Consider the following 57671-nt stretch of genomic DNA (forward strand, 5'->3'; position numbering starts at 1 on the left):
ACGCCCGGCCGCGCGGTATCGACCTGCCCGGTGAGATCCGGCGTCTGGTTCTCGATGCCGAGCGTCACGCTGCCGCCCGGCGCCAGGATGTTGATGTCGCCGCCGGCCTCGGTGCGGATGCGGCCGAGCTGATACACCGACAGGTCGCCGTGATAGGCCGTGGTCGGCGTACCGATGGTGCTGCCCGGGAACAGGGTCTGGATCGCCTTGTAGGCGCGATCGTAGCCCTTGCCGCCCGCGCCCTCGCCATTCGCCGCGGCGCGGCCGCCGGCCTTCAGCTCGGCGAAGTACACCCTCTCGATCAGCGGCATCTGCACACTCGGCGCCAGCCCGCGGAACAGCGCGACGGCCTGATCGGCCGGCAGCACCGCATAGCCGAGCGTCTTGTTCAGATAGTCGACGAGATCGGCGGTGTGGCTTTGCAGCACTCCGCTGGCATAGGCCGGATCGAGATAGGTCGTGATGAAGCCGGCGATGTTCATGCCATCCTTGCCGAGGCCGACGGCGACACTGATCGACGCCCCGGTCGGTGGCAGCAGCACATTGTCGGCGTTGCCGATGCTGGCGATGCCGATGCCGCGGGCCGAAAACGCGCTGGCGAGCAGCGAGGTCTGGATATTGATGTCGCGCCCGGCCTCCACATCGAGGAAACCTGGCCCGCCGATCCGGATGTTGAAGCCGCTGCAGTCGGTCGGCGTCCGACAGCTGGTCATGTCGCGGCCGGCCTGGACTTGCGAGACATCGTCGGGCCGGTTGTTCTGCAGCGCAAACGATGGCGAGAGAATGTCGAGCCCCGCACGAACATTGGTTCGCTTGGAGGTCGCCAGCGTGACGGATGCCAGGTTCCCCAGCGCATAGACGTGCGCGACCCGTCGATCGGTGGGCTGGACGAGGCTGGAGGCGAACGATGACAGGGTCTGATCACCGAACTGGAAGATCGACCCTGCATAGTCGTACAGGAACGGCACCGCCACAGGGACGGGCACCATGCCAGTCATGCTGATCCCGGTGTTCTTGATATCCTGGCCTGCCAACAGATCGAGCTGCGCTGTGGCCGCGGGCAGGCCAACCAGGATGTTACCGAATCCGATCCCACTGCCATTGATCATGGCACTCGCCCCGAGCGCCTGCGTGCTCGATATCGATCCGGTCGCAGCCACGACGTTCATGACCGGCGGCAGGAAGCTGCCATTGAGCGAGACGTCGCCTCCCATCGCCAGGACACCAAACGCTGAAGCCGGCGTAAAGCTGCTGAAGAAGCCGTACGGCAGACTTCCGGTGAAACTGCAGGAGAAGGCGCAGCCTTCGAGCCCGAGGTGGGGCGGAGCCCCGGCTTGCACGGCGGCGCGGGTTGGATCGCCGACCAGCACATGCAGCGAGCGATCGGCCACGGCGGACACCTGTGCATTGCCGACCATCAGGTTGACCATCACGGTCGTTCCGATCTCCGTCGCACGCACCATGCCGGTGCCCTGGCCGACGTCGATGTTGGCGTTGTCGAGCGCCCGCCCCACATTCAGTCGCAGATCGCCGCCTCCGGTGATCGCCACGTCCTGAAGGCTGGACGCGGCGGCCGGCGCGCGCATGGTCGCCGGCAGGCTGACATCGATATTGGTGAGGTTCCCCCCGATGCTGATGGTGGCGTTGCCGCCACCGAGAGCGCCGACGCCACGGTAGGCCGCGACATGGGGCGCATAGTCCTTCATAGCGCTGGTGCTGGGCGCCTGGTAGTAGGTCCCGAAGTTGATGAACGACGTGCCATTGATGACGCCCGGTCCCTGGGGATTGGGTTGCCCCTCCGTCCAGAGCCAGAACGCATCCAGCTCGCTGCCGGCGTAGCCGTTGGACACCGACGGCCCGCGCGGGCCCGGGATATTGATGCCGCTGGCGCCGGTCAGATCGCCCTGGGCCATGATGGTCAGGTTTCCGCCCCCCTGCGGGTAACTCGGATAGAGCGCCGTGGGATAGGTCGCGTCCCACGCGACCCCTGCCTTTGGCCGTTTGGTGTAGGAGGCATACCCCAGATATGTATCCGGCAGGTGCAAAATGGATGAGATCAGCGAATCGAAGGGCAGCCGCGTCGGATTGGTGAAGCCGGGCACGTCAGGCGACGGGGTTCCGGCGGTGTAGATGCCGAACGGCGTTGTCAGCACGATGTTGCCGGCGGCGGCGAGATCGAGGTCACCGGTTCCGGTGCGCAGCACGCTCGGGATCAAGACGCCGGTGGCATCCGGATGCGGATCGTTGAACTGGATCGAGCCGCCGCCTGCGCCGAGCTGGCTTTGCGCCATGATCGCATCGGGGTCGGCAGCGGACAGACTGGCGCCGGCAACCACCCGCAACGTCGCCGAACGCGATCCAGTCGGCAGCAGCCGCGCAATCGCGAAGATATTGCCATCCGGCGAGGCGACCGGCGCGGCAAAGCCGTCGCTGAGGCTGCCGTTCATGAAGACGTTGCCAGCGGCACGCAGCGTCAACACCATCGGTTCGCCATTGTAGCGATACGCCTGCAGGTTGATGCCCGTGTTGAGCTTAGTGGGGGTTTGCAGCAATTGCAGGTCGCCCGCACTGACGAGCTCGATCCCCGGCAGCAGGTGGAACGTGGTGGCGGCCGTCGTCTGCAGCGTCCCGATCCCGTTCGCGATGGATGCCCCCGCAACATATGCCTGCGCGTCGGCATTCGCAGCGCCGATCGCCGCGTCGACATAAGCGACGTTGGGCGATGTCGGACCAGAACGGGTGGGGAGATGATAGACCTTCACGGCCTCGACATCGATCTCACGCGCGCCGATCACCGACACACCGGCATTGCTGATCTGCACGCCGGAGGCCGTCCGTGGCGCACGTAGCCAGAGCCGCCCGCCATTGGCCGCAATGTCGGGGCTGGCTCCGGCAACCTTGATGGTGCTGTTGGCATCGAGCGTCAGCAGGCCCGGACTGTCGCCGGCGAGCCCGAGAAACACATTGCCTCCCATCGTTGCGGTGGTGTTCGCATCGAGCAGCGCACCGCTCGCCAATTTGAGGTCTTTGCCGGCGGTGAGGCGAATAATGGCATTGCGCCCACCGCTGGCATCGATCGTCCCGTTGACGGTGATGCTGCCGCTGGCAGCGGACAATTCGACGTCTTGGGCCGTGATGCTGCCGACTGTGATATCGCCGGTCGCCAGCGTCAGCGCCTGCTTTCCGCTGAAGCCCTGCACCGCGGCGAGCAACGCCGAGGCATCACCGGTGGCGAGGCTCATCGCCACCTGAGCTCCGCGATAGCCGGCCACGCTGGCGGTATTGAAGCGGCCGCCGAGCTGCGCGGAGCCATTGGGCGCCACGATGTTGAGCGTGCCGGCATCGCCGCCGAGGTCCGACCCCGGCAGGTCGACAATGGGGGTCTTCGTGCGGTCGAGCGCGGCAAGGGTGCCCCCGGCAAGGTTCAGCAGCGCTCCCGCGGCGACCGCGACATTGCCGGACTGGGACACGAGGTTGACGGTCCCTCCCGGCGCGATACGCACCACGTCGAAGAACGGCATGACGGCGCCCGAGACGTCGGTGATGGAGCCGGCGCCGAGGGTCAGGCCACCGGCCGCCGTCAGGCTGATCACGCCGGAGGGCAGCGAAATGTCGGTCCCCTGGACGATTGTACCGGCATTCACGGTGAGATGCGCGCCGATCGACTGCACCTGTGTCAGCGGCGCGGTCGACAACAGCGACGGCGCGAAGGTCATCGCTCCGCCGACCTTCAGCGTGGTGTCGGCGCCGGCCTTGCCGGTCACCAGCGGCGCAGCAACCGCGAGATCGCCGCCGGTGCTGAGCACGCCGATGCCGTTGCCGATCAGCTGGCTGCTGGCCGCAAGCGTGATCCCCGAGAAACCTGCGAAGTTGAGCGTGCCCGGCCCCACCGTCAGCTCGGTCGCATTCAGCATCAGCGCGCCCTGCCCGGACGCGACTGCAGCGACCGGCGCCACGGCGCCGACCAGGTTCAACTGGCGGGCCGAGATCGCAGCGATATCGCCGCTCGCGCCCCATCCCTGGATCACGGGGCTGACGAGGGTCAACTGGCCGATGGCCGGCTGGCCGCGCGCCGGATCGATGGCACCGAGCGCTGCGCCGCCGTACACATTGATCGCCTGGCCGGCTGTCAAAGCCAGTTGCGATGTCGGCGCGATGCCACGGTTCGGGTCGCCTGCGGTCAGCATGGCCAGCAGCGCGCTGGTCAAGGTGATCCCGTTCGGATTCTGGCCGCCGACATTGATCACGGGCGCAGCGAGACTGATCGCCGGCGCACCGAAGGCCGCAGTGCCGTCGAGGCTCACATTGGAGCCGTTCGCCAGAACCATGCTCCCCCCGGCATCGACGCGCGCCTGTGCGCCAACGATCAGTGTGCTGGGCAGCGGGCTGGCCGAGGAGGTCAATGACACCGGGACCTGCGACGGCGTGTTGGAGGCCATCAGAAATGCGCCGTCGGTGAGTGCGATAGTGCCGAGCGACCGCCCGCTCTTCGAATCCAGCGGGAAAGTATCCGGAATCCCCCCTGCATGCGTGGTGTCGATCACCGCTCCCGGATCGAGGGTGAGCATGGCGGTCGCCCGCAGCATGATTTCCGGAGCTGACAGCACCGCATGGGAACCGATCTCGACACTGGTCGCTGCCTGACCGATGGTCATCTGGTTGGCCGACAGCCTCCGCACGCCACCGATGAGAATACTTTGCGCACCGATGCCGTTGATGAAGTTGACATCGATTCCGGTGACCGCCGGGTTCTGAACGGCGTCGCCGGCGCCAAGGATCATCAGGTTGCTGCCGACGATATCGGCCGAACCACCGCGACCACCGGCCGCATAACTGAAATTGCCCACACCCTGGAACGAGATTCCGCTCAGCGCGCTGAGCACGAACTGTCCCGCATCCACCGGCAGTCGCGGGGCCACCGTATTGGCGGCCACGGCCTGCGCCTGGAACAGCCGGGTGACCGTCGTTTCAGCATATTGCGATTGCTGCCGCACCACCGTGCCCGGCGTGACGATGAAGACCGACGGCAGGCTGTCACGCAAGGACGTGTTGGCGACCGTGCGATAGCCCCAGGCCTGATACGCGCCCGACGGCAGGGCGAAGCTCGCCCCGGCCCATGCCGGCGACAGCCCCGATGCGGCGACCGTCAGCTTGTAGGCGCCAGGAAGCAAGGCATAGTGCCCCGGCAACAGCGTGTAGGTGCCGGCTGCGAGGCCGGCGACGCCGTTCAGCGCGACCTGATCGCCGACCTTGAGACTGACGGGGGCGGCCTGCAAGCTCGCGGCGCCGTTGCTGGACTCCATCAGGGGCGAGCGCGGAGCGTAGGCCGCCCCGAGGCTCGGCAGGATGGCGAACGTGGTGGTGCCGTTCAACGTGTCGACCGATCCACCGGCTCCGCTGACGAACTGGGCGCCCCACAGATCACCACCGCCGGATTCGTCGATGATCGCTGTCGGCTGGACCGCGACCGATTTGCCGTAGAGCGAGATGACCTTCGCCGTCGGCGTGGTGATCGCGTTCGGCGAGCCATTGCTGTCATAGCCATAGATGTAAAGGTTGTTGCCGAGCGGCGAGCCGTAGGGAATCACGGCGCCGGCGGCCGACACCGAGGTGATGCTGCCCGGCAGCAGATTGATGGCGGATACGCTTGCCGGATTGTTCTGATCGCCGAACGTGATTGTGCCCAGCGGCGCACGCAGCACGCCGCCCTGATTGATGACCGGTGCGATCAGCTGGACGTTGCCGCCGGCGGACAGCGGCAGCGGCGGGACGGGACTGCCGTTGCCGGCGATCGTGATCACGCTGGACGCACCGCTCGCCGTGATCATGAACTGGCTGTTGATCGCATTCACCACAGCGCCATCGCTCGGCCCCGTCGTCGTCGGATAGAGCTGCGACGAGACGAAAGCGAGATTGCCCAGCGTCGCCAGGGTGCTGGCCTTGTTGGAAGCAGCTGCGACCGACGCGGCCACAAGACGGATATCACCACGGCTCGCGAACGAGATGTTGGCGAAGCCCGGCAGCGCCACCGTCGTCGTGCTCGGCTGGGAATAGTTCGGCTGGTAGCTGTAGGTCGCCCCGCTGTTCAGGACGCCTTCGATATCGATCAGCGCCGCATTGACGGTCAGCGTCGCCGTGCCGGCGAACGGCGCCATGTTGCGGACATAATTCGGCGGGCTGCTGAGGAAATCGTGGCCGACGCTGCGCTGGCCGCCACCGATATCGACATAGGCCGATGCCAGTTGCACGTTCGCTCCCGGAGACGCGCCGACCGCCCGCGCGTTGATCGTCAGGCTGCGTTCGGTGTGCAGGCTGACGTCGCCGCTGAACATCACCGCATCGACGGCACCGAGCGACACGCTGGCAAAGCCGCCCGCCATGATCTGGCTTGCGCTGACATGGAGCTCGCCGGGCGCCGGAAAGGCGTCTCCGACCTTCAGCCCAGCCGAGGCGAACGACTGCGCCTGCGTCAGGATCAACTGGCCGATCGGCTGCTGATAGGTGTCGCCGACATGCGACGTCCACATGGTCTGATCGATGCTGAGGCTGCCGCCGGTGGCGCCGCCGCCGGCCCGCGCCAGCAGGGTGGCATCGAGCAGCAGCCCCTGGGACGCGATGATATTGACCGCGCCGGCGTCGGTCTTGAGCGGCAGCGACATCAGCGTCTGCGACAACCCGGATCGCACGGGAAATGCGACCGTCCCCGTCCCGCCGGACACGTCGATCAGTGCACCGGCCTGAACCACCACCGCGCCGAGCGAACCCATACCGGGCGTCGAGCCGGGCACCGCCCCGGCCGCAGCCACCCCGGGATAGGCGGCGTAGGGATAGGCATCGGGATCGCCGCCGTTCTCGTTGATATTGACAGTGCCGCCTGCCCACATCCGGTACGCCGGCCGGCCGCCCTGATCGAGGAAGGTCTGGACCAGTCCACGTGCCAGCAACTGCGCGTCGGCTCCGATCCACAGCGTCTGTGCCCGATCGTTCCACTGCGGGCCATAAAGATCGAAGTTGATCGTCCCGCCGGGGGCATTGATGACGCCGTCGAACGTCAGCTGACGCCCGGCATGAAGCTTCACCGTCGCGCCCGGATCCGAGTTGATCTGAACGCCGGCGCCGACGACCAGAGTGCCGGTCGACGGATCGATCGCGCTCAGCACCAGATTGACGGGCCGCACGCTCTGGAACGGCAGCGGCACTCCCGGCACGGCAAGGCCCGTCATGCTGGATCCACTGCGGGCCTCCGACGCGGCCGGCGTCAGCATCAGCGGCTGCGCATGCAGCTCGATGTCGGAGCCCGGCGCGACCGTCAGGCCGTTGTAGCTGATCAGGCCGTACTGGCTGAAACCGCCCTGCGTGAAGAACGATGGATCAAGCCAGAGCGTCCGGCCATCGCCCGGGTCGCTGCCGCCGACGCGAATATCGCTGGTCGCCAGCATCAGGCGGCCGCCACCGCCAAAGCCGTAAGATCGCACCCCGCCATTCAGCGTGATGCGCCCCGGATAAGCAGACGGCGCAACGCCATACGGGCCGAGGACCAGATAGTTGCTGACGATGCTGATATCGCCCCCGAGGCCGGTGATCGGCCCGCTGGCCACGCCTCCCTTCGCCTGCTGCCAACCGCCGCTCGTCGCGTCGATCAGGGCGCCCGCCCCGATCAGCACGCTGCCCTTGGCATGAATCGTGACGGTGCCGCCGTTCGGCAGGACCGATGCGACCGGCACCCGATCCGGCACGTCGTTGGTCCACACGCCGGTGACGTCGAGCAGAGCACCTGGTTTCAGCACCGCATCGCGCCTGGTCGTCAGCGTCCCCAGCGACGTGTCGAACGCGATCGATCCGGCATGAGCGACAAGCTGGCCATCGATGGCGATCGTCGCCTCGGTGTTCAGGCCAATCGCGCCGCCATTGGCGACCCGAACCGTCGCGCCGCCGACGACGCTGATGCCTCCGGAGATCGGCAGCTGGCTCGCCGGATCCACCCGGCCGACACCGCTGTTGATGGTGATGCTGCCATAGCCGGCGCTGTTCAATGCCGTCGCCGACAGGTACAGCGTCTGCTGCAGGTCCGCCGGCAGCAGCGTCGCCGGATCACGTTGCCCGTTGACCACCGCGCTGTTGGCGAACACGTCAGCTGGAGGTGTCGTCGTCGGCGCGATCACCACATCCGACGGAAACAGCAGGCCGCCCGCCCCGATAACCAGCGCGCCGCCTTGCGCCATGCTGCCGGCGTTGCGCTGATAGAGCCCGTTGACCGCGACGGCGTTGACGGCGGCGTCGACCTCGAGCTGACGCGCTGCAACGGAGAAACTGCCTGCGGACATGCCTTCGAGATAGCCTGCCTGGTAGCGCAGCCCGCCACTGATCAGCGAATTGACGTAAGTCTCCCTGACGCTCCAATGGGGGTGATTGACCACGAACTGGCCGGCAACGCCGAGATAGCTGACATCCGCCGGTGCGTCATTGATGTCGTAGATGCGCCCATTTGCGCCGATGATCCGGGTGAACGGCACATAGCCGGCCTGATGCAGCAGCGAGCCACCAGCGATGTTGATCGACGCTCCCGGCCGCAGGATCGCATCGCCGGTCGAGAACACGCTGAAAGCGCCGCCGAACGTCAGCCGCTGATCGATGTTGCGCGACGCCAGCCCCAGCCAGCCGGACACCTCGAGCAGTCCGCCCGCCGTGTAGATCCGGTCCGGCGCCACCGCATTCAGGTCATGCACATTGATCCAGACATCGGTGCCGTAGAGCGCGCCGGTGCGATTGAGCGGCGCGTCCCGCAGCTCGTTGGCCCGCACGTTCACCTGCACGACATCGGCGGACGCGGCGACGGGCACGCCCTGCAGCCCCGAGACGTCGATGACGGCGCCATCGGCGACATAGACGCGACCGGCATCCTGCCGATAGGCCGGGAAAAAAGAGCCGGCCACCGCCGGAAAATCCTGCACAAGCAGGCCGGCCGGATCGTCCGAGGCCTCGAGGATGACGCGCCCGGCGGGAGCGACGATGGCGGCGCCGGCAAGCACGCTGACGCTCTGGCCCGACGCCTTGATCCGTGACTGTCCCTGCGGCTGGCCCGCGAGCGCGGTGCGACCGTTCTCCTCCGGCAGGACCGTCGTGAGGCTGCCGGGCGACAGCTCGACCGTGCCGAGCCGGGTGGGCAGCACATAGTAGTTGTTGACGGTGTAGTTATCGCTCTGGACCAGCTGCACGAAGGTGCCATCTCGGGCGACGAGGCTGATCGAGCCCGCCTGGTCCACCGACGTGGTGGCCGCGACGATTCCGCTCTGTTTCACGTTGAGGCCGATCAGCGTGACATTGCCGGTGGGAGCGCTGACGAGCCCTTGCGCCGCATTCACCACCACGCCTCCATTCTGCAGATTGACCTCGACGCCGCGCACGGCAGGATCCGCGCTCGGCGTGAGATACACGGCGCTGCCTGCCGCCAGCACCACCTGACCATCCGGCGCGACGATGCTGCCGCTGTTGCGGACATTGCCGCCGAGCAGATAGACATGACCGCCGCTGGTGGTTACCGACGCAGCAGGCGCGCTCTGGATGACCGCTCCGGCCTCGACAACGACATCTGCAGCCGATCCAGGCCCGCTATAGCTGAAGGCCGGATCGAACACCTTGTGGTTGACGACATCGTAGGCCTGCTGGTTGACGATGCCGCTTCTGAACTGCTGATCCGTGATCCCGAGCGTCGATGCCACCAGCGAGCCGACATTGATCTGACTGGCACCGCCGAAGATGATGCCGTTCTGGTTGATCACCAGCACCTGGCCCGACGCCTTGATCTGGCCGAGGATCTGGCTCGGCCCGACATTGCCGGTGACGCGGTTCAGTGCCGCCCAGGTCGTGGCCTGCTGGTTGAAATTGACCGTGGTCTGGGCGCCGACGTTGAAGGTCTGCCAACTCAGGATCGCCTGCGGCGCGGTCTGGTCAATGGTGACGGTGGTGCGGTTGCCGTTGACGCTCTGCACCGGCGCATTGGCGCCGTTCCATGTCGCATTGGGGGCGACCTGGAGGCCGCCGGCGGCGAGACCATTCGGCACCACCACCTGCGGCAACGTCGTCGAGCGCTGAGCTGCCGCCGCGGCGGCGCGTGCCGCGGCTTGGGCGCCCTGCATCGCCTGGATCGCCTCGATCGAGCGTCGCATCGCGCTCTGGCCCTGCTGGGCGGCGGCCGCTGCCTGCTGCGCGGCCAGAGACGTGGCGTCGATGGCAAAGGTCGTCGCCGGGACGCCACCACCGCCACCGAGTTGCGCGGCAAGCCCGCGATCGGGCGTTGCGATCAGCAACGCCAGCAGGCTGGTCCCTGCCAGCAGCGCCGCCTGGGACATCAATCCCGAGCCCCGCAGCGCAGGGCGTCGCTCCACCCGGCGCAGGCACGCATGCGAAACGCGGGCAGTTTTCTGGCGAGACGGCATCTGATGTCCTTTGGAAAGAAACGATGGAACGGCCCACAGGCCGCACCGCACCGATGCTCATCACCAGATCATGATCGCGTGATGAGCCACTCGTTCCCAAGGACGCCTCTCGATTGGCGGGACCGAACAAAAAAATGAGAGGCGCGGAGAGATTTTCGATACCGCCCCGGATGCACGGCGACGTTCGGGCGACGTCAGCTCAGAAGCACGATGCCCCCGGGCAGGTGCGTCGCCTTCGCAGCGAAGATCTGTTGGAACATAGCGAGAATGCCATCGACATTGTCGATGCGAAACCGACCGTTGACGAGACGGCGCCCCAGCTCCGCATTCGTCACCACGACCCTGCCCGACCGGTAGCGATTGATCTCTCCGACCACACGATCGAGAGGAGTGTCATGAAAGATCAATAATCCCTGCTGCCAGGCGGTCACCTCGACGGGATCTGCGGACACCGGCATCCCCAACCCCAACGCGACATAATCCACCTGTTGGCCGCCACGAAGCATCACCGAAGATGCGTGACGTTCAACGCGCAATTCGCCTTCGAGGCATGTCACACACGTTCCTCGCGGCTCGTGGCGGACATTGAAGTGCGCCTGTTGCGCGCTGATCTCGCCGTCCCCGACAATGACGCGCACATGTTTCCTGGAGGCGGTCTGCGTCGCGATCACGGCTTCACCCGTCAGGATCTCGATGCGATCCAGATCGCTGTCGTCGGATCGCGCGTTGACACTCGTGCCGGTGTTCAGCGTCACCGTAATGCCGTTATCGATGGTGATCCGGCGCTGCTCGCCAGCGGCGGTGCGATAATCCGCCACGGCATCCCGCAGCGAAGGCCACAGCGCGAGCGGGGGCCATACGGCGAGGTATGCGGCGGCCGAGGCCGCGACCGCGCCCCCGAGGATCACCCGCCGTGACAGACGGGGCTCGGAGCGAAGGCCCGGCAAGACAGCCTCGCCACGGCGTTTCAGAAAATTGTGGCCGGCCGGTCCAAGCTGATCCCACAGCAGGCTCGCACGCGCCAGCGCCTCGGCATGCGCGCTGCTCTGGCGGCCCCAGAGCTTGGTGTCCTCGATCTCCTGGCGAGAGGCCCGACCAGACCCGAGCATCTGGACGCGCACCAGCGCTTCCTTCTCGATCGGCGTCAGTTCCTCGGGCGGATCCTCGAAATAAGTCATCGACCGGGCGCTTCTTTCACAACCTCAGGCATCCAATCCACATGCACGACGTTCTGCCGCCTACTCATCATGACGTTTCTCGCGGCGCCGGACCGAAGCGCCTTGTCAGCTTTTTGCCAAATCGCCTGGCGCAGTGCTCGAGGGCGGCCTTGAGCTCGAGCTCCACGAAACGCTGCGAGATCCCGAGACGATCGGCGATGTCCCGCAGCGGAATCCCTTCCAGGCGAGAGGCCAGCAGGATGGTGCGACGACGCGGCGTGAGTTCGTCGAGCACCTGCTCCAGCAAAGCGACCTGCTCGCGTCCCTCGAGCTCCCGCTCGGGCCCGGGCGCCGAATCGACGATGTCGAGCATCGATTGAACCTCAAACCGCCTGATCCGACGAGCCTCCTGCCGCTCGCGGCTCACCGCGAGGTTGAGTGCGCTGCGCAGCAGGTACCCGACCGGGCTCTCAACCACGCCCGGGCCGCTCTTGTCGCGAAGGTGCAGCCACGTCTCGTGGAGGGTTTCCCGCGCCTTCTCCTCGGAGCCGAGACGCCTCGCCAGCCGACGACGAAGCTCGTCGTAGCGCTCGACCAGAACCAGACGGAGGGTCGTCCAGGTTGTTTCCGTCATCGCGCGACCGGGCTCGCAAGATCAGCCCCCGCCGCACCGCAGTCTCCGGTTTGGGCCGGCGGGCGTGGCGACACCGCCATTGCAACAGGCTGCGGCATGTCCCGCGGCGGCGGCCGACCGATCGTCAGGGCGCGGAGCAGCCCGGCGATGGCCTGGTCCCGAATCTCGTCATGGGTCGATGTCAGCAGCTCCGGCTGCAGCACCTCGCCCACGGGGCCGATCCAGAACCTGAATTCGACGCGATAGGTGCCGGGCGTCGTCAGCGACGATCGGCAGAAGGCTTTCGCGATGCTGGTCTGAACGGCGGCGAGATAAGGCCTGAAGCTGTCCAGAGATGCCGCGGACATCCGTCGTTCCGCGACCGCGGGCACGACCGTGAAGGCATTCGTCGCAGCGTAGACCGCCGTCAGGCCGCTGCCGTCGAGCAGGATCCGCAACGCCATGTCAGGCGGCATGGATCCCGCGACGGCCCGAGAGCGGCGCCCCGAAGCCAAGGTGGCGTCATACACGACCTGCAGCCCGGTGGCGGCGCTGTAGACATCGAGCGCCGACGCCAGCGGCTGGGCACCGATGTCAAAAGCAACCGGCGCCGATGTCCGCACGGCCTGCTCTGCCATCGTCGCCGATGTGGAGCCCCCAGCAACGAGAATACCCGCACTCATCGCAAGAACGCGCGCCCACATCCCACCATGACCCGACCGCAGCCCGATTTCTCAGCGCATCAAACGACGTGCGCCGCCATCTTTGGATTCCTGCCCGAGGAAACGGCCTGACCAACCGCAGATCCATGCTGCGGCTCATCGGCTCCTGCGGCGGCGGACCATAAAAACAAATTGTGACAATCAGCTAACAGTGATGGCATCCCGAGCGGCCCGCTTACGCGGCCGAGACTGCCGCCCAGGCTGCATCATGGAGACGATGGCGCGCTTCAGGGGCTGAAACGCCCGCGCCCCGGGAGGTGATCGTCGCGGCGCCGGTGCGCATCAAGACGGCCAGTCAATCCAACAGGAGCGCGCGCGCTTTCCTCATCGCGCATGCGCTCCGAAAGACGATCGCACGGGTCACCGCCCCCAGCGATCCTGCCAGAGCTGTTCACCGATCATGCAGGTGATGCGCGGTGCGCTGGCCGCGACGGGAATGGCCTGCGGCTCGGGTTCGCGTCCCGCCACCTCGAGCGTGAGCTTGGTGCGGATCGCCTCCTTGAATTTCTCGCGCGTCTTGATCGGCACCACGAACGAGCCGGCGCCGCCGATGACGCAGTCCTCGTAGTAGAAATCAAGGTTCTCGATATCCATCGTCGAGTAGGACGGCTCCTTGAGCATGATCGGCAGGCCGTTGATGACGATGCCTTTCTCCAGCGCCGCATCGCGCGCCACCGTCACCGGAATGCCGTTGTTGTTCGGCCCGTCGCCGGAGATGTCGATGACACGGCGCAGGCCGCGATAGCCGCTCTGCTCGAACAGCGGCACGGCGAAGTTGATCGCGCCCGAGATCGAGGTGCGCGACGCCCGGCGCAACGGCGCCTTGAGAATTTCCGCAGCCACCGCATCCGCCGATTCCGGACCGTCGACCACCCGCCAGGGAATGATGACCTTCTGGTCGTTGGACGCAGCCCATTCGAAATAGGTCACCACCACCTTGCCGTTCGGTCCGGTCTTCAGCGCCTGCAGGAAATCAGTCGAGGTGATGGCAAGCGCATAGCCCTCGCGCTGCAGCGCCAGCTCGTCCATGTCCATCGAATAGGAGACATCGACCGCAAGCACGAGCTCGACATCGACCGCCGGCAGCTCGCCCTTGTCGGCGACAGGAAGCGGTGCTGGCGCAGCCACCCCGGCGACGTCCGCGCTGGTGATCGCGCTCGCGATCACGGCGGCTGCGATCGAGATCCAGCGCATGGCGGCCCTCCCGTCGTTGACACCGGATCGTCGCATGTCGCCCGGCGTCCGGCCAAGCAACATTCCGTGGGAGGAAAATCTTATTGCAGAGTGCGAGATGCGGATAAAATTCAACCTCAGCTGTATTTTAATACCGTAATTTATAGAAATATTTACAAACAATTCATGTTGAGCTGCTCAAGATTTAGGCGCGATCCCGACGTCTCCAGCCCCGGTCAATGATGGCCGGCCCCGGAGCGCAGTGCCTGACAGGCTGCGCGCTGAACCGGTCGATGCACCGGCGCCGCGAGACACCGGCTCGACTGGAACTGAAGACCGCGCCATCCGCCGGTCCGCGACTGCTCCCCCCAACGCCGTGCACCACTTCCGTGGCCGCAGGCGTTTGTCTGAAGTTTCAAGGACGCCGCCAGAAATGCTCGCCAAGCTCTCGATCCGATCCAAGATCATCACCGTCGTCTCGTTCCTGTTTCTCGCGATGACATTCATGGGGCTGTTCGCCTTCTTCCAGATGCGCGCCATCAACAGTGCGACCCAGGACATCCAGACCAACTGGCTGCCGAGCGTGCGCTGGCTCGGCGAACTGCGGGTGCAGTCGGCGCGCTACCGCGCCATCCTGCGCGACCACATGCTGATCACCGATCCGAAGGCCAAGAGCGGCATCGACAAGCTGCTCGACGACCGCATCCAGGAATTCGAGCGCGCCGCGGCCAAGTATCAGACGCTCATCACCAGCGCCGAGGAACGCGCGCTCTATGACGAGCTGAACAAGCTGTGGCAGGACTACCGCCGGGCAGCGAGCGAGGTCGCAGAGCTTGCGAAGAAGGGCGAGATCGCCCAGGCCGCCATTGCCAACGCCGACAAGGCAACCCCGCCCGGACGGGCGATGGACGCGGTGCTCGCCAAACTCGTGGCTCTCAACGACAAGGGCGCGGAGACCGCAGGACAGGCTGCTGACAGCGACTATACGCTGGCGGCGCGGGTGCTGCTCGGGACGCTGGCGGTGGCGATCCTGCTCAGCCTGTGGGCTGCGATCTACCTCGTCCGCGACATCGCCAGTGGCATCCGGTCGGTGATCATGCCGATGCAGGCCCTCGCCGAGGGCGACCTCGATGCCGTTGTTCCACACCAGGGCGAGCGCACCGAGATCGGCCAGATCGCCGACAGGCTGCAGGTGTTCAAGGATGCGCTAGTGGCAAAGAAAGCTGCCGATGCCGCGGCCGCGACGGATGCTGCCGAGAAGGTCGCGCGGGCGCACAAGATCGACCAGATCACCCGCAACTTCGAAGCGATGATCGGCAACACGGTGCAGGCACTGGCATCGGCCGCCACCGAACTGGAAGCCTCCGCGGGAACGCTGACCCAGACCTCGGACCTGACGCAGCGCCTGTCGGGCTCGGCGGCCTCCGCTTCCCACGAAGTGTCGGAGAATGTGCAGTCGGTGGCGAGCGCGACCGAGGAAATCTCGTCGTCGGTGCGCGAGATCAGCCGCCAGGTGCAGGAGGCGAGCCGCGTCGCCGGCGATGCCGTGCGCCAGGCCGAACAGACCGACACCAGCATCATGGAGCTCTCGAACGCGGCCAGCCGCATTGGCGACGTCATCAAGCTGATCACCGCGGTCGCGGAGCAGACCAACCTGCTCGCGCTCAACGCCACGATCGAAGCAGCCCGTGCCGGCGAAGCCGGGCGCGGCTTCGCCGTCGTCGCCTCCGAGGTCAAGGCGCTGGCATCGCAGACCGCCAAGGCGACCGACGAGATCACCGCGCAGATCGACAGCATGCGTTCCGCGACGCGGGAGTCCGTCGGCAACATCAAGAAGATCGGTGAGACCATCACGCTGATCTCGGAAATCTCGGCGGCGGTCGCATCCGCGGTCGAGGAACAGGGTGCAGCAACGCAAGAAATCGCGCGGAACGTGCAGAACTCGGCACGGCTCAGCATTCAGGTCGCCGGCGACGTCAGCGAAGTGAACAGGGGCACCAACGAAACCGGCTCGGCATCGAGCCAGGTGCTCACGGCGGCGCAGTCGCTGTCGGTGGAGAGCACGCGGCTGCAGAGCGAGGTCGACCGTTTCCTGCAGGCGGTACGCGCCGCATAATTTTTCTCCTGGATAGCCTCGCGACAGCTTCGTTGCCAAAAACAGCCGCGGATTCCCATCAACTGGGAATCCGCGGCTGTTTTCAACCTTCGGTAAGCAGATGCCGTTTACCAAGATTTTAGCTAATTGATTAACACTCCAACCCGCGGATGACCAAGCTCAAGGCTCAGGCTGGAAGCTTCAGGCTCCGACTGGAACTGCTCCCCCACACCCCGCATGCCAGCGACACCGCCGGATGGATGCATCCGGCCGGGTATAGCCAGCTTGTCTCCAAGGACGCTTTCGATGTTCTCCAAGCTCTCCATTCGCACCAAGATCACAGCGGTCATCGCGGTCCTGCTGCTCATCATGAGCGGCATGGGCGCCTTCGCGATCCGGCAGATGAACGCCATCAACGCCAGCACCATCGACATTCAGACCAACTGGTTGCCGAGCGTCCGCGTATTGGGCGAGCTGCGGGCGAACACCATCACCTACCGCATCGTCGTGCGTTCGCACATCATGGCGACCGACGAGGCCGGCAAGGCCGCGCAGGAAAAGCTGCTGGTGACCGTCGCCGAGAACATCGAGAAGAGCCGCAGGGCCTACGAGCCGATGATCACCTCGCCCGAGGAGAAGGCGCTGTATGACGAGTTCGGCAAGCTGTGGGCATCCTACACCGCCGAGGTCGCCAGCCTGATCACCGTCTCGCGCAAGGAAGACTTCACGACCGCGCGTGATCTCAACACCAGCAAGGCCAATCCGATCGGCCTGAAGGCGGACGAGGTGCTGCAGAAGGACGTCGACCTCAACAATCGCGGTGCCGACGCGGCAGCGCTGGATTCGTCGAACTCGTTCTCGCTGGCGTTCAAGACGCTGATCGGCATGCTGCTCGCGGCGATCGTCGCCGGCATCGCCGTCGGTTTCTACCTGATCCGCGACGTGTCGCACGGCATTGCCTCGATCATCTCGCCGATGCGCGCGTTGTCCGCGGGCGACCTCACCGCCAACGTGCCGCACCAGGGCGAGAACACCGAAATCGGCCAGATGGCCGACACCCTGCAGATCTTCAAGGACGCGCTGATCGCCAAGCGCGATGCCGATGCTGCCGCGGCAGTGGAAGCCGAAGCCAAGATCGCGCGCGGTCAGCGCGTCGACACCATTACCCGCACGTTCGAGACCGTGATCGGCGAGCTGGTCGGCTCGCTGTCGTCGTCCTCGACCGAACTCGAGGCCGCCGCCGACACCCTGACCAACACCGCGGAAGCCACCGGCCGCATCTCCAACGAAGCCGCCGTGACTTCGCAGGATGTCTCCAGCAACGTGCAGTCGGTCGCCAGCGCCACCGAGGAGATCACCTCGTCGGTACAGGAGATCAGCCGCCAGGTGCAGGAAGCGAGCCGCGTCGCCGGCGAAGCCGTTCGGCAGGCGCAGAAGACCGACGGCAGCATCACCGAGCTGACCCAGGCCGCCGCGCGCATCGGCGACGTGATCAAGCTGATCAGCGCCGTCGCCGAACAGACCAACCTGCTGGCGCTCAACGCCACCATCGAGGCCGCCCGCGCCGGTGACGCCGGCCGCGGCTTCGCGGTGGTGGCATCCGAGGTCAAGGCGCTGGCCGCGCAGACCTCGAAGGCCACCGAGGAGATCAGCCAGCAGATCAGCGGCATCCAGTCGGCCACCGAAATCTCGGTGGACAGCATCCGCGAGATCAGCTCGACCATCAACCTGATCTCGGAAATCTCCTCCACCATCGCAGCGGCGGTCGAGGAACAGGGCGCCGCGACCCAGGAAATCTCGCGCAACATCCAGCACGCCGCGCAGCGCAGCAACAGCCTTGCCGGCAACATCAACGACGTCAGCCGCGGCGCTGGCGAGACCGGATCCGCCTCGAGCCAGGTGCTGTCGTCGGCGCAGATGCTGGCGACCGACAGCGGCCGCCTCAAGATGGAAGTCGAGAAGTTCCTGACCAACGTTCGCGCGGCCTGATCAGGCCGCCATCACGGATCAAGGCACGAGATCGGCGGCTCCCTGAGCCGCCGATTTTTTTTAAAGAAGGACAGCCGGCCGCGCTCAGTAACAGACATAGACCTCACGCCAACGCCAGCCATAGCGCGTCGGCACCCGCCGCACCTGGTAGCAACTGTCGTCGTAGTAGGGCGTGTCCCAATAGCCGTACGGCCCGGCGAAGCCGATCGCGAACGGCGCGAAGCGCCGGAAGTGATGATGGTGGAAGCCGTGCATGCCGGTCCATCTGGGGCCGGCAAAACCATGCCAGGCCATCGGATGGCCGACCCCGCCGCCCATCATGGCGAAGCTGCCGCCGTGGAAGCCCCCGCCGTGGAAGCCCGCGAACCCGCCACCATGGAAGCCACCGCCATGAAAACCACCACCATGGAAGCCGCCTCCGCCGTGGAAGCCTCCGCCGCCCATGCCGCGCGCCAGCGCGGCCGCGGGAACGACAGCGACACTGATCGCGGCAGTCATCGCGAGAACGATCGTGATCTTTCTGATCATGACATCACCCTCCGTGATCCAACGCCCCGCACGATGTGAACACCGCCGTGCCAGCATTATTTCGCGGGGGTGGAGATCACGGACGGTTGTTCGCGCCACCAGGCACGGCCGAAAACGGAAGACGAGGAGAGAATGTCAGCGCAGCCGCCCGCTGGCGCGATCGGGCCGACCGAGCAGTCAGTGCCCGACCTGGCCGCGATGCCGCAGCAGGTGATCGGCGAGCACGCAGGCGACCATCGCCTCGCCCACCGGCACGGCGCGGATGCCGACGCAGGGGTCGTGCCGGCCCTTGGTGAGGATTTCGGTCTCACCGCCCTTGCGATCGATGGTGCGCCGCGGCGTCAGGATCGAGGACGTCGGCTTGACCGCAAAGCGCGCGACGACGGCCTGCCCGGTCGAGATGCCGCCGAGGATGCCGCCGGCATGGTTCGCGGTGAACACCGGACCGTTGTTGCCCATCCGCATCTCATCGGCGTTCTCCTCGCCGGTGAGTGCGGCGGCATCGAAGCCGGCGCCGATCTCGACGCCCTTGACCGCGTTGATGCTCATCAGCGCCGCGGCAAGGTCGCTGTCGAGCTTGCCGTAGATCGGCGCGCCGAGCCCCGCCGGCACGCCCTCGGCCACCACCTCGATCACGGCGCCGATCGACGAGCCGCTTTTGCGGATGCCGTCGAGATAGTCGGCGTAGAACGCGGCGCTGTCCTTGTCGGGGCAGAAGAACGGGTTCTGATCGACCTGGTCCCAGTCCCAGTTGTCGCGATTGATCTTGTGCGGCCCCATCTGCACCAGCGCGCCGCGCACGGTCATGCCGGCGATGACCTTGCGGGCGATGGCGCCGGCGGCGACGCGGGTCGCGGTCTCGCGTGCCGAGGAGCGGCCGCCGCCGCGATAGTCGCGCAGGCCGTACTTCGCCTCATAGGTGAAGTCGGCATGGCCCGGACGGAACTTGTCCTTGATGTCGGAATAGTCCTTGGAGCGCTGGTCGGTGTTCTCGATCAGCAGCGCGATCGGCGTCCCCGTGGTGACCTGCTCGGAGGTGTCGTCCTTGACCAGCACGCCGGACAGGATTTTCACCGCATCCGCCTCCTGGCGCTGGGTGGTGAAGCGCGACTGCCCGGGACGGCGGCGGTCGAGATCGTGCTGGATCTCCGCGACGGTCAGCGGGATCTGGGGCGGGCAGCCATCGACCACGCAGCCGATCGCCGGCCCGTGGCTTTCGCCGAAGGTGGTGACGCGAAACAGCTGGCCGAAGGTGTTGAACGACATCGTGGGTGGACCGATCCGCTTTGAGGTCAGGCCGGCCACGCGGGCCGGAACCGGTCCTGTCTCGTAGCGCGCAGGGCCACGGGGGTCAAATAGCCCCGCCCCGCGGGTCCAATCCCGTGACGACGGTTCAACCGTGCTTGCTGCAGGCGCCGTCGGCGAACACGTAGACCACACCCTGCTCGATCGCGATCTCGGGGGCGCTTTCCGGCGTCTCGGTGCCGAGCGCGACCATCAGCGCCCGCGCGGTGCCGCCATGGGCGACGACGACCGTGTCGGCGGTCAGCGAGGCATGCCAGTCGCGCATGCGTTCGGTCACCGCCGCATAGCTCTCGCCGCCCGGCGGCGGCACGCCCCACTTGTCGATCTGGCGGCTGGCGAAGATCTCGGGATCGGAGGCCTGCATCTCCGGCAGCGTCGCGCCTTCCCAGCGACCATACGCGATCTCCCGGAGCCGCGGGTCGATCGCATAGGTTTCCGGCGGCAGCTCGAGGGTGGCGCGCAGCAGCTCCATGGTCTGCCGCGCCCGGCCGAGCGGGCTCGCCACATAAGGCAGCTCCGCCGCCGCCCGCGCGTCGCGGCTGAGCAGTCGACCGAGAATGCGGCCTGACTGCACCGCCTGGCCGCGCCCGATGTCGTTCAGCGGAATGTCCTGGCTGCCCTGGAAGCGGCCAGCCGCGTTCCATGCGGTCTGGCCGTGGCGAATGTAATAGATGATGGGTCCGGGCATTGCGACGTCAGGCCTTCACGCTCAATCCTTGCCGAGCGCGATGTCCGGCGCGTCGGGCCGCTTCATGCCGACCACATGGTAGCCGGCATCGACATGATGCACTTCGCCGGTGACGCCGCGCGACATGTCCGAGAGCAGATAGAGCGCGCTGTCGCCGACGTCCTCGATGGTCACCGTGCGCCGCATCGGCGCGTTGTACTCGTTCCACTTCAGAATGTAGCGGAAGTCGCCGATGCCGGCGGCGGCCAGCGTCTTGATCGGGCCGGCGGAGACGGCGTTGACGCGGATGTTCTTCTCGCCGAGGTCGGCGGCGAGATAGCGCACCGACGCCTCCAGCGCCGCCTTGGCGACACCCATGACGTTGTAGTGCGGCATCCATTTCTCGGCGCCATAGTAAGTCAGCGTGATGATCGAGCCGCCATCGGTCATCAGCTTCTCGGCGCGCTGCGCCACCGCGGTCAGCGAGTAGCAGCTGATCAGCATGGTCTTGGAGAAATTGTCGGCGGTGGTCTCGATGTAGCGGCCGTCGAGCTGGTCCTTGTCGGAGAACGCGATCGCGTGCACGACAAAATCGATCTTGCCCCACTGCGCCTTCGCGGCATCGAACACCGCATCGATGGTCGCGGGATCCGTGACGTCGCAGTGGCCGAGCAGCACCGCGCCGAGTTCGGCGGCCAGCGGTTCGACACGCTTCTTCAGCGCATCGCCCTGCCAGGTCAGCGCCAGTTCCGCACCGGCGGCGCGGCACGCCCTGGCAATGCCGAACGCGATGGAGCGGTTGTTGGCCACGCCGAGGATGATGCCCCGCTTGCCCTTCATCAGACCCGACATATTCGTCATAGTGTCACAAATCCTTATCCTTTCGGACCGGGCCTTTCCATGACACAGGCGGCAGGGGGCTTCAACCGCGGATTGCGACTAAGCGGCGGAATAGACGCAACTTTCTGGTGTTCTGTGAGGTAAGGTTCGACCATCGGATCGGTCATGACACAGCCATGAGCGCATTTCGTCAGAGCATCGAGACGCTGATCCCGGCGCTGCGCCGCTATGCCCGCGCGCTGACCCGGGACAGCGAAATCGCCGACGACCTCGTGCAGGATACGCTGGTGCGGGCATTGCGGTCCGAGCGGCTGTTCGTCGGCGGCGACCTGCGCAGCTGGCTGTACACCATCCTGACCAATCTCAACCGCAACCGCCGCCGCTCGCTGGCGCGCAGGCCACCGATGACGACATTGATCGACACCGCCATCGACGCCAGCGGCACCGAAGCCGAAGGACGCGACATCGCGGAAGCGCTGGCGACGCTGGTGGAAGACCAGCGCGCGGTGCTGCTGCTGGTGGTGCTGGAGGGCTTGAGCTATCGCGAGGTCGCCGACATCCAGGGCGTGCCGATCGGCACGGTGATGTCACGCCTCGCGCGCGCCCGCGCCCATGTCAAATCATACCTCGACGGCAAGAAGCCGGCGCTGCGCCGCGTCAAATGACGGCGACACCGACGATGCCGCAACGTTCTGGACAGAGACGACGACGATGACCGACCACGATATTCCCGTCACCGAAGACGAATTGCATGCCTATGTCGACAACGAGCTGCCCGCGGAGCGCAGTCAGGCGGTGCAGGCGTGGCTTTCGGCGCATCCTGAAGACGCCGAACGGATCCGGGCGTGGCGCGCGCTCGGCGATGCGCTGAACCAGCGCTACGGCGCCGTGGCCGACGAGCCGGTGCCGCAGCGGCTCGAGCTCGACCGCCTGGTGGCGCGGCCGCGCCGTCTGATCTGGGGCGCCGTCGCCGCCGTGCTGCTCGCCTTCGTGATCGGCAGCGGCGCAGGCTGGATGGCACGCAATGCATGGGCCAACGAGATCAAGCCGATCGACGCGCTGCGCGACGAAGCGGTCACCGCCCACCGGCTCTACACCGGCGAGGTCCGCCATCCGATCGAGGTCAGCGGCAGCGAGGATCACCTGCTGCCCTGGCTGTCGCGCCGCGTCGGCACCACGTTGCGCGCGCCCGACCTGACGAAGTTCGACCTGAGGCTGCTGGGCGGCCGGCTGCTGCCCGGCATCACCGCGCCGGCAGCGCTGTTCATGTACGAGGCGCCGTCGGGCGAGCGCGTGACGCTGTACTGCACGCCGCTCAAGGCCCCGACCACCGCACTGCTCTACAAGGAGAGCGGCAGCACCGCCTCGGTGCAGTGGACACAGGACGATTTCGGCTGGGTCATCAGCGGTCCGGCCAACAAGGACAAGATGAAGACCGTGGCAGCGGCGGCCTACGCGGAACTCGAAACGCGCTGACGCGCAACATCGCTGTCGCCTGCGCGCAGCGGGCGACGGAACAGCGATGTGTCATTCCGGATGGTGGCCACGCGGCCGGCGCGACAGGTTAGCCGAACGGCCGGCCCGCATCATGCGCTGACGCTGGGCGGCTTAGTTCGAGCGGCCGCTCTCACGCTGGGATGCCAGCCACTGTGACAACGGAACCGACTTCGATTTCGCGGACTCAGCCTTGCCCTTCACGCTGCGCGAAGACGACGCCGCCCGCTTGCGGGCAGGCGCAGCAGGCGCGCGCGCAGCCTCCTCTGCTTCCTTGGCGAGGCGAAGCGCGCGCAGACGCTCCATGTTCTGGCGCACGGCGACGGCGCGCAGCTCATATTCGGCAAGCGCCTTTGCCGCCTCGGCGGAGGCCGCCTGCTGCTTGTCGGCGCGAGATGCTTGATCGGGGGTCGAAGGCTTGTCAGTCATGCCCTCGATATAACGCTTCGCGCGCGAATTGCCAGCATTTCGCGCGTGCCACTTCAACGCAGCACGCACGAAGATGTCGTCAAACCATCAGCTGGTTGCAAGAAATTGCCGATGGTGTGCACAACTCACGCAATGTCGCTGCGCGGATGATAGGGATGCTGGCTGCGCCATTTCTGCATCAGCGCTTCCAGTTCCGCGTCCGCACCGTCCGGCAGCGCGATTCGCATCATCACAAACAGGTCACCATTGCTGCCCTGCCCCTTCGGCATGCCCTTGCCCTTGAGGCGGAAGGTGCGGCCGCTCGATGTGTTCTTCGGCACCGACAGCTCCACCGCGCCATCGAGTGTCGGCACGCGCACCTTGCCGCCGAGCACCGCCTCATAGAGCGTGATCGGCAGATCGAGGCGCAGATCGTCGCCATCGACCTTGAACAGCGGGTGCGGCGCGATCGTCAGCGTGATCAGCACGTCGCCGGGCGGATGGCCGGGCGCGCTCTCGCCCTGCCCTTTCAGGCGGATCTGCTGGCCCGAGGTGACCCCTTTCGGGATCCGGACATTGAGTTCCTTGCCAGTCGGCAGCCGCACGCGCTTCTCGCCGCCATTGACACTCTCCTCGAGCGATATGCTCATGGTGACGCTGAGGTCGAGATCGGGACCACCGAACGGCCCGTCGAACTCGAATGTGCGCGCGCCGCCACGGCCGCCGCCGCCACGCGTCCCGGCCGCAGCGCCGCCGAACATGCTGCTGAGAATGTCCTCGAACGAGCCGCCGCCGGCCCCGCCTTCGCCGGGGCGGAAACTGTACTCGAAGCCACCCGCACGTCCCGCGCCGGCCCGCCCGCCACCGGGAAAGCCCTGGAAGCGCGGCTTGCCCTCGGCGTCGATCTCGCCGCGGTCGAACTGCTTGCGCTTGTCCTCGTCGCCCAGGATTTCGTTGGCGGTGTTCACCTCGGCGAACCGGGCGGCCGCCTTGGGATCGTTCTTGTTGGCGTCGGGGTGATGCTTCTTGGCGAGTTTGCGAAACGCGCTCTTGATATCGGCAGCGCTGGCGCTTCGCTGCACCCCCAAGACCTCATAGGGGTCGCGCATTCGTCTCGTCTCCTTCGGGAAGTGACTTCAAGGCCTGGATTCGGGCCTCGTGTGGTGGATCCGACATTCGCTTCAGTATAGCCGCGAGTCTCCTCGCGAATGCCCGAGGTGAATATCAGAACCGGGACAGCAACGGCCCGGCTGGCCTTCATGTGGGACGTCCGTGGCATTTTTGCAACGGCTGCGGCGGCCGCTCAACTGCGTTTCCACCGCTGCATCGAGCGAATCTCCCACCGCCCTGCGCCCGCCCGGCAGGCTTCGCCCTGCAGCCAGGCTTCCGACTTGCCGTTGACATAGCTCGCCAGGAAGTCCCGGCAGGTGCGGCCGTCGCTGGTATAGGAGCTGGCCAGCGGGGTCACCGAGCCGCGAGCGCCGGTTCCGGGGTTCTCCCAGGGCTGGCTCGAATTCTTGTCGCCGCGGGTCAGCACGTCCGAGGCGGCGTTGCGGGCGAACGCCAGGTCACTCTCGGTCGGCCCCTCCTCCACGACGACGGCGGGCGCGATCGATCCGGTCACGTCGGAGATATCGACCCCATCGGCCTTGACCTCCGGCGTCTGGCTCATCCGGAACGAGCAGCCGCCGGCGCCCGCGCCGATCAGCACCGCGACGATCAACGCAACCCCGCGCTGCGTCGCCGATAGGCGATCGCCCTTGCATCCCCTATATAGGGACCGACATGCGTTTCCAAACGCTGGCAAAGGCAACCCCAGGTACTCCATACGATGACTGACGCGCCCTCCATCGAACACCAGGATCGGTTAACGCGGAGTGATTTTACGGCCGCGCAGGAACCATTTGCGCTGTTTTCGGAATGGCTTAAGGAGGCCACCGCGTCCGAGCCCAACGATCCCAACGCCATGGCGCTGGCAACCGTCGACGCGGACGGCCTGCCGGACGTGCGCATGGTGCTGCTCAAGGGCTTCGATGCCGACGGCTTCGTGTTCTACACCCACCTCGCCAGCCAGAAGGGCGTGGAGCTCGCCGCCACACCGAAGGCCGCGCTGGTGTTTCACTGGAAGTCGCTGCGCCGCCAGGTCCGTGTCCGCGGCACCGTCAGCACGGTGACCGATGCCGAAGCCGATGCCTACTTCGCGACCCGGCCCCGCCAGGCGCAGATCGGCGCCTGGGCGAGCAAGCAGTCGCAGCCGCTGGAGAGCCGTTTCGCCTTCGAGCAGGCCATCGCCCGCGAGGGCGCAAAGCACCTGATCGGATCCGTGCCGCGACCGCCGGGCTGGAGCGGCTTCCGGATCGCACCGCTGACAATCGAATTCTGGCACGATCGCCCGTTCCGCCTCCATGACCGGATCGAGTTCCGCCGCGCCACGCTGGACGCGGACTGGAGCAAGATCCGGCTCTATCCCTGACAGAACGCGGGGCCCGCGAACCGACGCCGCCGCCCCCCGCAGCTTCACCTCGCCCGCTGACCGCGCTTAGACGAGATCCCGATGCCCAGCTCCGCCTCCAACGCCCCCCGCCGCACCCTGCTCCTGACCGGCGCGAGCCGCGGCATCGGCCATGCCACCGTGATCCGCTTCTCCAGCGCCGGCTGGCGGGTGATCACCTGCTCGCGCCATCCGTTCCCCGAGCAGTGCCCGTGGGACGCCGGCCCCGAGGATCACATCCAGGTCGACCTGTCGAACCCCGAGAACACGCTCGAGGCGATCCAGGAGATCCGCTCCCGGCTCGAGACCGGTGAGCTGCATGCGCTGGTCAACAATGCCGCGATCTCGCCGAAAGCGCCGGGCGGCGCGCGGCTCGGCACCTTCGACACCGACATGGAGACCTGGGAGAAGGTGTTCCGCGTCAACTTCATGGCACCGATCATGCTGGCGCGCGGCCTGATCACCGAACTGAAGGCCGCAAAGGGCTCGGTGGTGAACGTCACCTCGATCGCCGGCTCGCGGGTGCATCCGTTCGCGGGCGCGGCCTATGCCACCTCGAAGGCGGCGCTCGCGGCGCTGACCCGCGAGATGGCCTCCGACTTCGGCCGCGTCGGCATCCGCGTCAACGCCATCGCGCCGGGCGAGATCGACACCTCGATCCTCTCCCCGGGCACCGAGAAGATCGTCGAGAGCCAGATCCCGATGCATCGCCTCGGCACCCCCGACGAGGTGGCGAAGATCATCTACGTGCTGTGCACCGAGACCAGCTCCTACGTGAACGGCGCCGAGATCCACATCAACGGCGGCCAGCACGTCTGACGGCGGCGGTCAGCGTCTCGCTTCTCCGTCATTCCGGACGCCGCGCAGCGGCGATCCGGCAGGAAGTGCAAGGCATCCAAGCATCCGCTCCTCACACGCCCCTCATCCTGAGCAGGCGAAGCCTGCGTCTCGAACCATGAGGCCCGTGACGCAACGCCGGCCTCATGGTTCGAGACGGCGCTGATGCGCCTCCTCACCATGAGGAAGGAGCGCTTCCAACAGATACTTGTGATGCTGGAGCGCGTCGACTGCCGACGCCCCCTCAGCGCCAGCCCATCAGGCGATCGAGCACGTCTTCCGGCGATGCGCACAGGCTCGCGGCGCCTGCCTCCGTCAGCTCGACGACACTGCCATAGCCATAGGTGACGCCGATGGCGCGGATGGCGTTCTTGGCGGCGCCAACGATGTCATGGCTGCGATCACCGATCATCACCGCACGGGCCGGATCGACGCCGGTCTCCTGGATCGCATAGGCCAGCAGGTGGCCCTTGTCGACGCGCGTGCCGTCGAGCTCCGAGCCGAACACCCGCGCAAAATAGCTGCGCAGGCCGAAGTGATCGATGATGCGCTCGGCGAACACCCGCGGCTTGCTGGTGGCGACGAACAGCGAGAACCCGACCGCCTGCAGCGCCGACAGCGTCGGCTCGATGCCGGGATAGACCGCGTTCTCATAGAGGCCGGTGTCGGCGAAACGCTCGCGATAGAGCTCGACACCACGGTCCGCGAATTCCTCGCCGCCGAGCAGCTTGACGAAGCTCGCGCGCAACGGCGGCCCGATGCACCAGGTCAGGTCGTCCTCGGACGGCACGGCGCGGTCGAGCCTGCGCAGCGCGTACTGGATCGAACGGGTGATGCCGGGCTTGGGATCGGTCAGCGTGCCGTCGAGATCGAAGAAAACCGTGTCCATCGGCGCCTAAAGCCACTTCTTCCACTTGAAGAACAGGTAGGGCAGCACCGCGGCGAGCACCATGGCGGCGAGCGCCACGGGATAGCCGATCGACCATTCGAGCTCGGGCATCGCCTTGAAGTTCATGCCGTAGATCGAGGCGATCAGGGTCGGGGGCATCAGCACCACCGCCATCACCGAGAACAGCTTGATGATGTTGTTCTGCTCGAGGTTGACGACACCCAGCATGGCGTCGAGCACGAACTGGATCTTGTTGGAGAGATACGAGGCGTGGTCGGTCAGCGAGTGCACGTCGCGCTGCATGGTCTTGAACATCGCCTTCTGTTCCTTGCTCCAGCGGCCATTGTCGGTCTCGACCGCCAGGAACGACAGCACGCGGCCGATCGACACCAGGCTCTCGCGCACCTTGGAGACGAGGTCGCCCTTCTTGCCGATGAACAGCAGGATCTGGGAATAGGTCCGGGCGTGGCCGCGATCCGCCGAGGGCTCGAAGATCTGGTTGCTGACGCTGTCGACGTCGGCGCCGGCGCGCTCGAGGATGTCGGCGTTGCGATCGATCACCGCGTCGAGCAGATCAATCAGCACGGTGTCGCCGGTGATGTGGGCCGAACAGCCGCGGGCGAGCTTGGCCGCCACGAGCGGAAACGGCTTGGGCTCGTCATAGCGCACGGTGACGAGACGATGGTCGGTGAGGATGAACGATACCGGCGTGGTGCGCGGGGAGCCGGAATCGGCTGCGCACATCAGCGTCGCGGTCATGTAGCGCGCCCCATTCTCGATGTAGAGACGGCTGGAGATCTCGATCTCCTGCATGTCCTCGCGGGTCGGGATCTCGATCCCGACCAGCTTCTCGACCGCCTTGTCCTCGCCGGGCGACGGCGTCTTCAGGTCGATCCACACCGCCTCCGGCGGCAGCGTGTCGAGGCTGACGTCGTCGAATTTCTGGAGCGTGCCCGCGGCCGGGACGAAAGCTGTCAGCATCGCAAATCCTTCTCCCCGCGCCCCGCCCGTCGGCGCGGCCCCGCGCGATGCAGACGCGGCACCATGGCACCGCCGTTTCGCGCGGCTCCCTCCCCGTCAAAGCGCAAATCACCGCGATTCGTGCAACAGCAACGCGGCCCCTGCCGCGCCTCGCCGCCCCCCGGGGGGCGCCGGTTCAACAGCATTGTTTTGCGACGCACAGGTGACAGTGGCTTGCCGGTGCCGGCAACTTGCCCAATCGCACGGCAGAGCCTGAAAAACCCGCGGCAAAAATGCCACAGGTGCTTCGCCGCATGGCCCAAGAGCGAGGGAATGAGTGGAATTGCCGCAGCCACATGCGATAATCACTGTCATCCGGAATCGGCGGCTGGGGGCTGCCCATCCCGCGAGATTGCGTGGGAATTCAACGGGAACTGAGATGCCGTCGCTCGGATCCAAACTGGGAATTGTCGCCGCCAGCGTGATGCTGGCCGGCTGCATGCAGGCCACCACCTTCGAGAAGACCTCCGAGGCGAACTTCAAGCCGCGGGACAAGGACTATCTCGCCAAGGTCAGCTACCAGAAGGTTCAGGTGCCCGAGCCGTTCCGGCGCGCCATTGTGGACTATCACCGCAAGGAAGCGCCCGGCTCGATCCTGGTGGATTCCGACAACCATTACCTCTACTACGTCCTCGATAGCGGCAAGGCGATCCGCTACGGCATCACCGTCGGCGAAGAGGCCATGGCGTGGTCCGGTGTCGCCAAGGTCGGCAGCATGACCGAATGGCCGGCATGGCATCCGACCAAGGGCGAAATCGAACGGCTCGGCGTGCCGACCTTCGTGGCGCCCGGTCCGGACAATCCGATGGGCTCACGGGCGCTGTACCTCTATTCGGGCGGCAAGGACACGCTGTTCCGGATCCACGGCACCAACCAGCCGGAATATATCGGCGCCTCGATCTCGTCGGGCTGCATCCGCATGACCAACGAGGACGTCATCGACCTCTACAACCGCGTCAAGCTTGGCACGGTCGTGGTCGTGCTGCAGCCGAAGCAGGGCGACTCGCCCTACAATCCGAAGTTGGCGCTGCAAGGCGGCGCGAGCTACTGAGCCGGAGGGCTCGGAGGCAACGCGGGCGGCCCCGCCCGTGGATATCAGCGGCTTGCGCAATCCAGGCGACAGGGCTGCAGGCGACGGTGTCACGGCACGGCTGTGACGCCCGCAGGATGGTTTGGTGCGATGCCGACTGCGCGCAGCGGTCGCACCTGGAAGAGACGGCACGCGCAGGTACGAACATCTATAATGACTTGTGAAAAGTCGATTTGCTGGGAATGAACTGATGGCGTCTTTCGGAGTGAAGCTGGGTCTGGTGTGCGCGAGCCTGATGCTCGCGGGCTGCATGCAGGCCACCGTGTATGAGAAGGCCCCCGAGGCCAGCCTGACCTCGCGTGACAAGGACCAGCTGGCGAAAGCGCGCTACGCCAAGGTCGCGGTCCCCGAGCCTTACCGCCGCGCCATTGTCGACTACCATCGCAAGGAAGCGCCGGGCTCGATCCTGGTCGATTCCGACAACCACTACCTCTACTACGTGCTCGAAGGCGGCAAGGCGCTCCGCTACGGCGTGACCGTCGGCGAGGAAGCCCTGGCGTTCTCCGGCGTCGCCCGCGTCGGCAACATGCAGGAATGGCCGAAGTGGACGCCGACCGCTGATATCCACAAGCGCATCGAAGGCCTGCCGCAGCAGGTCGCCGGCGGCATCGACAACCCGCTCGGCGCGCGCGCTCTCTATCTCTACCAGGGCAACAAGGACACCCTGTTCCGCATCCATGGCACCAACCAGCCGGAGTACATCGGCGCCTCGATCTCGTCGGGCTGCATCCGCATGACCAACGAGGACGTCATCGACCTCTACAGCCGGGTGAAGATGAACAGCGTCGTCGTGGTGCTCGAGCCCAAGCATGGCGACTCGCCGACCAACCCCAAGCTCGCACTGCAGGGCCCGGCCAGCTCGCCGTACTGAGCCGCGCAAGCGAGGTTGAATAAAAGAGCGCCGGGGCCGCCCCGGCGCTTTTTTTTGCCCTTAAGGCGACCGCGGCATGCGCTTACGTGCGGGCCGTTCTGCAGACTTCTTCGCGGGAGCAGGCACCGGCGGCGCCGCGGCCGGCTCGCCCGCCTCGGGCTCCTCCACCTCAGCCCCGGCCGGGGCTTCGGGCTGCCGTGCCTCAGGGGCGCCCTGCCCGGCCTCGCGCGCCGCTGCGCCAGCCGCTCCGCGGGTTTCGGCGACCTCTCGCGGCGGCGCCTCCGGCGGCCGCTCCGCGGGCATGAGCGGGGCCACGGCAGGCAGCGGATCATAGACGTCCCACTGGCACGTCCGATAACCGCCGCGCCGCTCGGCGAGGTCGAGATGGATGTGGTCCTCGTGGTACCAGTCCGAGCCCGGCCCAAGCACGGTGGCGAAGCGCGCACACACCGAGCGCAACACCTCCTCGCGCACCGCACGCGGCTCACCGCGGTCGGTCAGCGAAATGAAACGACCGCTCGCCAGCCGCAGGCCGCGCACGTCGAGCGCATTGGCGCGGCCATGCTCGGACAGCTTGGCGCCGGCGACGCGGTTGCGACCACGACACTCGAACGAGTCGAAGTTGTCGATCTCGCTCGCCATGGTGCCGAGCCGCTCCGCGAGCGGCGCAATGTCGCCGCGCACCCAGTCGGCGATCGCCCGCGCCATCGGACAGCGCAGGATCGCCGCCGGCTTGACCGCGACGCGCCGGCCGCCGCCGAGCACCACGGCCTCGAGCCGCACCAGGTCCTCGCCGCCGCAGGCGCCAGGACCGCGGATCGGCGCGATGCTCGGCGCGATCGCGACCTCCTCCGTCAGCGCGATGCGGCAGGGCGACTGCGGCGGCACGGCCGGAGCGGTGGCCGCCCCTGTCCTGGCGCTCGGCTTGTCGCCCGGCCGGACGTCGGACGGGGCCGCCGCCTCGCCGTCCCCCGCCTTCGCCTCGTCCACTGGCGTCTCGGCTGCGGCAGACTTGTCCGCCGCGGCATCGATCGCCGGCCGGGCGGGCGCGGCCGCCGGACGCGGCCGGGGCAGCGGCACGTCGCTGCGCGCCGCCACGGGCAGCACGCCGAACAGCACCCAAACCAGCACCGCAAAAGGGCGTATTGTCCTTTCGCCGCAGGACTTTCGGCCAGATGGCCATTTGCGACCGACCCGGTCCGCGCTAGACTTCATCGCAATCCCCTAGAGCATTTTCCGGCGAAGCGGAATAAGCATCGGGGACAGTAAAAACCGATCTGTGAGGAGGAGACACCGGATGCTTGGCTTGATGCAGGACTGGCCGTTGCTGTGCCATCGGATCATCGATCACGCCGCCAGGGTCCATGGCAGCCAGGAGGTCGTGACCCGCTCGGTGGAAGGGCCGATCCATCGCACCACCTACGCCGAGATTCGAACCCGCGCGCTCAATGTCGCGCAACGCCTCGACCGCGACGGCATCAAGTTCGGTGACCGCGTTGCCACCATCGCCTGGAACACCTGGCGACATCTCGAGTGCTGGTACGGCATCATGGGCATCGGCGCCGTCTGCCACACCGTGAACCCGCGGCTGTTTCCGGACCAGATCGCCTGGATCGTCAACCACGCTCAGGACCGCATCGTCATCACCGACCTGACCTTCGTCCCGATCCTGGAGAAGATCGCGACCAGCCTGCCGAGCGTCGAGCGCTATGTCGTGCTCACCGACAAGGCACACATGCCGCAGACCACGCTGAAGAACGCGATCGCCTATGAGGACTGGATCGCCGAGGTCGACGGCAACTTCGCCTGGAAGGAGTTCGATGAGAACACCGCGGCGGCGATGTGCTACACTTCCGGTACCACCGGCGATCCCAAGGGCGTGCTGTATTCGCATCGTTCCAACGTGCTCCACGCACTGATGGCCAACACCAAGGACTCGCTCGGCGCCAGCGCCAACGACACAATGCTGCCGGTGGTGCCTCTGTTCCATGCCAACAGCTGGGGCATCGCGTTCTCCGCGCCGTCGATGGGAACCAAGCTGGTGATGCCCGGCGCCAAGCTCGACGGCGCCTCGGTCTATGAGCTGATGGACACCGAGAAGGTGACGATCACCGCCGGCGTGCCGACGGTGTGGCTGATGCTGCTCAACCACATGGCCGCCAACAAGCTGTCGCTGCCGCATCTCAAGCTGGTGGTGTGCGGCGGCTCGGCGATGCCGCGCTCGATGATCAAGACGTTCGCCGACATGGGCATCGACTCGCGCCATGCCTGGGGCATGACCGAGATGAGCCCGATCGGCACGCTCGCCGCGCTGAAGCCGCCGTTCGACAAGCTGGAAGGCGACAAGAAGCTCGACGTGCTGCAGACGCAGGGCTACCCGCCGTTCGGCGTCGAGATGAAGATCACCGACGACGAAGGCAAGGAGCTGCCGTGGGACGGCAAGACCTTCGGCCGCCTCAAGGTCAGCGGTCCGGCGGTGGCGAAGGCCTACTATCGCGTCGACGGCAACATCCTCGATGGCGAGGGTTATTTCGACACCGGCGACGTCGCCACCATCGACGAGGCCGGCTACATGAGGATCACCGACCGCTCCAAGGACGTGATCAAGTCCGGCGGCGAGTGGATTTCGTCGATCGATCTGGAAAATCTCGCGGTCGGCCATCCCAAGGTGGCGGAAGCCGCGGTGATCGGCGTCGCGCACCCCAAATGGGACGAGCGGCCGCTGCTGATCATCCAGCTCAAGGACGGCCAGACCGCGACGCGCGAGGAGATCCTCAGCTACATGGACGGCAAGATCGCCAAGTGGTGGATGCCGGACGACGTCACCTTCGTCACCGCGATCCCCCATACCGCGACCGGCAAGATCCTGAAGACGGCGCTGCGCGACCAGTTCAAGGACTATACGCTGCCGACCGCGGCGGCGTGAGACGCCCGGCCTCGTTCATGGGATGACCTGCGTCGTGCCCGGCCATGTGCCGGGCACGATGCGTTTGGGGAGCTCCCTGACCGTCGCTCCGAACCCCGCGGAGCAGCGATCGTGCCCTTTTCTCCAATCGCCGCTTGAATTTACCGCCGAGGCATGGTCTCAACCGGCTGTTCGTTACCGGCCGTTCTCCTCGTCCTGAGGAGCCCGTGAACACGGGCGTCTCGCAGGATCAGGCCAGCACGGGCCGGACCTCCTGGCGTGAGGCGCGGCCGGATGGCCGTTCCTCACCCATGGGGCGTGACCACGCGGCGGACCCAACAGGACGGTGAGATGGCCCGCAGGTTCTCCGCGCCTTATCAACTGGAGCCGGTGTCGGCGCTCGCCACCTGGGCGCGCACGCTTGCGGTGTTCTCGCTGGTCGCAACCGCCGGATCGATCCTCGTCATCCGCTTCGGCTTCCTCGAGTTCAAGCCGGCGCTGATGACGTTCTTCGGCGCGCTGGGGCTCGCCGCGCTGTCGATCCTGGTAGCGTTCGCCGCCTTCGCCGCGATCTGGCAAAACGGCTCGCGCGGCATGGGGCGCATTTTCATCGCCCTGCTGATCGACGTCGCGATCCTTGCCTATCCCGCCTATCTCGGCCTGCAGTACCGCAAGCTGCCGGCGATCCACGACATCACCACCGATCCGATCGATCCGCCGCGCTTCGATGCGCTGGCGCGGCTGCGCACCGGCGACGGCACCAACCCCGCGGCTTATGCCGGCCTCTACTCCGCCGAGCAGCAGCAGCAGGCGTATCCGGACATCGAGCCGGTGACGCTGGAGGTGCCGCCGCAGCGCGCCTTCGAGGAGACGCTGAAACTCGTCACCCGGCGCAAATGGCTGATCATCGACGAGCGCGCACCACAGCCGCCGCGCATGATCGGCCGCATCGAGGCCGTGGCGCGCACGCCGATCATGGGCTTTCGCGAAGACATCTCGATCCGGGTGCAGCCCGATGCCGACGGCTCGCGCGTCGATATCCGCTCCGCCTCGCGCTATTTCGAGCACGACCTCGGCACCAACGCCGCGCGCGTCAGCAAGCTGATCGACGACCTCAACGACGCCGTCGACAACGCCAAGCCGGTGAAGAAGGCACCTGCGCCGAAGCCCGTGGCGCCGAAGGCGCCGGCGAAGCGGTAGGCGCGTGTCCTAAACCAGGCGGTAGCTGCCCGCGATGGTGGGATCGCCCTCGGTCGCGACCACGCCGCGGTGGACGAGGTCCTCGAGGTGGGCCAGCACCGAATAACCCGCAGCCCCCGTGAGGCGCGGGTCGATGCCGATATAGATGGCGCGCACCAGGGTCGGAATATCCGCCTCGCCCTTGCCGAGGCGGTGCAGGATGGAGGCCTCCCGCGCCTTGCGGTGACGGATCAGGAAGCGCACGAAGCGTTGCGCTTCCGGGATCTCCGGACCGTGGCCGGAGAAGTACAGCGTCTCGTCACGCCCGGCGAGCTTCTCGAGCGACGCCATGTAGTCGACCATCGAGCCGTCCGGCGGCGCGACGATCGAGGTCGACCAGCCCATCACATGGTCGCCGACAAAGGTGAGCTTGCGCTCCGGCCAGGCGAAGGCGACGTGGTTGGCGGTATGGCCGGGCGTGAACACCGCCTCGAGTGCAAAGCCATCGCCGGTGATGATGTCGCCGTCGCGCACAACCTGATCCGGCACGAAGTCGCGGTCGGCGCCGGACTCGGTGGTCGCCTTCTCGCTCTCATAGCGCGGGCGCGATGCGCGGTGCGGCCCTTCGGCATAGACCGTCGCACCGGTCGCCGCCTTGATGCGCGGCGTGTTCGGCGAATGGTCCTTGTGGGTGTGGGTGACAAGGATGTGGGTCACGGTCTCGCCGCGCACCGCATCGAGCAGCGCGCTGGCGTGTGCCTCGTTATCCGGGCCAGGATCGATAATCGCGACCTTGCCGCGGCCGACGATGTAGCTGACCGTGCCGGTGAAGGTGAACGGCGAAGGATTATTGCAGACGATGCGCCGTACGCCGGGCACCACCTCTTCCACCACGCCATGCTTCAGCGGGAAGTCGCGGTTGAAGGGAATGTCGTCGTTGTCGTCAGCCATGGGGGCCTCTCGCAGCTCCGGCACGATCAAGGTCTTTTCCTCCGCCGCGAGGAAAAGACGTGGATGGCCGGGACAAGCCCGGCCATGACGCAGAATATGATGGCGCGCTTCGCCGACACAACCGCGCTGTCCGCAGGTTCGGCTCGCATTTGAGCAGGATGAGTATACGGGCGCACATCGCGCCCGCTCCTCATGGTGAGGAGGCGCGCGAGCGCCGTCTCGAACCATGAGGCCGTAACGCCCGAGCCTCATCCTTCGAGACGCCCGCTGACGCGGGCTCCTCAGGATGAGGGCCAGCGAGCGTCGCTTACGAGAACGCCTGGATGCCGGTGATGGCGCGGCCGAGGATCAGGGCGTGAACGTCGTGGGTGCCCTCGTAGGTGTTCACGGTTTCGAGGTTCTGGGCGTGACGCATCACCTGGAATTCGCTGGAGATGCCGTTGCCGCCATGCATGTCGCGCGCGACGCGGGCGATGTCGAGGGCCTTGCCGCAGTTGTTGCGCTTGACGATGGAGATCATCTCCGGCGCCATCTTGCCGGCATCCATCAGGCGGCCGACCTGAAGCGAGCCCTGCAGGCCCAGCGAGATGTCGGTCATCATGTCGGCGAGCTTCTTCTGCACCAGCTGGGTGGCGGCGAGCGGCCGGCCGAACTGCTTGCGGTCGAGCACATACTGGCGGGCGCGATGGAAGCAGTCCTCGGCGGCGCCCATCGCGCCCCACGAAATGCCGTAGCGGGCGCGGTTGAGGCAGCCGAACGGGCCCTTGAGGCCGGAAACGTTGGGCAGCAGGTTTTCTTCCGGCACCACGACACCGTCCATCACGATCTCGCCGGTGATCGACGCGCGCAAGGAGAGCTTGCCCTTGATCTTCGGCGCGGACAGACCCTTCATGCCTTTTTCCAGCACGAATCCGCGGATCTGGTTGTCGTGCGCCGCCGACTTGGCCCACACCACGAACACGTCGGCGATCGGGGCGTTGGAGATCCACATCTTGCTGCCGGTCAGGCGGTAGCCGTCGGCGACCTTCTCGGCACGGGTCTTCATGCCGCCGGGATCGGAGCCGGCATCCGGCTCGGTCAGGCCGAAGCAGCCGACCCATTCGCCCGAAGCAAGCTTGGGCAGGTACTTCTTGCGCTGGTTCTCGTCGCCATAGGCGTAGATCGGATACATCACCAGCGACGACTGCACGCTGTTCATCGAGCGATAGCCGGAGTCGACACGCTCGACCTCACGCGCCACGAGGCCGTAGGCGACGTAGCCGGCATTGGCGCAACCGTACTCTTCCGGGAAGGTCACGCCGATCAGGCCGAGCTCGCCCATCTCGCGGAAAATCTCGCGATCGGTCTTCTCTTCGAGATACGCCTCGGTCACCCGCGGCAGCAGCTTTTCCTGGGCATACTGGCGCGCGGTGTCGCGGATCATGCGCTCGTCTTCGGTGAGCTGATCCTCGAGCAGGAATGGATCGTCCCACTGGAACGCGGCCGCGGCCGGCTTGTCCTTGGTTTGCGCACGCACGCTCATGGGTGATCCTCTTTCCTTTTGAATTGTTTGACATTTTGTCGCGACCCAACGGCCCGGCGACGTTGGGCGGCAGGTTACGGCGTTACCGGCACATTGCAAGGCCCCGTGGCGCAGAGGCCCATGCGGAAGATATTTTAAGCTTAAAACGATTGCCGTGGCAATGGCGCCGGGCGACCGCGGCCCTCAGCGGTCGGCAGCCTCGACCGCAAGGCCCGCGGCCTTCCAGTCCGGAAAGCCGGCCGCGAGCCGGCGCACACGAAAGCCCTGATCACGCAGCAGCGCCGCAGCCGTCGCCGACAGCACGCAGTACGGCCCGCGGCAGTAGGCGACGATCTCGTGTCCGCGCGGCAGTTCGGCGAGCCGCCGCGCGAGCTCCTCCAGTGGAATGTTGAGCGCGCCCGGCAGATGGCCGAGCGCATATTCCTCGGTGGGCCGCACATCGAGCAGCGTGACGCTGTTGTCGCCAAGGCACGCCAGCAGTTCCTCGCGCGACATCGCGTCCGCGCCTTCGGCGGCCGGATCGGCCGCCAGCGCGCGCATCTCGGCACGGCCATGCGCCGCATAGGCGCGCAGGCTCGCCAGCAGCGGCTCGATCGGACCATTCCCTAAACGATAGAGCACGCGCTTGCCGTCGCGGCGGGCGACGACAAAGCCGGCGCGGCGCAGGTGCTGCAGATGCTGGGAGGTGTTGGCGATGCTGAGGCTGGCGAGCTCCGCCAGCCGCTCCACCGACCGTTCGCCCTGCGCGATGTGCTCCAGCAACACCAGGCGATGGGCATGGCCGAGGGTGCGGGCAATCTCGGCGAGATCCGCGAACAGCTGGCTAGGCGCGTCGTCAGGGGTCATTGACATCGATCTAGCATCGATACATCATTCAAGCAAATAATTGAATGAGTATCATCGCAACCTCAACGGTTGCGAAGGCCTGCCCGCACCACCCCGGAGACCAACCTGATGAACGACCTGACGAAAATCCTTGCCGGGGCCATCGCAATCGGGGCCGGTGCCACCGCGGTGATGGACCTGTGGGCACTGCTGCAGCGCCAGCTGCTCGGCATCCCCGCGCTCGACTACCGTCTGGTCGGCCGCTGGCTCGGCCACCTGACAAAAGGCCGCCTCGCCCATGAGGCGATCGGCCGGGCGTCGCCGGTCGCAGGCGAAGCCGCGCTCGGGTGGGCCGCGCATTACGCCATCGGCATCGCCTTCGCCGGCGTCCTGCTCGCGGTCGCCGGCGTCGGCTGGATGACAAGGCCGACGCTCGCGCCCGCCCTCATCGTCGGCGTCGGCAGCATCCTTGCGCCGTTCCTGATCATGCAGCCGGCGTTCGGCTTCGGCATCGCCGCGTCGAAAACGCCAAGTCCCTGGGGGGCGCGGCTGCGCAGCCTCATCACCCACACCGTGTTCGCGCTCGGGCTGTATCTGTCGGGGCTGGCGATGGCGGCGGTGCTGCGCGGGTGAGGCAGCGGTCGCAGCGACATCAGAAAAGCTGTAACCCGGGGTGAGCGCAGCGATACCCGGGACGATATCACCCGGATGTCGCTTCGCTCATCCGGGCTACGATCATCATCTTCGTAATCGTGCTACCGTCCGTTACGACTTCCTCCTCATGGTGAGAAGCGCGGCACCGCCGCGCGTCTCGAACCATGAGGCCACCGAAGCGGCCTCATCCTTCGAGACGCAGGCTACGCCAGCTCTTCAGGATGAGGAGATAGACTGCGTCAGACACCCGGGAGCCTTCGCCCCTCAGCCCTCGAGCCGCTCGCTGCACACGATCTCGATGCCGAAGCCCGACAGGCCCTTGTAGTCGTGGGTGGACGTCGACAGGTTGCGGATCGAGGTGACGCCGAGGTCACGCAGGATCTGCGCGCCGACGCCGACTTCACGCCACTGCCGGTTGCGGTCGGCCTCGGCCGACGACAGCTCGGCGAGCGGCTCGACCGGCACGCCGGCGGCGCCGTCGCGCAGGTAGACCAGCACGCCCGAGCCGCACTTCTTGAACTGCTCGAGCGAGGACAGCACGTCGCGCGGCCCGGCGAACAGGTCCTTGACGATGTTCGGCTTGTGGAAGCGCGTCAGCACGTTCTTGCCGTCACCGATGCCGCCATAGACGAAGGCTGCGTGGTAGATCGGATCGAACGGCGAGCGATAGGCATAGCCCTGCAACGGCCCGATCGGGCTGTCGACGGTGAAGGTCGAGACGCGCTCGATCAGTTTCTCCCGCGCCTGGCGGTAGGCGATCATGTCCGCAATGGTGACATGCTTGAGCTTGTGCTTGTCGGCGAAGGCCGCGACCTGCGCGCCCTTCATCACCGTGCCGTCGTCGTTCATCAGTTCGCTGATGACGCCGACCAGCGGCAGGCCGGAGAGCCGGCAGAGATCGATCGCCGCCTCCGTGTGGCCGGAACGCAGGAGAACGCCTCCGTCACGGGCGATCAGGGGAAAGATATGCCCCGGGCGGGCAAAATCGCCGGCGCCGGCATTGGGATTGGCAAGCGCGCGGCAGCACGCGGTGCGCTCCTCAGCGGAGATGCCGGTGGTCATGCCCGGCTTGTAGTCGATCGACACCGTGAACGCGGTCGAATGATTGGAATCATTGTGCGCCACCATCGGATCGAGCCGCAGGCGGCGGGCGTCCTCGGCCGTGATCGGCGCGCACACGATGCCGGAGGTGTGGCGGACGATGAAGGCCATCTTCTCCGCGGTGCACAGCGACGCGGCAACGATGAGGTCGCCCTCGCCCTCGCGGTCTTCGTCATCGGTCACCACCACGATTTCGCCGGCGGCGAAAGCCTTCAGGACGTCAGGAATAGGGTGCGGCATCGGCGCTCACTCTGGGAACGGGTCCAGACACCCGTATGACGCATCATATAACGGTGCGCAACCACCGTGCCATGGCATGGCAGCCCGGCGGACCGCTTCAGGCGTTTCAAACAGCCAATCCGGGGGTTGGCATTCGCCGCCGAAGCCGCTAAACGTCCGCCCCCTTCCCATTCCCGCCACCTTGCGTTCTCGGACCCGTCATGCCGAATTCCTCTCCTGCTGTCTCCATCGGCGTCGATTTCGGCACCAGCAACACCGTGGTCGCGCTGGCGAGCGCCGACGGCAAGGTCGATGCCATCCGCTTCGACCATGGCGGCAAGAGCCACAGCGTCTACGTCTCGGCGCTGTGCTTCTGGGAGGAGCGGCCGGGCAGCGGCCTCGATCCGCACGCCGAAGGTGGCCCGTGGGCGATCGAGCAGTTCCTGGAAGGCCGCGCCGTCCACCGCTTCATCCAGTCGTTCAAGACCTTTGCCGCGAGCAAGGCCTTCAACACCACCCAGGTGTTCCGCAACCGCTACAAGTTCGAGGACCTGCTGGCGGCGTTCCTGCGGACGCTGACGCGCCACGCCGGCGCGGGCTTTGATCTCGCGGCGCCGACCATCATGGTCGGCCGCCCGGTGAAGTTCGCCGGCGGCAACCCGGACGAGGCGCTGGCGATGCAGCGCTACCAGACCGCGTTCGCGCGGCTCGGCGCGGAACATGCGCGCTATGTCTACGAGCCCGTCGGCGCGGCGTTCTCGTTCGCGCGTCACCTCGACCATGACGCGACCGTGCTGGTCGCCGACTTCGGCGGCGGCACCAGCGACTTCTCGGTGATGCGCTTCACCCGCAAGGGCGGCACGCTGCGCGCCGAACCGCTGGGACATGCCGGTATCGGCATCGCCGGCGACAATTTCGACTTCCGCATCGTCGACCATGTGGTGTCGCCGAGGCTCGGCAAGGGCTCGACCTACCGTTCGCTCGGCAAGGTGCTGACAATCCCCAGCCACTACTATTCCAACCTCGCGCGCTGGCACCAGCTCGCGATGATGAAGGGCTCGAACGACCTGCGCGAGCTGCACACGCTGGCCCGCACCGCCGACCAGCCCGAGGCGCTGCGCAACTTCATCACCATTGTCGAGGACGATCTCGGCTTTGCGCTCTATCGCGCGATCTCGCAGGCCAAAGTCGGCCTGTCGCAGCACGACCGCGTCGACTTCCGCTTCAACAGCGGCGGCATCGACATCGGCGCGACCATCACGCGCGCCGACTTCGAGAGCTGGATCGAAGACGACGTCGCCCGCCTCGGCGCGACCGTCGACACCGTGCTCGACGAGGCGGGCCTTGCGGCGCAGGACATCGACAAGGTGTTCCTGACCGGCGGCACCTCGTTCGTGCCGGCGGTGCAGCGCATGTTCATGGAGCGCTTCGGCGCCGAACGGCTGACCTCCGCCGACCAGTTCGAATCCATCGCCTTCGGCCTCGCGTTGATCGGACAGACGGTGGAGCCGGAGCGCTGGACGGTGGCGGCGTAGGACGCGCCGACACACCACGCCGATCAAGAACGCGCGAGCTGGCGCTCGTCACGGACATCGGCGGGAACCCGGTTCCCCGGGCATGCGTTTCCTTGGTACGTCATAAATCCCGGGAGCCGCCTATGAAGACCGCCCTCCTCGCCGCCGCCGCGGCTGCCATTGCCGCCACGCTGGCGAGCGCTGCACCGGCGAAAGCCGATGTCTATTATCCCTGGTGCCGCTGGGGCACCCATGACTGCATGTATTCGACCTACCAGCAGTGCAGGGCGGCGCTATCCGGCACCTATGGCGACTGCCGGCCGAACGTGTTGGCGCCGCCGCAGCCGATCTATGACGTCGACACGCCGCGGCGCGATCTCCACCACCGCCACGCGCGGGCGTGAGGGTGGCCTTTGCCCAATGATGCCTGCGCGCCACGTGCAGGCGTCGGGCTACTTGCCGGAAATGATCCCGCGAATGAGCATGGCCGCCTCCTTGCGGGGCAACGCGGCGGCCTCGCGATAGAGCAGCGCCCTGACACGGCAGTACGTCGCCTTGTCCTTGTCGGCGACGTCGCTGCGGTCCACGAGATCGAAGTCCTCCCGCGTCATGCCCTTCGCCATCAGCCGCTTGATGAGCTTCGCCCACAGTGCCTTGTCGGCCAGTTGAGAGGCTTCGGGACGCTCCGCCGAGGTCTGAATGATACGCTCCTTGATCTGGTTGGTGCGCGGCTTCAACTCCGGCGTCAACGCGGCAATGGACCCCGTCATGGTCTCGGTCGACGCATAGTCGAAACAGCGCGCGGCGCTCTCTGCCGCCAGCGCATCGATGCGATCGGCATGCAGATTGGCGAAATCCACCAGCACATCGTCATCGGCACGCAGCTCGATGGCAATCACGGCCTCGCGGATCCTGCCGCCCAGGCTGGCTGCAACCTCGGTTTCGGTCTTCCCCGCGACGACGCCGTCATAGAGCACGCCGACAATGTCCTCGAAGCGGCGGGGATCGCGCGTGCGCACCGCGCCCATCCAGTTGCTGGTCTGGACGATCCAGTCCGCCAGATTCGCCCGCGTCAGTTCGAACGAAAATCCCGAGATGGCGAAGTCGGCCCCATCCGACACGCGGGTGATGACGTGAGCCTGGATCAGTTCCGCCTCGGACGGCTTCCAGATGTCGGCGTTTTCCGTGGCCAGCGCCCGCGTGATGAACTGCGGGCTGTAGCCGGCCTCCGAGAACACGCGGCGCTGGCCCTGCAGCTCGGGCGTGTCCTTTTCGTCCTTGCCGGCGAACGACCCGCGATGGAAGCCGAGCGTCGCGCGGTGGAGAAGAACCCGCTCGCGCCCGCCCGCGAAGGCGACGGTGCAGGCCGACAGGCATTGCCCGGAGACATAGGTGATCAGGCCATTGTCCTTGATCAGCTGATAGAGCTTCTCGCCTTCGCCGAGCCGGCCGCCAATGCTGTCGAGGTGCACGACCCGGATCTGCCGCGACGCGCGCAGGACGGTGGCGAAGTCGTCGGTCAGGCCGTACTTGATGCCGCCGGAAATCTCGGCCTCGGTGCCGTTGCGCATCACGCGGATGCTGTAGTCCGGAATGTCCGGATCGTCGAGGAAGGCGATGCGCGTGACTTCGCGGACCTGCGGCACGCCCTGATCAAGCGCAGCCCCGATCGACTGCAGCAGCGCGACGAACACCATGACCCGGGCGATGTAGCCCCACGGCGCCGCGCGGCCCGCCGCCCGACGATCCGCGATATAACGCCCGGCGGACCGCCACACACTCACCCATTGCCAGAGCGATATCACCGCGATGGCAAGCCACATGCCGACGAACGCGACGAACAGCGCCAGCGGATGGAAGCCGGACTTCACGCCGGGCGTCAGGCTGAGGCCATAGGGCACCAGCAGGATCGCAATATTGCCGAGAATGCCGAACACCCAGTAGGACACCGGCAGCGAGAAATCGCCGCGCCAGTTGCGGGCGATGAAATTGTTGAAGCGGAGGCTCTCCGGCGGGGCGGGAGAAACGGCCTCGGACACGGACCCCTCCGCCCCGGGCTCGCGGCGAGCCGCCGCCGCGCGCCAGTCGCGGATCGCGCCGGCAATGAATCCGACGACCATCAACGGCACGATGGTGCCGGCGAGATAGCCGATGTTGTGCGCAGTGCCCATCCCGCCCCACGGCAGCAACACGGGTCCGCGCCACTGCAACAGGATGTCGGCCGCAGCCAGCAGCGCGCCGGGAAGCGCGCCGTACAAGGCCCAGCGGAACTTGGCGCGCCGTGGCCGCGTCGCGCGATCGTCCGGCTTCAGCGCCTCGGCCGCCGTCTTCCAGCCCGCAAAGCCGTCGCGCCATACCCGCAGGCGGTCGGCCCGCTCATGGCCGGCGATGCGCCGCCGCAGCTCGGCTTCGCTGAGCGGGCCGACCTGATCCTCGCCATCGTGCAAAAACCACTCGACGCTCATTACACCCACGCCTCGCCGGGGCGTAGGCATCACCCGCGCACAGCACCGATCGGTGCCGTCGCGCGCTCCCCCAAGCGGGGCAAGCCTGCCACAACCGGAACGAGAATCAACTGTCGAGGAAGGGATGATGCGGCGGGCCGCGGCGGATCCGCGGCCGCGCAGCTCAGGCGGCCTTTGTCTTCGCCTTGGCGGCGGGCTTCTTCTTCGCCGGGGCCTTCGCGGCGGCCTTGTTCGCCGCGGCCGCCTTCTTGGCCGCAGCCTCCTGGGCCACCTTTTCGGCAGCCGCCTTCAGTGCGGCGGCGGTCTCGTCCTCGACCCGCTTGATGGCGCGGGCATAGCTTTCGGCGGCGTTCTGGGCCGAGATCTGCAGGCGGCGGACGGCAGCCGCGGCGTGCAGCTTGGTCTCCTTCGCGATCTGCCGGAAGCGCTCCTTGGCGCCCTTGTCCTTGGCCTTCGCCGAGAGCGCCATCAGCCGGTCGTGCCGCTTCTTGACGGCATCCTGCAGCACCTTGTTCTGCTTCTTCGTGATGTCCCGGATGACGGCATCCAGATCGGCTTCAGCCATTCCCCAACCCTTCTGATGTGACGGCGGTCGATTGTGGGCAACCGTTGTAGTGGGGAGCGGCGCGTTTGGGAAGCCAGCGCCGCGGCGCACAGCCGGCGCGCCTCAGCGCACGCCGGCCCTCACCACCGCCCGCGGGCGGCGCTCCGCCCGGACGACGCTGACGCGGGCGGGGATGCAGCCGCGCCGGTCCTGCGGCCAGGCGGTGGCCACATGGGCCATCGCCACGACGATCGGGGACAGGGCGATGGCGAGCGCCCGCGCCAGCACCAGGATCACCCGCACCATATGCATGATGCCCATGGCGCTGCCCTCACGCCACGCTCAGCGCGACATCGATGTTGCCGCGTGTCGCCCGCGAATACGGGCAGAGCTGGTGCGCGACCTCGACGACCTTGCGGGCGACGTCCGGCGCAAGGCCCGGCAGGCTGACATGGAGCCGCGCCTGCAGCTGGAACGCCTCCCCCGCTGTGCCGAGATCGACCTCGGCATCGACAGCGACATCGCGCGGCAGCGTCACCCCGAGCGTCTGCGCGGCGCGGCCCATGGCGCCGATGAAGCAGGCCGACCAGCCGGCCGCGAACAATTGCTCCGGATTGGTGCCGGCGCCGGAACTGCCCGGCCGCGACAGCGCGATGTCGAGACGGCCGTCGGACGAGCGCGCCGCGCCGTCGCGGCCGCCGGTGGTGTGGGTCTTGGCGGTGTAGAGAACCTTGTCGATGCTGGTCATGGTCAGTCTCCTTGGCTGGGATAAAGAGCGTTATGCGTGGGCTAGAGGCGGTCGACGTCGATCACCGCCTGGGCGAAGGCCTGCGGCGCCTCCTGCGGCAGGTTGTGGCCGATGCCGCCGGTGATCAGGCGATGCTCATAGCGGCCGGAAAACTTGCCGGCGTAGGCCGCGGGCTCCGGATGCGGCGCGCCGTTGGCGTCGCCTTCCAGGGTGATGGTCGGCACGGTGATGACCGGCGCCGCCGCGAGCCGCTGCTCGAGCGGATCGTAGAGCGTCTCGCCCGCGGCAAGGCCGAGCCGCCAGCGGTAGTTATGGATGACGACGGCGACATGGTCCGGATTGTCGAGCGCGAGCGCCGAGCGATCGAAGGTGGCGTCGTCGAAGCGCCACGTCGGCGAGGCGATCTGCCAGATCAGCTTTGCGAAATCATGCCGGTTCTTGTCATAGCCGGCGCGGCCGCGCTCGGTGGCGAAGTAATACTGATACCACCATTGCAGCTCGGCCTTCGGCGGCAGCGGCATCGCACCCGCCGCCTGGCTGCCGATCAGGTAGCCGCTCACCGAGACCAGACCCTTGACCCGCTCGGGCCACAGCGCCGCGACGATGTCGGCGGTGCGCGCGCCCCAGTCGCAGCCGGCGAGGATGGCGGTCTTGATCTTCAGCGCATCCATCAGCGCCACCGCATCGACCGCGACCACCGCCTGCTGTCCGTTGCGCACCGTGTCCGGCGACAGGAAGCGCGTGGTGCCGTAGCCGCGCAGGTAGGGAATGATGACGCGGTAGCCGCGCGCGGCGAGCAGCGGCGCGACATCGACATAGCTGTGGATGTCGTAGGGCCAGCCGTGCAGGCAGAGCACCACCGGGCCATCGGCCGGGCCAAGTTCGGCATAGCCGACATTGAGCAGGCCGGCGTCGATCTGCTTCAGCGGACCGAACGAGGTCTGGCTGCCCGGCTTGACCGCAGGCAGCGGTGCGGACTTCGCCGCGGGCTGTGCGCCTGCGGCTCCGCCGAAGACGGTCGCCGCGAGAGCAAGGGCCGCGGTGCCGAGGAAGCGGCGGCGCGGAAAGACGGGATCGAAGGTCTGGTTGGTCATGATGGAAGCCCTTCCCGGAACATCTGCCTTGCCGGCATCATCAGCCGCGCGCAGGCATGAGGCGGACGCGATCATCGGCCGACAGGTCGATCGTGCAGTCCGCTCCGAGGCCGGACGCACTCGCCTGGCACTGAGCATAGCTCGTGAAGCCACAGTGCTCCTCGCCCTCGCCCATCAGGCAGAAGCTCTCGCCACGCGGCCCAGCCGGATCGGTCTTGGCGGCGGCGGAAGCCGTGACGGCGCCAAGCGCAAGGGCCGCGAGCACCAGGGTGGAATAGATCGTCTTCATGGTTCGTCTCCATTGGTCCGCGCCCGGAAGCGCACTCTGAGTTAAATCGCGTACGCTTAATTCGGATGCGGTATATAAACTGCCTGCCATCGCTGAAGTCAACCCTTCCGATTCAATCGGGCGCGATATATATTGATGCGATGCTTCACATCAGCGTGTGGTTCCCGGGAGTTCGACCATGAGCAGGACAGAAAAACCCACGGTTCCGTCGGAGCCGGCAACAACGCAGGCTGCCCCCCGGCTGTCGGATTTCCTTTGCTTTGCAATCTATTCGGCCAACCTCGCCTATGGCCGGGCGTACAGGGTGATCCTCGAGGAGCTCGGCCTCACCTACCCCCAGTACATCGCCATCGTCTCGCTGTGGGAGGACGACAACCAGACCGTCAGCGGCCTCGGTGAGAAGATGTTCCTGGAATCCAACACGCTCACCCCGATCCTGAAGAAGCTCGAGGCGATGGGGTATGTGCGGCGGCAGCGCGATTCCGGTGATGAGCGGGTGGTTCGCGTCAGCCTGACCGATGCCGGCCGGCGGCTGCGGGAGAAGGGCCTGACCATGAACCTCGTCGAGGCGTCAGGGTTGAAGCCCGACGAATTCACCAAGATGCAGAAAGGCGTCGTGACGCTGCGCGACAACCTGTTGCGGCACGCCAGGGGAGACGATCAGGTCCGCGGCGCCGGCGCGCCAATGCCCGATTAGGCTGAGCCCCCCGGACGACGTCCAGTCACCGGTCTTCCATCGAGAGAGCGACGTCCGCGCCGCCGCCGATTTCATTCCATCGAAGCGAAACCATGACCGCGGTGCGCCGTACTTCGAACGACGCCGGACGCCGCGGCGCTTCCTCGCGGCGACGGGTGTCGCTTGCCCTGCGCAAAGCCGAGCCTCGCGGACGTCCGCGGACCGGCCGCTCTCATTGGAGAAGATCGATGCCGAAGTTGAATGCGATTTTGACAGCTGCCGCCGTCGGCGCGCTGATGATCACCGCCCAGATCGCGCCGCTCGCGGCGAAGGACAAGACGGTGATGGTCGGCGGCGCGCCGATGTATCCGTCGAAGAACATCATCGACAACGCCGTCCACTCGCGCGACCACACCACGCTGGTGGCCGCGGTGAAGGCCGCCGGCCTCGTCGACACCCTGTCCGGCCCGGGACCGTTCACCGTGTTCGCGCCGACCAACGCCGCCTTCGGCAAGCTGCCCAAGGGCACGGTCGAGACGCTGGTGAAGCCCGAGAACAAGGCGACGCTGACCAAGATCCTGACCTATCACGTGGTGCCTGGCCGCCTGCAGGCCGCCGACCTCACCGACGGCAAGGTCCTGACCACGGTCGAAGGCGAAATGCTGACGGTGAAGAACTCCGGCGGCGTGATCTCGCTGGTCGATTCCAAGGGCGGCGCCTCGCGCGTCACCATCCCGAACGTCAACCAGTCGAACGGCGTGATTCACGTCGTCAACAGCGTGCTGCTGCCGAGCTGAGCGGCCAGCATGCCGGTGTGACGCCGTCACATCAGTCCCGGATGCGACGGCGCTTTGCACCAGCCCCGCTGCTGCCACCAGCAGCGGGGCCAGGCGCGCGGCGATGTCCGTCCCGCATCGCCGTGCCCGAACCACGACATGCGATGGCCACGCGGCCCACGCAGGCCTGCGTGACGTTGACAGCGCAGCACCGACCGCTCTGCAATGGAGTGGGAACGGCTGCAGGGACTGTCTGCGGGGTGCGGACCGGCATTTCGAGCGCTGCGCATTCGCTGCCTGCGAGCGCCCGAGCATCCCCGGCCTGTCCATGGTCGGCGACGTGCTGTTTCCGCCGGAAGAGGCCAGCTACGACTTCGCCACCAGGCATCCCGCGATCCACGCCTGCCTCGGCCGCGTCCGCGCGCTGCCGGGCTGGCAGGCGCCATACGACCTGCTCCCGGGACAGCGGTTGCCGCGCTACGTCTGAGGCTGCGCCGCAGCCAGCGCCTCGGCGGGAATGACAAGGCCGTCACGCACCGCCACCTCGCGCAGCGCAAAGCGCCGTGCCCCCGGCAGGCGAGCGCCGTCCTGCGTGGTGATCGAGGCCGCCAGCGCCGTCATCAGCGGCGCGAAGCGATCGTGGCCAAAGGCACGGGGATCGAACGCGATGATGAGCTGGCCCGTGCCGGACGGACCGCCTTCGCCATCGAGGAAGGAGCTGGCGCTCGCCGACAGCGCGGCACCGGCAAGGCACACCGCCAGCACCTCGACGATCGCTGCGAGCGCCGCGCCCTTGGCGTCGCCAAGCGGCGTCATGGTGCCCTTGAGGCCGGCGGCAGGATCAGTCGTCGGGTGACCGTCGGCGTCGAGCGCCCAGCCCTCGGGAATGGCCTCGCCGCGCTGCTTCGCCGCCACGAGGTTACCGCGCGCCACTTTCGATACCGACAGGTCCACCACCAGCGGCGGCGCGCCGTCACGCGGCGCGGCAAACGCGATCGGGTTGGTGCCGAACACCGGCACGCGGCCGCCCCATGGCGCCATTGCCGCCGGCGTGTTGGCGACCATCAGCGCCACAAGGTTCGCATTCGCCAGCCGCTCGACATGCCAACCGGCGGCGCCGCAATGGCTGGAGCGATGGATCGCGGCGGTCGCAACGCCCTGGCTCGCCGCGAGCGGCGGCAGCTCACGGAGCGCAAGGTCGATCGCGGGATAGGCAAAACCATGCGCCGCATCGATCGCCAGCACCGCCGGCGCGGCGCGCGTTGCGACCGGCGTGGCCTGACCGTCCACCTTGCCGCTCTTCAGCAGTGTCAGATAAGTCGGGATGCGCGTCAGCCCATGGCCCTTCAGCCCATCCGCCTCCGCCGTCACCAGCGCCCGCGCCACCGCGCGCGCGTTGTCCGCGCTGCAGCCATGGCGCGCGAACACCTCGGCGGCCCAGGCCGTAGCATCGGCGAGGCTGAGTTTCATGGGCGGCTCCTGACGCGAGTAGCGCGCAAGTGTAGCGGCAACGACGGATCGGAGCGACATCGAAAGACCGTCATTCCGGACGCCGCGCAACGGCGATCCGGAATCTCGACCGCACCACCAGAGGCAATGCCGAGATTCCAGGTTCGTCGCTTTGCGACGCCCCGGAATGACCAGAAGCGACCCGAGCCGTCTTTTGAGAGCAACGTCCTTGTCATGACGCTGAGAGTATGAAAGCCCCTCACATGCCTCACGCGCTGCGATAGAGCTTGGTGAGACTGAACTCGCGGTGGCCGAGCGCTTCGGCGGCGGTGAGGCGGCCGTTGGCGGTGCGCACGATCATGTCGATGAGGGCGTCGCCGGCCTCGGAGATCGTGAGGTCGCGGCGCAGGATGCCGGTGACGTCGCAGTCGATGTGCTCGGGCATGGTGCGCAGCGTCTTCGGATTGCCGGAGATCTTGATCACCGGCACGATCGGATTGCCGATGACGTTGCCCTGGCCGGTCGGGAAGGTGTGCACGACATAGCCGCCGGCCGCCATCAGCGTGACGCATTCCGCTGCCGCAGACGATGAATCCATGAAGTACAGCCCCGGCCCCTTGGCCGGCGTCTCCGCCGGCTCGAGGATATCGATATAGCGCGAGGTGCGGCCGATCTTCTCGAGGTTGCCGAGCGCCTTCTCCTCGATGGTGGTGAGGCCGCCGGCGATGTTGCCCTTGGTCGGCTGGCTGTCGGAGAGGTCAGAGGTCTTGTGCGCCTCGATCACCTCGTCCTGATAGGCCTTCCACATCCGATACCAGCGCTCGCCAACCTCCGGGCTCGCGGCGCGCGCCTTGCACAGATGCTCGGCGCCGGTGATTTCCGAGGTCTCGCCGAACACGCCATAGATGCCCCTGGGCAGCAGCTTGTCATACATGTTGCCGACGGTCGGGCATGACGACAGGCCCGTGGTGGTGTCGGACTCGCCGCACTTGGTCGAGATCCACAGCTCCGACAGCTCACACGGCTCGCGCTGCAGCTCGGATGCCCATTGCAGATAGTCCTTCGCCACGTAGGACGCTTTGGCGATGGTGGCGATGTCGCCATGCTCCTCGATGCCGAAGCCGGCGACCGGCTTGCCGGTTGTCGCGATGCCGTCGACGACGACCTTGGTCCAGGCCGGTTCGATGCCGATGACCACCACGGCGGCGACATTGGGGTTGCTGCCGGTGCCGATCAGGGTGCGGAAATACAGCTCGAGATCTCTGCCGAACTGCAGCCGGCCGTAGGCATGCGGGATCGCCAGCACGCCCTTGACGTTGTTGGCGACCGCCTCGCAGGCGGCGTTCGACAGATCGTCGAGCGGCAGGATCAGCACATGGTTGCGCACGCCGACGCGGCCATTCTCGCGCCGCCAGCCGGTAATCGCAGTCGATCCGCTGCGCTTGACCGCGGGCGCCTTGTAGGCCGGCATCTCGATGGCGCGCCCGCGCACGTCGGCGAGCTGGGTCTTCGCCTGATTGTAGTCTGCGACGATCGATACGGAATTCGACATGAGAACCTCACCAGCGCTTGGTCTTGGCATTGTGGACGTGAAGGTGCTCGCCCTTGCCGATCGCCGCCTTGGTGATGCCGACATCCTCGCCGTATTTCCACACCGTGGCCTGCGCCGGGATATCCGTCAGCGCCACCTTGTGACCGATCGGAATGTCCATTGTCGCGGTCAGGCGGAACGTGGTGTCGGTCTCGGTGATCAGGCACAGCATGTCGGTGCCGGCCGTCAGGCCTTCGACCACCACGACACCGCAATTGTCTTTCGGCGAATGAATGAGACAGTGGGGATGACTCATGGCGCTTGTCCTCGCGAGCAACGATCAAAATCGTTCCGCGCATCACACCGCCGCTCCTCATCCTGAGGAGACGCGCAGCGTCGTCTCGAAGGATGAGGTTAATTGTCCAGCAGCACGCGTCGCGGCCCGGGCCTCATGGTTCGAGATGCGGCCTTACGGCCGCTCCTCACCATGAGGAGGTGAGCTGAAGTCTTGTATAAGATATAAGACCTGATAGGCTGTCAACGATGAAGCGCGCCCCCCTCCGTCATGGTGCCGGGACCGCCGCAGGCGCTGCGCGCCGCGCGGCGACGCCGGATTTCCGGCCGCTGTACCGCCAGGTGAAGGACGCGCTGGTGCGCCGCATCGCCGAGGGGCGCTGGACGCCGGACAAGGCGATCCCGAGCGAGTTCGAGCTCGCCGCCGATCTCGGCGTCAGCCAGGGCACGGTGCGCAAGGCGCTCGACGAGATGGCTGGCGAGAACCTGCTGGTGCGCTACCAGGGCCGCGGCACCTTCGTCGCCGCCCATGACGAGCCGCGCATCCTGTTCCAGTTCTTCAAGCTGACACCGGACGATGGCGCGCGCGTCTATCCCGAAAGCCGCGTGCTCACGGCCGGCGAGATCAAGGCGCCGCGCGCCACCGCGGCGGCGCTGGCGCTGCCGGCGGTGTCCCGGGTGATCCGCATCCGCCGGCTGCGCTCGCTCGCGGGAAAGCCGGCGATCGTCGAGACGATCCTGCTGCCGGCGGCGCGCTTCGCGCGGCTCACCGACGCGCCGATCCCGAACAATCTCTATCAGCTCTACGCCACCCGTTTCGGCGCCCGCATCGCCCGCGCCGAGGAGCGGCTGAAGGCGGTCGCCCTGTCGGCGGCGGATGCCGGCGCGCTCGGCGCCAAGCCAGGCACGCCGGCGCTGCTGATCGACCGCGTCGCCTTCGATCTCGACGGCCGCGCGGTCGAACACCGCCTCAGTGCCTGCCTGACGGATGCGGCCCACTATCTGTCGGACCTGAAATGAGATAACGGACGACACGCCGGATATCAGACATCCCCGCCACATTTCGGCGTCATCATGGATTGCGACCTGACCACCCGCTGACGACCGGCACCGCTCCTTTCGAACCGCTCCACTGCATTCTGAAGTCACGCTTCTTTCGAGGAAGGACGACAAGAATGAGTTTCGCGACCCGTTGCCGACGCCTTGCTGCCGTCGTCGTGATCATCGCCGCCTGTGCGATCAGCCTGACCTCGCCCCGCGCTGCCGCGGCCAATGACTACCCCACCCGCATCATCACCCTGGTGGTGCCGTTCGCCGCCGGCGGCCCGTCGGACGTGATCGCGCGGCTGCTGGCGCATTCCATGAGCCAGACGCTGGGCCAGCAGGTCATTGTCGAGAACGTGGCCGGCGCCGGCGGCACCGTCGGCGCCGCACGGGTGGCGCGCGCCGCGCCCGACGGCTACACGCTGCTGATCCATCACCTGGCGCTGACGGCGGCGCCGAGCCTCTACAGCAACCTCAGCTACGACGCGAGGACCGCGTTCACGCCGCTCGGCCTCGTCAACACCGGCCCGATGGTGCTGGTCGGCCGCAAGACGCTGGCCGCACAGACCGCGCAGGAATTGATCCGCTATTTCAGGGCCGAGGGCGACAAGATCACCATGGCCCATGCCGGCGTCGGCTCCAATGCGCATCTCTGCGCCATCCTGCTGACCCAGGCGATCGGCGTGAAGCAGGTGTATGTGCCCTACAACGGCACGGGGCCGGCGATGAACGACCTCGTCACCGGCCAGGTCGACGCGCTGTGCGACCAGTCCACCACCGCGGTGCCGCAGATCACGAGCGGCACGGTGCGCGGCTATATCGTGACGTCGTCGGCGCCGATCGACGCCATCAAGGAGGTCGAGACCGCGCCGGCGGCGGGGCTGCCGGCGTTCGACATGGCGATCTGGCACGGGCTCTACGCCCCGAAGGACACGCCGCCGGCGATCGTGGACAAGCTCAACAGCGCGCTCGCGGTGGCGCTCGCCGATCCGCTGGTGGTGGAACGCTTCAAGGCGGTGGGCACCGCGCCGTTCCCAACCTCCGAATGGTCGCCGCAGGCACACAAGGCGCGCCTCCTGGCGGAGATCGAGCGCTGGGGGCGCCTGCTGAAGACGGCCGGCGTGACGCCGGCGACCGCGCGTTAGGCCGCCGGCATCAGACGCGGCGTCCCGCCGGGCGGCCGGGTCCATCGCCCAGTTCACGCCACCCGACCGACCGCGCCATCGACGGCGGCGCACGATTGCGCTAGAGACGCCGGACCATGTCCGTCAGCGCCATCGAGGTCTACCACATGCCGTGCGTTCCGCTCACGCCCTTCGCCCGCATCGCGACGGCATCGCCGGAGACAGCGCAATGAGCGGCAATGGCATTGTCATCGTCGGCGCCGGTCATGGCGGCAGCCAGCTCGCCACCAGCCTGCGCCAGGAAGGGTTTGACGGACCGATCACGCTGGTGTCGGACGAGACCGACGTCCCCTATCACAAGCCGCCGCTGTCGAAGGCCTTCCTCAAGACGCCGGACATGGCGCCGCAGCTGCTGCGCGCCGAAAGCACCTATACGGACAACGCGATCACGCTGCGGTTCGGCGCGCGTGTCAGCGCCATCGACCTGCAGGCGCGGCGGCTCGAGCTCGACGACGGCGCGCCGCTGCCGTTCGACCGCCTGGTGCTGGCGACCGGCGCGCGGGCGCGCCGCCTCGCCATCCCCGGCCATGACCTCACCGGCATCTTCACCCTGCGCACGGCGGACGATGCGCGGGCGCTGCGCGCGGCGATCCCCGCGGCACAGTCGGTCGCGGTGATCGGCGGCGGCTTCGTCGGGCTGGAGGCGGCCGCCTCGCTCGCCGGCCTCGGCAAGCAGGTCACGGTGATCGAGGCCGCGGACCGCATTCTCGGCCGCGTGCTGGCGCCGGCGATGTCGGCCTACATGGCCGGCCTGCACCAGAGCCTCGGCGTCAAGCTGCTGACCGGCACCGGCGTCGCCCGCCTCGACGGCGCCAACGGCCGTGTCACCCATGTGACCACGACCGACGGCACGCATGTTGCTGCCGACATGGTGATCGTCGGCATCGGTGCCAACCCGGACATCGGCCTCGCCACGCAGGCCGGACTCGCCTGCGACAACGGCATCGTGGTCGACGGCGCGCTGCGCACCTCGGTGCCGGAGATCTTTGCGATCGGCGACTGCGTCGCCTACGCGCACTGGCAGACCGGAAGCCACCTGCGCCTCGAATCCGTACAGAACGCCACCGACCAGGCGCGGCACGCCGCGCGCGTGCTGGCGGGCAAGCCCGAGATCGCCGGCTATCGCGAGGTGCCGTGGTTCTGGTCCGACCAGGGACCGGCGAAGCTGCAGATGGTGGGACTGGCGATCGGCACGACGCGCCAGGTGATCAGCGGCACACCGGCGAATGGCGCGTTCTCGATCTACCATTTCCGCGACGACCGCCTGCAGGCGATCGATTCCATCAACCGCCCCGCCGACCACATGCTCGGCCGCCGCATGCTGGCCGCGAACTTCCATCCGGATGACGCCCTGATCGCCGCCGGCCCCGCGGCGCTGAAGGCGGCGTTCGCGGAGTTCAGCAAGGGGCAGCCGGAGGCGCGGTGAACGACAGCTCGCGCTGTTGCCGCCCCTATTGGCAGCGCCCCGCGAGCAGGCAGTGCTCGCGGCCCTCGCGGTCGGTGCGGAAGCTTTCGATGTAGCCGCCCTTGCGCTGGGTGACGAACACGGTGCGGCCGTCAGCACCGCCGAAGGCGAGGTTGGTCGGCTCCTTGCCCTGCAGCGCCACTTCGCGCACCAGCTTGCCGTCGGGCATGACGATCGCGATCGCCCCCTTGAGGATGCGCGCCACCAGCAGCCGGCCGGCGGCGTCGGTGCGCAGGCCGTCGATGGTGTCGGGCGCGAAGGTCGTCACCAGGCGGGCATCGACCAGCGCGTTGCCATTGACGCCGTAAGCCCAGATCTGGCCGGTGCCGGATTCACCGACATACAGCGTCCTGCCGTCCGGACTGAGATCGATGCCGTTGGTGGTGCCCATGGCGCGCGGCGCGGTCATCACCTCGCCGCTGACGCGACCGTCAGGCCCGCGGGTGATCCGCCACACCTGCCCGCTGCGGCCCTTCCAGTTGGGGTCGCTCGCATAGAGCGTGCCGTCGGCGGCCACAGTCAGATCATTCGGCTGACTGAAGCGCTCCGAGGCAAACAACGGCGTCGGCGCGGTGGCGCCGGACGCGAGCGCGAAGATCGTGTGCTTCTTGTAGTCGGCGATGAACATGGTGCCGGCGCGATCGAAGCGGATGGCATTGCCGACGCTGCCCTCCGGCAGCGCGGTGAACAACTCCGACTGCGGCGCGCCCGGCGCAAGGCGGCCGATGGTCCCCGGCTTGCCGAAATTGACCACGAACAGCGCGCCGGCGGCATCGACCGCCGGGCCTTCGATGCCAAAGGTGTATTCGCCCGATGGCGTGATCTGCCGGCTGTCGAACAGCCGGCCCTCTGCCAGCGCGCTTCCGCACCACGCCAGCAACAGGGCGCCTTCACAGAGACGCAAGAGAGCCTTGCGAAATGTAGTAGCCTTGGTCATCACTGCAGTCGCCGTTGAGATAGAGATCGGCCGGCCGGTCGATCCGGCTGAAACCGGCCTTTCCCTTGGCGGACGATTCCGTCACCACGACGACCTTCCCTGCCGGAATGTTGCCGCATTCCCGGCCGTCCCGGCTGACGAAACGACGCTGCACCACCCCGCCGCGAATCCGCATCCGCGTGCCAGGCACCATGGTGCCGACGAGCTGATCGACCTTGTCGAGCAGCTGCGCATAGCCGGCCTCGTGCGCCGCCAGCCCCTCACCGCCCGGCGGCATCAGCCGCTCGGCGCCGGTGCCCCGCAGGCGGGCGCGCAGCTTGCCGGCATCCGGATCGCCGGGAAAGATCCAGCCGTCCTGGCCCAGCATGAAGCGCAGCACGGTGTCGTCCTTCTGCGCGTCGGACAAGCCGGCCTTGAGGCCGAAGTCGGCGTGGCAGCCGACGCAGTGCTTCTCCACCACGCCGGCGCGGAAGGCCGACAGCCGCGCCCGGTTCGGCGCGCTCGCGGCAACGAGGCGCGCAAGCGCCTCGATCTGAGCGTCGCTGCGCCGGTCGCAGGGCTCCGGCGCACCCGGCGGCGCCGACGTGGCGTCGATCCGGATCACGGTGCGGTTCTTGTCCTCCACCAGCCAGATCGCGCCGTCGGAAGCCACCGTGAGCCCGACCGGCGCGCCCTGCGGCCGCACGCCGTTGACCTTGTGCCATTCGGACACCAGCTCGGTGAACGGCGCGGCCGGAACATCGACGCCATCGGCCTGAAAGGCGTGGCTCGCTTCTGCGCTGCAGCTGATGCGATAGCGCACCGGGGCTGCGCTCCTGACCGGAAAGCCCCTGGCGTCGACGTCATAGACCAGCACGCGGCTGCCGGTCGGACGATAGCCATGCAGCCCGACGATCAGCTTGCCCTCGAGCTGCGGAAATCGCGCGCCATGATAGTACAGCATGCCGAGCGGCGCGCCGTGCGGCGGCATCAGCGTCGCCGGCTGGCGATACAGCGCGGTGTTGGCGCACAGATGCCGGTACGGTCCGGCCGCGGCCAGCACCGCCTTGAACTCCGGGCTCTCGGTCGCATTGTCGTAGCAGTACGGCCAGCCATAGTGCCGGCCCGGCTCGATCGCATTGATCTCCTCGTTGGGCTTGAGGACGTCCGGCAGGTCACGGCCGTTCTCGCCCTGCAGGAAAGCGAAGCCGGCGTCGGGAAAGCGTGGATGCAGCGCCAGCGCCATCGAGTTGCGCAGGCCCTGGGCATAGACCTCGCGGCGCGGATTGGGATCACTCGGCCGGAGCGCCGGAAAGACACCGCCCGATGGCGGCACGAACATCCAGATCGCGGCGAGCGGCGAGCCGCCCTCGCCCGCAGCACATGGCGTGCGGATCGGCGCCGGCGTGATGCAGTCGTCGCTGTGCGAGCCGACATTGACGAACAGCCGGCCCGTGCGGTCGAACACGAAGGCCTTCAGCGGATGGCTGCTGTCCGCGACCAGCGTGCCGTCGGAGAGCTGCACGCGGCGGCCGGGCAGGCCGCGCACGATGGTCTCGACCGTGGCGGCGGGATGGTCCGCACGCGGATCGAAGCGGAAGATCGTCTCGGCGGTCGCCGCGTAGACCTTGCGGTCCGGCCCGATGGCGAGCCCGAAGGGATAGTCGAGGCCGGTCAGGAGCTCCTTGATCCGCCCGCCCG

At 67.1% G+C, this 57671-nt stretch carries 49 protein-coding genes (1 of these 49 running past the window's edge); 19 read left to right on the plus strand and 30 right to left on the minus strand.

What is annotated here, in order from left to right:
- The 5 genes from AB4Z37_RS26475 to AB4Z37_RS26495 form a co-directional block, all read right to left on the minus strand.
- On the minus strand, positions 1-10349 hold a 10349-nt coding region (locus tag AB4Z37_RS26475; RefSeq protein ID WP_441519691.1), incomplete at its 3' end, for a two-partner secretion domain-containing protein.
- Positions 10350-10630: 281 nt separating this feature from the next.
- Positions 10631-11614, minus strand: coding sequence for a FecR family protein (locus AB4Z37_RS26480; protein ID WP_441519692.1), 984 nt, complete (start codon positions 11612-11614; stop codon positions 10631-10633).
- Positions 11615-11681: 67 nt separating this feature from the next.
- On the minus strand, positions 11682-12227 hold the full coding sequence (locus AB4Z37_RS26485; RefSeq protein ID WP_441519693.1) for a sigma-70 family RNA polymerase sigma factor: 546 nt from the start codon (positions 12225-12227) through the stop codon (positions 11682-11684).
- Entirely contained in the window at positions 12224-12829 is a 606-nt protein-coding gene (locus AB4Z37_RS26490; protein WP_441519694.1) for an STN domain-containing protein, read from the minus strand. Before AB4Z37_RS26490 ends, AB4Z37_RS26485 begins: the two co-directional genes overlap by 4 nt.
- A 459-nt stretch (positions 12830-13288) precedes the next feature.
- The gene (locus AB4Z37_RS26495; protein WP_441519695.1) at positions 13289-14122 is read right to left on the minus strand and encodes a DUF1194 domain-containing protein; all 834 of its coding nucleotides are present in this window, start codon (positions 14120-14122) and stop codon (positions 13289-13291) included.
- A 412-nt stretch (positions 14123-14534) separates the two neighbouring features.
- Between AB4Z37_RS26495 and AB4Z37_RS26500 the strand changes: the two genes are divergently transcribed.
- Both AB4Z37_RS26500 and AB4Z37_RS26505 read left to right on the plus strand, forming a co-directional pair.
- Positions 14535-16217 (plus strand): methyl-accepting chemotaxis protein, encoded by a 1683-nt coding sequence (locus AB4Z37_RS26500; RefSeq protein WP_441519696.1) that lies wholly within the window; start codon positions 14535-14537, stop codon positions 16215-16217.
- Between the two features lie 285 nt (positions 16218-16502).
- Complete coding sequence (locus AB4Z37_RS26505) at positions 16503-18185, plus strand: methyl-accepting chemotaxis protein (protein ID WP_441519697.1); 1683 nt, start codon at positions 16503-16505, stop codon at positions 18183-18185.
- An 84-nt stretch (positions 18186-18269) separates the two neighbouring features.
- Here the strand turns inward: AB4Z37_RS26505 and AB4Z37_RS26510 are convergent, their stop codons facing one another.
- The 4 genes from AB4Z37_RS26510 to fabI all read right to left on the minus strand — a co-directional run bounded on the left by AB4Z37_RS26510 (position 18270) and on the right by fabI (position 21546).
- Positions 18270-18713 carry a hypothetical protein gene (locus tag AB4Z37_RS26510; protein ID WP_441519698.1) on the minus strand — a complete coding sequence of 148 codons (444 nt, stop codon included), beginning with the start codon at positions 18711-18713 and terminating at the stop codon, positions 18270-18272.
- A gap of 177 nt (positions 18714-18890) precedes the next feature.
- The gene (gene aroC, locus AB4Z37_RS26515; protein ID WP_441519699.1) at positions 18891-19979 is read right to left on the minus strand and encodes a chorismate synthase; all 1089 of its coding nucleotides are present in this window, start codon (positions 19977-19979) and stop codon (positions 18891-18893) included.
- A 127-nt stretch (positions 19980-20106) separates the two neighbouring features.
- Entirely contained in the window at positions 20107-20706 is a 600-nt protein-coding gene (locus AB4Z37_RS26520; protein ID WP_441519700.1) for a histidine phosphatase family protein, read from the minus strand.
- A gap of 21 nt (positions 20707-20727) precedes the next feature.
- Positions 20728-21546: an enoyl-ACP reductase FabI gene (fabI, locus tag AB4Z37_RS26525; RefSeq protein WP_441519701.1), complete on the minus strand. Its 819-nt coding sequence runs from the start codon at positions 21544-21546 to the stop codon at positions 20728-20730.
- A 155-nt stretch (positions 21547-21701) separates the two neighbouring features.
- On the opposite strand from fabI, the gene AB4Z37_RS26530 reads away from it, so the two are divergent.
- Both AB4Z37_RS26530 and AB4Z37_RS26535 read left to right on the plus strand, forming a co-directional pair.
- On the plus strand, positions 21702-22190 hold the full coding sequence (locus AB4Z37_RS26530) for a sigma-70 family RNA polymerase sigma factor (protein ID WP_441519702.1): 489 nt from the start codon (positions 21702-21704) through the stop codon (positions 22188-22190).
- 46 nt (positions 22191-22236) lie between these two features.
- Positions 22237-23001 carry an anti-sigma factor family protein gene (locus tag AB4Z37_RS26535; protein WP_441519703.1) on the plus strand — a complete coding sequence of 255 codons (765 nt, stop codon included), beginning with the start codon at positions 22237-22239 and terminating at the stop codon, positions 22999-23001.
- A 132-nt stretch (positions 23002-23133) separates the two neighbouring features.
- On the opposite strand, the gene AB4Z37_RS26540 is transcribed toward AB4Z37_RS26535, so the two are convergent.
- From AB4Z37_RS26540 to AB4Z37_RS26550, 3 genes are all read right to left on the minus strand, one after another.
- The gene (locus AB4Z37_RS26540; RefSeq protein WP_441519704.1) at positions 23134-23517 is read right to left on the minus strand and encodes a hypothetical protein; all 384 of its coding nucleotides are present in this window, start codon (positions 23515-23517) and stop codon (positions 23134-23136) included.
- A gap of 56 nt (positions 23518-23573) precedes the next feature.
- Positions 23574-24536: a DnaJ C-terminal domain-containing protein gene (locus AB4Z37_RS26545; RefSeq protein ID WP_441519705.1), complete on the minus strand. Its 963-nt coding sequence runs from the start codon at positions 24534-24536 to the stop codon at positions 23574-23576.
- A 194-nt stretch (positions 24537-24730) separates the two neighbouring features.
- Positions 24731-25150 carry an RT0821/Lpp0805 family surface protein gene (locus tag AB4Z37_RS26550; RefSeq protein WP_441519706.1) on the minus strand — a complete coding sequence of 140 codons (420 nt, stop codon included), beginning with the start codon at positions 25148-25150 and terminating at the stop codon, positions 24731-24733.
- A gap of 108 nt (positions 25151-25258) precedes the next feature.
- Here AB4Z37_RS26550 and pdxH point away from each other — a divergent pair, with 108 nt between their 5' ends.
- Together pdxH and AB4Z37_RS26560 are read left to right on the plus strand one after the other, a co-directional pair.
- Complete coding sequence (gene pdxH / locus AB4Z37_RS26555; protein WP_441519707.1) at positions 25259-25900, plus strand: pyridoxamine 5'-phosphate oxidase; 642 nt, start codon at positions 25259-25261, stop codon at positions 25898-25900.
- Between the two features lie 81 nt (positions 25901-25981).
- Complete coding sequence (locus tag AB4Z37_RS26560) at positions 25982-26737, plus strand: SDR family NAD(P)-dependent oxidoreductase (protein WP_441519708.1); 756 nt, start codon at positions 25982-25984, stop codon at positions 26735-26737.
- 262 nt (positions 26738-26999) lie between these two features.
- Here the strand turns inward: AB4Z37_RS26560 and AB4Z37_RS26565 are convergent, their stop codons facing one another.
- Positions 27000-27644, minus strand: coding sequence for an HAD family hydrolase (locus tag AB4Z37_RS26565; protein WP_441519709.1), 645 nt, complete (start codon positions 27642-27644; stop codon positions 27000-27002).
- Positions 27645-27650: 6 nt separating this feature from the next.
- Positions 27651-28625: a magnesium transporter CorA family protein gene (locus tag AB4Z37_RS26570; protein ID WP_441519710.1), complete on the minus strand. Its 975-nt coding sequence runs from the start codon at positions 28623-28625 to the stop codon at positions 27651-27653.
- Positions 28626-29043: 418 nt separating this feature from the next.
- On the opposite strand from AB4Z37_RS26570, the gene AB4Z37_RS26575 reads away from it, so the two are divergent.
- Together AB4Z37_RS26575 and AB4Z37_RS26580 are read left to right on the plus strand one after the other, a co-directional pair.
- Positions 29044-29715, plus strand: a complete 672-nt coding sequence (locus tag AB4Z37_RS26575) for a L,D-transpeptidase (RefSeq protein ID WP_441519711.1) — start codon at positions 29044-29046, stop codon at positions 29713-29715.
- Between the two features lie 229 nt (positions 29716-29944).
- Entirely contained in the window at positions 29945-30625 is a 681-nt protein-coding gene (locus tag AB4Z37_RS26580) for a L,D-transpeptidase (protein ID WP_441519712.1), read from the plus strand.
- Between the two features lie 60 nt (positions 30626-30685).
- Here AB4Z37_RS26580 and AB4Z37_RS26585 read toward each other — a convergent pair whose 3' ends face one another.
- Positions 30686-31756: an extensin family protein gene (locus tag AB4Z37_RS26585; RefSeq protein WP_441519713.1), complete on the minus strand. Its 1071-nt coding sequence runs from the start codon at positions 31754-31756 to the stop codon at positions 30686-30688.
- A gap of 166 nt (positions 31757-31922) precedes the next feature.
- Between AB4Z37_RS26585 and AB4Z37_RS26590 the strand changes: the two genes are divergently transcribed.
- Together AB4Z37_RS26590 and AB4Z37_RS26595 are read left to right on the plus strand one after the other, a co-directional pair.
- A complete protein-coding gene (locus AB4Z37_RS26590) occupies positions 31923-33551 on the plus strand; it encodes a fatty-acid--CoA ligase (RefSeq protein WP_441519714.1) in 1629 nt (542 codons plus the stop codon).
- A 330-nt stretch (positions 33552-33881) separates the two neighbouring features.
- The gene (locus AB4Z37_RS26595) at positions 33882-34730 is read left to right on the plus strand and encodes a DUF1499 domain-containing protein (protein WP_441519715.1); all 849 of its coding nucleotides are present in this window, start codon (positions 33882-33884) and stop codon (positions 34728-34730) included.
- 9 nt (positions 34731-34739) lie between these two features.
- Here the strand turns inward: AB4Z37_RS26595 and AB4Z37_RS26600 are convergent, their stop codons facing one another.
- The 3 genes from AB4Z37_RS26600 to AB4Z37_RS26610 form a co-directional block, all read right to left on the minus strand.
- Positions 34740-35660 carry an MBL fold metallo-hydrolase gene (locus AB4Z37_RS26600; RefSeq protein WP_441519716.1) on the minus strand — a complete coding sequence of 307 codons (921 nt, stop codon included), beginning with the start codon at positions 35658-35660 and terminating at the stop codon, positions 34740-34742.
- A 307-nt stretch (positions 35661-35967) separates the two neighbouring features.
- Positions 35968-37182 carry an acyl-CoA dehydrogenase gene (locus AB4Z37_RS26605; protein ID WP_441519717.1) on the minus strand — a complete coding sequence of 405 codons (1215 nt, stop codon included), beginning with the start codon at positions 37180-37182 and terminating at the stop codon, positions 35968-35970.
- Between the two features lie 183 nt (positions 37183-37365).
- A complete protein-coding gene (locus AB4Z37_RS26610) occupies positions 37366-38028 on the minus strand; it encodes an ArsR/SmtB family transcription factor (protein ID WP_441519718.1) in 663 nt (220 codons plus the stop codon).
- Between the two features lie 108 nt (positions 38029-38136).
- Here AB4Z37_RS26610 and AB4Z37_RS26615 point away from each other — a divergent pair, with 108 nt between their 5' ends.
- Positions 38137-38640 (plus strand): DUF2938 domain-containing protein, encoded by a 504-nt coding sequence (locus AB4Z37_RS26615; protein ID WP_441519719.1) that lies wholly within the window; start codon positions 38137-38139, stop codon positions 38638-38640.
- Between the two features lie 285 nt (positions 38641-38925).
- On the opposite strand, the gene ribB is transcribed toward AB4Z37_RS26615, so the two are convergent.
- Positions 38926-40002: a 3,4-dihydroxy-2-butanone-4-phosphate synthase gene (ribB, locus tag AB4Z37_RS26620; protein WP_441519720.1), complete on the minus strand. Its 1077-nt coding sequence runs from the start codon at positions 40000-40002 to the stop codon at positions 38926-38928.
- Between the two features lie 200 nt (positions 40003-40202).
- Here ribB and AB4Z37_RS26625 point away from each other — a divergent pair, with 200 nt between their 5' ends.
- Both AB4Z37_RS26625 and AB4Z37_RS26630 read left to right on the plus strand, forming a co-directional pair.
- On the plus strand, positions 40203-41516 hold the full coding sequence (locus AB4Z37_RS26625; protein ID WP_441519721.1) for an Hsp70 family protein: 1314 nt from the start codon (positions 40203-40205) through the stop codon (positions 41514-41516).
- 122 nt (positions 41517-41638) lie between these two features.
- Complete coding sequence (locus tag AB4Z37_RS26630; protein WP_441519722.1) at positions 41639-41899, plus strand: DUF3551 domain-containing protein; 261 nt, start codon at positions 41639-41641, stop codon at positions 41897-41899.
- Between the two features lie 48 nt (positions 41900-41947).
- Here AB4Z37_RS26630 and AB4Z37_RS26635 read toward each other — a convergent pair whose 3' ends face one another.
- The 6 genes from AB4Z37_RS26635 to AB4Z37_RS26660 all read right to left on the minus strand — a co-directional run bounded on the left by AB4Z37_RS26635 (position 41948) and on the right by AB4Z37_RS26660 (position 46635).
- The gene (locus tag AB4Z37_RS26635; protein WP_441519723.1) at positions 41948-43960 is read right to left on the minus strand and encodes a GYF domain-containing protein; all 2013 of its coding nucleotides are present in this window, start codon (positions 43958-43960) and stop codon (positions 41948-41950) included.
- Positions 43961-44123: 163 nt separating this feature from the next.
- Positions 44124-44525, minus strand: a complete 402-nt coding sequence (locus tag AB4Z37_RS26640; protein ID WP_441519724.1) for a hypothetical protein — start codon at positions 44523-44525, stop codon at positions 44124-44126.
- A 102-nt stretch (positions 44526-44627) separates the two neighbouring features.
- A complete protein-coding gene (locus AB4Z37_RS26645) occupies positions 44628-44825 on the minus strand; it encodes a hypothetical protein (protein WP_441519725.1) in 198 nt (65 codons plus the stop codon).
- 10 nt (positions 44826-44835) lie between these two features.
- Positions 44836-45252, minus strand: coding sequence for an organic hydroperoxide resistance protein (locus AB4Z37_RS26650; protein WP_441519726.1), 417 nt, complete (start codon positions 45250-45252; stop codon positions 44836-44838).
- A gap of 41 nt (positions 45253-45293) precedes the next feature.
- Complete coding sequence (locus tag AB4Z37_RS26655; protein WP_441519727.1) at positions 45294-46346, minus strand: alpha/beta fold hydrolase; 1053 nt, start codon at positions 46344-46346, stop codon at positions 45294-45296.
- Positions 46347-46386: 40 nt separating this feature from the next.
- Entirely contained in the window at positions 46387-46635 is a 249-nt protein-coding gene (locus AB4Z37_RS26660; protein ID WP_441519728.1) for a DUF3551 domain-containing protein, read from the minus strand.
- Between the two features lie 178 nt (positions 46636-46813).
- Here AB4Z37_RS26660 and AB4Z37_RS26665 point away from each other — a divergent pair, with 178 nt between their 5' ends.
- The 3 genes from AB4Z37_RS26665 to AB4Z37_RS26675 all read left to right on the plus strand — a co-directional run bounded on the left by AB4Z37_RS26665 (position 46814) and on the right by AB4Z37_RS26675 (position 48574).
- Positions 46814-47332 (plus strand): MarR family winged helix-turn-helix transcriptional regulator, encoded by a 519-nt coding sequence (locus AB4Z37_RS26665; RefSeq protein ID WP_441519729.1) that lies wholly within the window; start codon positions 46814-46816, stop codon positions 47330-47332.
- A 227-nt stretch (positions 47333-47559) separates the two neighbouring features.
- The gene (locus AB4Z37_RS26670; protein WP_441519730.1) at positions 47560-48108 is read left to right on the plus strand and encodes a fasciclin domain-containing protein; all 549 of its coding nucleotides are present in this window, start codon (positions 47560-47562) and stop codon (positions 48106-48108) included.
- A gap of 307 nt (positions 48109-48415) precedes the next feature.
- Positions 48416-48574, plus strand: coding sequence for a hypothetical protein (locus AB4Z37_RS26675; RefSeq protein WP_441519731.1), 159 nt, complete (start codon positions 48416-48418; stop codon positions 48572-48574).
- Here the strand turns inward: AB4Z37_RS26675 and AB4Z37_RS26680 are convergent.
- From AB4Z37_RS26680 to AB4Z37_RS26690, 3 genes are all read right to left on the minus strand, one after another.
- On the minus strand, positions 48565-49557 hold the full coding sequence (locus AB4Z37_RS26680; RefSeq protein WP_441519732.1) for an Ldh family oxidoreductase: 993 nt from the start codon (positions 49555-49557) through the stop codon (positions 48565-48567). The genes AB4Z37_RS26675 and AB4Z37_RS26680 overlap by 10 nt on opposite strands.
- 247 nt (positions 49558-49804) lie before the next feature.
- A complete protein-coding gene (locus AB4Z37_RS26685; RefSeq protein ID WP_441519808.1) occupies positions 49805-51007 on the minus strand; it encodes a UxaA family hydrolase in 1203 nt (400 codons plus the stop codon).
- Between the two features lie 88 nt (positions 51008-51095).
- Complete coding sequence (locus AB4Z37_RS26690; RefSeq protein WP_441519733.1) at positions 51096-51383, minus strand: UxaA family hydrolase; 288 nt, start codon at positions 51381-51383, stop codon at positions 51096-51098.
- 227 nt (positions 51384-51610) lie between these two features.
- Here AB4Z37_RS26690 and AB4Z37_RS26695 point away from each other — a divergent pair, with 227 nt between their 5' ends.
- From AB4Z37_RS26695 to AB4Z37_RS26705, 3 genes are all read left to right on the plus strand, one after another.
- Positions 51611-52381 carry a GntR family transcriptional regulator gene (locus AB4Z37_RS26695; RefSeq protein ID WP_441519734.1) on the plus strand — a complete coding sequence of 257 codons (771 nt, stop codon included), beginning with the start codon at positions 51611-51613 and terminating at the stop codon, positions 52379-52381.
- 155 nt (positions 52382-52536) lie between these two features.
- Positions 52537-53550 carry a tripartite tricarboxylate transporter substrate-binding protein gene (locus AB4Z37_RS26700; protein WP_441519735.1) on the plus strand — a complete coding sequence of 338 codons (1014 nt, stop codon included), beginning with the start codon at positions 52537-52539 and terminating at the stop codon, positions 53548-53550.
- Positions 53551-53758: 208 nt separating this feature from the next.
- On the plus strand, positions 53759-55015 hold the full coding sequence (locus AB4Z37_RS26705; protein WP_441519736.1) for an NAD(P)/FAD-dependent oxidoreductase: 1257 nt from the start codon (positions 53759-53761) through the stop codon (positions 55013-55015).
- Between the two features lie 25 nt (positions 55016-55040).
- Here the strand turns inward: AB4Z37_RS26705 and AB4Z37_RS26710 are convergent, their stop codons facing one another.
- Together AB4Z37_RS26710 and AB4Z37_RS26715 are read right to left on the minus strand one after the other, a co-directional pair.
- A complete protein-coding gene (locus AB4Z37_RS26710) occupies positions 55041-55991 on the minus strand; it encodes an SMP-30/gluconolactonase/LRE family protein (protein ID WP_441519737.1) in 951 nt (316 codons plus the stop codon).
- On the minus strand, positions 55945-57671 hold the 3' portion of the coding sequence (locus tag AB4Z37_RS26715) for a PQQ-dependent sugar dehydrogenase (RefSeq protein WP_441519738.1). Its footprint extends 340 nt past the window's final position; the window shows 1727 of its 2067 coding nt (coding positions 341-2067); the start codon falls outside the window, past its right edge; the stop codon is at positions 55945-55947. The genes AB4Z37_RS26710 and AB4Z37_RS26715 overlap by 47 nt, the downstream gene beginning before the upstream one ends.

Source organism: Bradyrhizobium sp. 2TAF24 (genome assembly GCF_052115025.1).
Taxonomy (GTDB): Bacteria; Pseudomonadota; Alphaproteobacteria; order Rhizobiales; family Xanthobacteraceae; genus Bradyrhizobium_A.

Bases quoted from the DNA above. Each gene is read 5' to 3' on its own strand.
- AB4Z37_RS26695 (WP_441519734.1), top strand. From the start codon at position 51,611: ATGAAGCGCGCCCCCCTCCGTCATGGTGCCGGGACCGCCGCAGGCGCT.
- AB4Z37_RS26705 (WP_441519736.1), top strand. From the start codon at position 53,759: ATGAGCGGCAATGGCATTGTCATCGTCGGCGCCGGTCATGGCGGCAGC.
- aroC (WP_441519699.1), bottom strand. From the start codon at position 19,979: ATGTCGTTCAACACCTTCGGCCAGCTGTTTCGCGTCACCACCTTCGGC.
- AB4Z37_RS26625 (WP_441519721.1), top strand. From the start codon at position 40,203: ATGCCGAATTCCTCTCCTGCTGTCTCCATCGGCGTCGATTTCGGCACC.
- AB4Z37_RS26655 (WP_441519727.1), bottom strand. From the start codon at position 46,346: ATGACCAACCAGACCTTCGATCCCGTCTTTCCGCGCCGCCGCTTCCTC.
- AB4Z37_RS26675 (WP_441519731.1), top strand. From the start codon at position 48,416: ATGGTCGGCGACGTGCTGTTTCCGCCGGAAGAGGCCAGCTACGACTTC.
- AB4Z37_RS26610 (WP_441519718.1), bottom strand. From the start codon at position 38,028: ATGACCCCTGACGACGCGCCTAGCCAGCTGTTCGCGGATCTCGCCGAG.
- ribB (WP_441519720.1), bottom strand. From the start codon at position 40,002: ATGCCGCACCCTATTCCTGACGTCCTGAAGGCTTTCGCCGCCGGCGAA.
- AB4Z37_RS26645 (WP_441519725.1), bottom strand. From the start codon at position 44,825: ATGGGCATCATGCATATGGTGCGGGTGATCCTGGTGCTGGCGCGGGCG.
- AB4Z37_RS26545 (WP_441519705.1), bottom strand. From the start codon at position 24,536: ATGCGCGACCCCTATGAGGTCTTGGGGGTGCAGCGAAGCGCCAGCGCT.
- AB4Z37_RS26670 (WP_441519730.1), top strand. From the start codon at position 47,560: ATGCCGAAGTTGAATGCGATTTTGACAGCTGCCGCCGTCGGCGCGCTG.
- AB4Z37_RS26635 (WP_441519723.1), bottom strand. From the start codon at position 43,960: ATGAGCGTCGAGTGGTTTTTGCACGATGGCGAGGATCAGGTCGGCCCG.
- AB4Z37_RS26600 (WP_441519716.1), bottom strand. From the start codon at position 35,660: ATGGCTGACGACAACGACGACATTCCCTTCAACCGCGACTTCCCGCTG.
- AB4Z37_RS26485 (WP_441519693.1), bottom strand. From the start codon at position 12,227: ATGACGGAAACAACCTGGACGACCCTCCGTCTGGTTCTGGTCGAGCGC.
- AB4Z37_RS26595 (WP_441519715.1), top strand. From the start codon at position 33,882: ATGGCCCGCAGGTTCTCCGCGCCTTATCAACTGGAGCCGGTGTCGGCG.
- AB4Z37_RS26570 (WP_441519710.1), bottom strand. From the start codon at position 28,625: ATGCTGACAGCTTTCGTCCCGGCCGCGGGCACGCTCCAGAAATTCGAC.
- AB4Z37_RS26665 (WP_441519729.1), top strand. From the start codon at position 46,814: ATGAGCAGGACAGAAAAACCCACGGTTCCGTCGGAGCCGGCAACAACG.
- AB4Z37_RS26690 (WP_441519733.1), bottom strand. From the start codon at position 51,383: ATGAGTCATCCCCACTGTCTCATTCATTCGCCGAAAGACAATTGCGGT.
- AB4Z37_RS26605 (WP_441519717.1), bottom strand. From the start codon at position 37,182: ATGAGCGTGCGTGCGCAAACCAAGGACAAGCCGGCCGCGGCCGCGTTC.
- AB4Z37_RS26710 (WP_441519737.1), bottom strand. From the start codon at position 55,991: ATGACCAAGGCTACTACATTTCGCAAGGCTCTCTTGCGTCTCTGTGAA.
- AB4Z37_RS26495 (WP_441519695.1), bottom strand. From the start codon at position 14,122: ATGCGCTGGATCTCGATCGCAGCCGCCGTGATCGCGAGCGCGATCACC.
- AB4Z37_RS26700 (WP_441519735.1), top strand. From the start codon at position 52,537: ATGAGTTTCGCGACCCGTTGCCGACGCCTTGCTGCCGTCGTCGTGATC.
- AB4Z37_RS26580 (WP_441519712.1), top strand. From the start codon at position 29,945: ATGGCGTCTTTCGGAGTGAAGCTGGGTCTGGTGTGCGCGAGCCTGATG.
- AB4Z37_RS26535 (WP_441519703.1), top strand. From the start codon at position 22,237: ATGACCGACCACGATATTCCCGTCACCGAAGACGAATTGCATGCCTAT.
- AB4Z37_RS26630 (WP_441519722.1), top strand. From the start codon at position 41,639: ATGAAGACCGCCCTCCTCGCCGCCGCCGCGGCTGCCATTGCCGCCACG.
- AB4Z37_RS26520 (WP_441519700.1), bottom strand. From the start codon at position 20,706: ATGCCCGGACCCATCATCTATTACATTCGCCACGGCCAGACCGCATGG.
- AB4Z37_RS26615 (WP_441519719.1), top strand. From the start codon at position 38,137: ATGAACGACCTGACGAAAATCCTTGCCGGGGCCATCGCAATCGGGGCC.
- AB4Z37_RS26660 (WP_441519728.1), bottom strand. From the start codon at position 46,635: ATGAAGACGATCTATTCCACCCTGGTGCTCGCGGCCCTTGCGCTTGGC.
- AB4Z37_RS26575 (WP_441519711.1), top strand. From the start codon at position 29,044: ATGCCGTCGCTCGGATCCAAACTGGGAATTGTCGCCGCCAGCGTGATG.
- AB4Z37_RS26510 (WP_441519698.1), bottom strand. From the start codon at position 18,713: ATGATCAGAAAGATCACGATCGTTCTCGCGATGACTGCCGCGATCAGT.
- AB4Z37_RS26565 (WP_441519709.1), bottom strand. From the start codon at position 27,644: ATGGACACGGTTTTCTTCGATCTCGACGGCACGCTGACCGATCCCAAG.
- fabI (WP_441519701.1), bottom strand. From the start codon at position 21,546: ATGACGAATATGTCGGGTCTGATGAAGGGCAAGCGGGGCATCATCCTC.
- AB4Z37_RS26505 (WP_441519697.1), top strand. From the start codon at position 16,503: ATGTTCTCCAAGCTCTCCATTCGCACCAAGATCACAGCGGTCATCGCG.
- AB4Z37_RS26650 (WP_441519726.1), bottom strand. From the start codon at position 45,252: ATGACCAGCATCGACAAGGTTCTCTACACCGCCAAGACCCACACCACC.
- AB4Z37_RS26640 (WP_441519724.1), bottom strand. From the start codon at position 44,525: ATGGCTGAAGCCGATCTGGATGCCGTCATCCGGGACATCACGAAGAAG.
- AB4Z37_RS26680 (WP_441519732.1), bottom strand. From the start codon at position 49,557: ATGAAACTCAGCCTCGCCGATGCTACGGCCTGGGCCGCCGAGGTGTTC.
- pdxH (WP_441519707.1), top strand. From the start codon at position 25,259: ATGACTGACGCGCCCTCCATCGAACACCAGGATCGGTTAACGCGGAGT.
- AB4Z37_RS26530 (WP_441519702.1), top strand. From the start codon at position 21,702: ATGAGCGCATTTCGTCAGAGCATCGAGACGCTGATCCCGGCGCTGCGC.
- AB4Z37_RS26500 (WP_441519696.1), top strand. From the start codon at position 14,535: ATGCTCGCCAAGCTCTCGATCCGATCCAAGATCATCACCGTCGTCTCG.
- AB4Z37_RS26560 (WP_441519708.1), top strand. From the start codon at position 25,982: ATGCCCAGCTCCGCCTCCAACGCCCCCCGCCGCACCCTGCTCCTGACC.
- AB4Z37_RS26685 (WP_441519808.1), bottom strand. From the start codon at position 51,007: ATGCCGGCCTACAAGGCGCCCGCGGTCAAGCGCAGCGGATCGACTGCG.
- AB4Z37_RS26590 (WP_441519714.1), top strand. From the start codon at position 31,923: ATGCTTGGCTTGATGCAGGACTGGCCGTTGCTGTGCCATCGGATCATC.
- AB4Z37_RS26480 (WP_441519692.1), bottom strand. From the start codon at position 11,614: ATGACTTATTTCGAGGATCCGCCCGAGGAACTGACGCCGATCGAGAAG.